The sequence below is a fragment of the Neptunicoccus cionae genome (assembly GCF_002860325.1).
Classification (GTDB): Bacteria; Pseudomonadota; Alphaproteobacteria; order Rhodobacterales; family Rhodobacteraceae; genus Amylibacter; species Amylibacter lutimaris.
The window spans coordinates 173,015-229,898 of sequence record NZ_PKOJ01000003.1 but is presented as its reverse complement, the minus strand read 5'-3'; the positions used below and the strand labels follow the sequence as shown (position 1 = coordinate 229,898).

54 protein-coding genes, 1 pseudogene and 1 riboswitch (2 of these 56 cut by a window edge) are annotated in these 56,884 nt (G+C 57.3%); of the genes and pseudogenes, 33 read left to right on the top strand and 22 right to left on the bottom strand.

Annotated elements, in window-relative coordinates; genetic code table 11:
* From C0U40_RS09995 to C0U40_RS09985, 3 genes are all read left to right on the top strand, one after another.
* Positions 1-185 carry the 3' end of an ABC transporter permease gene (locus C0U40_RS09995; RefSeq protein WP_101655634.1) on the top strand. Its footprint begins 1,873 nt before the window's first position, so the window shows 185 of its 2,058 coding nt (coding positions 1,874-2,058); its start codon lies off the left edge, out of view; its stop codon occupies positions 183-185.
* Positions 186-501: 316 nt separating this feature from the next.
* Positions 502-1,458 (top strand): arginase, encoded by a 957-nt coding sequence (gene rocF, locus C0U40_RS09990; RefSeq protein ID WP_101655633.1) that lies wholly within the window; start codon positions 502-504, stop codon positions 1,456-1,458.
* Between the two features lie 34 nt (positions 1,459-1,492).
* Positions 1,493-2,542 (top strand): ornithine cyclodeaminase, encoded by a 1,050-nt coding sequence (locus C0U40_RS09985; protein ID WP_101655774.1) that lies wholly within the window; start codon positions 1,493-1,495, stop codon positions 2,540-2,542.
* A gap of 76 nt (positions 2,543-2,618) precedes the next feature.
* Here C0U40_RS09985 and putA read toward each other — a convergent pair whose 3' ends face one another.
* A complete protein-coding gene (gene putA, locus C0U40_RS09980; protein ID WP_101655632.1) occupies positions 2,619-6,089 on the bottom strand; it encodes a bifunctional proline dehydrogenase/L-glutamate gamma-semialdehyde dehydrogenase PutA in 3,471 nt (1,156 codons plus the stop codon).
* A gap of 132 nt (positions 6,090-6,221) precedes the next feature.
* On the opposite strand from putA, the gene C0U40_RS09975 reads away from it, so the two are divergent.
* The 8 genes and pseudogenes from C0U40_RS09975 (at position 6,222) to recO (ending at position 13,078) form a co-directional block, all read left to right on the top strand.
* On the top strand, positions 6,222-6,695 hold the full coding sequence (locus tag C0U40_RS09975; RefSeq protein WP_101655631.1) for an Lrp/AsnC family transcriptional regulator: 474 nt from the start codon (positions 6,222-6,224) through the stop codon (positions 6,693-6,695).
* 156 nt (positions 6,696-6,851) lie between these two features.
* Positions 6,852-7,886, top strand: a complete 1,035-nt coding sequence (locus C0U40_RS09970; RefSeq protein ID WP_219619778.1) for a PstS family phosphate ABC transporter substrate-binding protein — start codon at positions 6,852-6,854, stop codon at positions 7,884-7,886.
* A gap of 125 nt (positions 7,887-8,011) precedes the next feature.
* Positions 8,012-8,911 (top strand): annotated as a pseudogene (gene pstC, locus C0U40_RS09965) (phosphate ABC transporter permease subunit PstC); the annotation flags it as partial.
* Entirely contained in the window at positions 8,904-10,160 is a 1,257-nt protein-coding gene (pstA, locus tag C0U40_RS09960; protein WP_101655628.1) for a phosphate ABC transporter permease PstA, read from the top strand. The pseudogene pstC and the gene pstA, both read left to right, overlap by 8 nt.
* Positions 10,161-10,164: 4 nt before the next feature.
* Positions 10,165-10,929: a phosphate ABC transporter ATP-binding protein PstB gene (gene pstB / locus C0U40_RS09955; RefSeq protein ID WP_101655627.1), complete on the top strand. Its 765-nt coding sequence runs from the start codon at positions 10,165-10,167 to the stop codon at positions 10,927-10,929.
* 10 nt (positions 10,930-10,939) lie between these two features.
* Complete coding sequence (gene phoU / locus C0U40_RS09950) at positions 10,940-11,605, top strand: phosphate signaling complex protein PhoU (protein WP_101655626.1); 666 nt, start codon at positions 10,940-10,942, stop codon at positions 11,603-11,605.
* Complete coding sequence (phoB, locus tag C0U40_RS09945) at positions 11,602-12,297, top strand: phosphate regulon transcriptional regulator PhoB (protein ID WP_101655625.1); 696 nt, start codon at positions 11,602-11,604, stop codon at positions 12,295-12,297. Before phoU ends, phoB begins: the two co-directional genes overlap by 4 nt.
* A 31-nt stretch (positions 12,298-12,328) precedes the next feature.
* A complete protein-coding gene (gene recO, locus C0U40_RS09940; RefSeq protein ID WP_101655624.1) occupies positions 12,329-13,078 on the top strand; it encodes a DNA repair protein RecO in 750 nt (249 codons plus the stop codon).
* Positions 13,079-13,087: 9 nt separating this feature from the next.
* Here recO and C0U40_RS09935 read toward each other — a convergent pair whose 3' ends face one another.
* From C0U40_RS09935 to C0U40_RS09910, 6 genes are all read right to left on the bottom strand, one after another.
* Entirely contained in the window at positions 13,088-13,480 is a 393-nt protein-coding gene (locus tag C0U40_RS09935; protein WP_101655623.1) for an META domain-containing protein, read from the bottom strand.
* Positions 13,481-13,580: 100 nt separating this feature from the next.
* A complete protein-coding gene (locus C0U40_RS09930) occupies positions 13,581-15,239 on the bottom strand; it encodes an acyl-CoA dehydrogenase family protein (protein WP_101655622.1) in 1,659 nt (552 codons plus the stop codon).
* Positions 15,240-15,384: 145 nt separating this feature from the next.
* Positions 15,385-16,314, bottom strand: a complete 930-nt coding sequence (locus C0U40_RS09925; RefSeq protein WP_101655621.1) for a nickel/cobalt transporter — start codon at positions 16,312-16,314, stop codon at positions 15,385-15,387.
* A complete protein-coding gene (locus C0U40_RS09920) occupies positions 16,299-16,952 on the bottom strand; it encodes a DUF1007 family protein (protein WP_101655620.1) in 654 nt (217 codons plus the stop codon). The genes C0U40_RS09925 and C0U40_RS09920 overlap by 16 nt, the downstream gene beginning before the upstream one ends.
* Before the next feature lie 274 nt (positions 16,953-17,226).
* Positions 17,227-17,526, bottom strand: coding sequence for a DUF1294 domain-containing protein (locus tag C0U40_RS09915; protein WP_101655619.1), 300 nt, complete (start codon positions 17,524-17,526; stop codon positions 17,227-17,229).
* 67 nt (positions 17,527-17,593) lie between these two features.
* Entirely contained in the window at positions 17,594-19,198 is a 1,605-nt protein-coding gene (locus tag C0U40_RS09910; protein WP_101655618.1) for a phosphoenolpyruvate carboxykinase, read from the bottom strand.
* Between the two features lie 345 nt (positions 19,199-19,543).
* Here C0U40_RS09910 and C0U40_RS09905 point away from each other — a divergent pair, with 345 nt between their 5' ends.
* The 7 genes from C0U40_RS09905 (at position 19,544) to C0U40_RS09875 (ending at position 24,846) form a co-directional block, all read left to right on the top strand.
* On the top strand, positions 19,544-20,248 hold the full coding sequence (locus C0U40_RS09905) for a response regulator transcription factor (RefSeq protein WP_101655617.1): 705 nt from the start codon (positions 19,544-19,546) through the stop codon (positions 20,246-20,248).
* Between the two features lie 68 nt (positions 20,249-20,316).
* Positions 20,317-21,915: a sensor histidine kinase gene (locus tag C0U40_RS09900; protein ID WP_286134892.1), complete on the top strand. Its 1,599-nt coding sequence runs from the start codon at positions 20,317-20,319 to the stop codon at positions 21,913-21,915.
* Positions 21,916-21,924: 9 nt separating this feature from the next.
* Positions 21,925-22,362, top strand: coding sequence for an HPr kinase/phosphorylase (locus tag C0U40_RS09895; RefSeq protein ID WP_101655616.1), 438 nt, complete (start codon positions 21,925-21,927; stop codon positions 22,360-22,362).
* 32 nt (positions 22,363-22,394) lie between these two features.
* Positions 22,395-23,282, top strand: coding sequence for an RNase adapter RapZ (gene rapZ, locus C0U40_RS09890; protein ID WP_101655615.1), 888 nt, complete (start codon positions 22,395-22,397; stop codon positions 23,280-23,282).
* Positions 23,283-23,306: 24 nt separating this feature from the next.
* Complete coding sequence (locus tag C0U40_RS09885; RefSeq protein WP_101655614.1) at positions 23,307-23,702, top strand: PTS sugar transporter subunit IIA; 396 nt, start codon at positions 23,307-23,309, stop codon at positions 23,700-23,702.
* A gap of 14 nt (positions 23,703-23,716) precedes the next feature.
* Positions 23,717-23,983: an HPr family phosphocarrier protein gene (locus tag C0U40_RS09880; protein ID WP_101655613.1), complete on the top strand. Its 267-nt coding sequence runs from the start codon at positions 23,717-23,719 to the stop codon at positions 23,981-23,983.
* Positions 23,983-24,846: a lysophospholipid acyltransferase family protein gene (locus C0U40_RS09875; protein ID WP_101655612.1), complete on the top strand. Its 864-nt coding sequence runs from the start codon at positions 23,983-23,985 to the stop codon at positions 24,844-24,846. Before C0U40_RS09880 ends, C0U40_RS09875 begins: the two co-directional genes overlap by 1 nt.
* Positions 24,847-24,882: 36 nt before the next feature.
* Here C0U40_RS09875 and soxR read toward each other — a convergent pair whose 3' ends face one another.
* Positions 24,883-25,347 (bottom strand): redox-sensitive transcriptional activator SoxR, encoded by a 465-nt coding sequence (soxR, locus tag C0U40_RS09870; RefSeq protein ID WP_101655611.1) that lies wholly within the window; start codon positions 25,345-25,347, stop codon positions 24,883-24,885.
* 81 nt (positions 25,348-25,428) lie between these two features.
* Between soxR and C0U40_RS09865 the strand changes: the two genes are divergently transcribed.
* Entirely contained in the window at positions 25,429-25,812 is a 384-nt protein-coding gene (locus tag C0U40_RS09865; RefSeq protein ID WP_101655610.1) for a VOC family protein, read from the top strand.
* A 14-nt stretch (positions 25,813-25,826) separates the two neighbouring features.
* Here C0U40_RS09865 and cobN read toward each other — a convergent pair whose 3' ends face one another.
* The 3 genes from cobN to cobW all read right to left on the bottom strand — a co-directional run bounded on the left by cobN (position 25,827) and on the right by cobW (position 31,138).
* Positions 25,827-29,531 carry a cobaltochelatase subunit CobN gene (cobN, locus tag C0U40_RS09860; protein WP_101655609.1) on the bottom strand — a complete coding sequence of 1,235 codons (3,705 nt, stop codon included), beginning with the start codon at positions 29,529-29,531 and terminating at the stop codon, positions 25,827-25,829.
* Positions 29,532-29,603: 72 nt separating this feature from the next.
* Positions 29,604-30,056, bottom strand: coding sequence for a GNAT family N-acetyltransferase (locus C0U40_RS09855; RefSeq protein ID WP_101655608.1), 453 nt, complete (start codon positions 30,054-30,056; stop codon positions 29,604-29,606).
* On the bottom strand, positions 30,053-31,138 hold the full coding sequence (cobW, locus tag C0U40_RS09850) for a cobalamin biosynthesis protein CobW (RefSeq protein WP_101655607.1): 1,086 nt from the start codon (positions 31,136-31,138) through the stop codon (positions 30,053-30,055). The genes C0U40_RS09855 and cobW overlap by 4 nt, the downstream gene beginning before the upstream one ends.
* Before the next feature lie 75 nt (positions 31,139-31,213).
* Between cobW and C0U40_RS09845 the strand changes: the two genes are divergently transcribed.
* A complete protein-coding gene (locus tag C0U40_RS09845; RefSeq protein WP_286134890.1) occupies positions 31,214-31,564 on the top strand; it encodes a DUF1636 domain-containing protein in 351 nt (116 codons plus the stop codon).
* A 34-nt stretch (positions 31,565-31,598) separates the two neighbouring features.
* Here the strand turns inward: C0U40_RS09845 and C0U40_RS09840 are convergent, their stop codons facing one another.
* The 3 genes from C0U40_RS09840 to C0U40_RS09830 all read right to left on the bottom strand — a co-directional run bounded on the left by C0U40_RS09840 (position 31,599) and on the right by C0U40_RS09830 (position 33,147).
* Complete coding sequence (locus C0U40_RS09840) at positions 31,599-32,081, bottom strand: hypothetical protein (protein WP_101655605.1); 483 nt, start codon at positions 32,079-32,081, stop codon at positions 31,599-31,601.
* A gap of 3 nt (positions 32,082-32,084) precedes the next feature.
* Positions 32,085-32,762: a CbtA family protein gene (locus C0U40_RS09835; RefSeq protein ID WP_101655604.1), complete on the bottom strand. Its 678-nt coding sequence runs from the start codon at positions 32,760-32,762 to the stop codon at positions 32,085-32,087.
* Between the two features lie 202 nt (positions 32,763-32,964).
* Positions 32,965-33,147 carry a CbtB domain-containing protein gene (locus tag C0U40_RS09830; protein ID WP_101655603.1) on the bottom strand — a complete coding sequence of 61 codons (183 nt, stop codon included), beginning with the start codon at positions 33,145-33,147 and terminating at the stop codon, positions 32,965-32,967.
* A 38-nt stretch (positions 33,148-33,185) separates the two neighbouring features.
* A riboswitch (cobalamin riboswitch) is annotated at positions 33,186-33,404 on the bottom strand.
* Positions 33,405-33,601: 197 nt separating this feature from the next.
* Between C0U40_RS09830 and smc the strand changes: the two genes are divergently transcribed.
* From smc to C0U40_RS09815, 3 genes are all read left to right on the top strand, one after another.
* Entirely contained in the window at positions 33,602-37,057 is a 3,456-nt protein-coding gene (gene smc, locus C0U40_RS09825; RefSeq protein ID WP_101655602.1) for a chromosome segregation protein SMC, read from the top strand.
* Between the two features lie 130 nt (positions 37,058-37,187).
* Positions 37,188-38,555, top strand: a complete 1,368-nt coding sequence (locus tag C0U40_RS09820) for a GMC oxidoreductase (RefSeq protein ID WP_145991923.1) — start codon at positions 37,188-37,190, stop codon at positions 38,553-38,555.
* Positions 38,555-38,983 (top strand): hypothetical protein, encoded by a 429-nt coding sequence (locus tag C0U40_RS09815; protein ID WP_101655600.1) that lies wholly within the window; start codon positions 38,555-38,557, stop codon positions 38,981-38,983. The genes C0U40_RS09820 and C0U40_RS09815 overlap by 1 nt, the downstream gene beginning before the upstream one ends.
* On the opposite strand, the gene C0U40_RS09810 is transcribed toward C0U40_RS09815, so the two are convergent.
* Positions 38,980-40,152, bottom strand: coding sequence for a lytic murein transglycosylase (locus tag C0U40_RS09810; protein ID WP_286134889.1), 1,173 nt, complete (start codon positions 40,150-40,152; stop codon positions 38,980-38,982). The two genes, C0U40_RS09815 and C0U40_RS09810, sit on opposite strands and share 4 nt — an antisense overlap.
* A 208-nt stretch (positions 40,153-40,360) precedes the next feature.
* On the opposite strand from C0U40_RS09810, the gene C0U40_RS09805 reads away from it, so the two are divergent.
* The 5 genes from C0U40_RS09805 to C0U40_RS09785 all read left to right on the top strand — a co-directional run bounded on the left by C0U40_RS09805 (position 40,361) and on the right by C0U40_RS09785 (position 44,379).
* Entirely contained in the window at positions 40,361-41,014 is a 654-nt protein-coding gene (locus C0U40_RS09805) for a peroxiredoxin (protein WP_101655598.1), read from the top strand.
* Between the two features lie 192 nt (positions 41,015-41,206).
* Positions 41,207-42,250 (top strand): glycosyltransferase family 4 protein, encoded by a 1,044-nt coding sequence (locus C0U40_RS09800; RefSeq protein ID WP_101655597.1) that lies wholly within the window; start codon positions 41,207-41,209, stop codon positions 42,248-42,250.
* Positions 42,235-42,963: a glycosyltransferase family 25 protein gene (locus C0U40_RS09795; RefSeq protein ID WP_101655596.1), complete on the top strand. Its 729-nt coding sequence runs from the start codon at positions 42,235-42,237 to the stop codon at positions 42,961-42,963. The genes C0U40_RS09800 and C0U40_RS09795 overlap by 16 nt, the downstream gene beginning before the upstream one ends.
* Positions 42,956-43,531 carry a CatB-related O-acetyltransferase gene (locus C0U40_RS09790; protein ID WP_101655595.1) on the top strand — a complete coding sequence of 192 codons (576 nt, stop codon included), beginning with the start codon at positions 42,956-42,958 and terminating at the stop codon, positions 43,529-43,531. The genes C0U40_RS09795 and C0U40_RS09790 overlap by 8 nt, the downstream gene beginning before the upstream one ends.
* A complete protein-coding gene (locus C0U40_RS09785; protein ID WP_101655594.1) occupies positions 43,528-44,379 on the top strand; it encodes an alpha-1,2-fucosyltransferase in 852 nt (283 codons plus the stop codon). Before C0U40_RS09790 ends, C0U40_RS09785 begins: the two co-directional genes overlap by 4 nt.
* A gap of 13 nt (positions 44,380-44,392) precedes the next feature.
* On the opposite strand, the gene C0U40_RS09780 is transcribed toward C0U40_RS09785, so the two are convergent.
* Both C0U40_RS09780 and pnp read right to left on the bottom strand, forming a co-directional pair.
* A complete protein-coding gene (locus tag C0U40_RS09780) occupies positions 44,393-45,511 on the bottom strand; it encodes a hypothetical protein (RefSeq protein WP_101655593.1) in 1,119 nt (372 codons plus the stop codon).
* 78 nt (positions 45,512-45,589) lie between these two features.
* Positions 45,590-47,713, bottom strand: coding sequence for a polyribonucleotide nucleotidyltransferase (pnp, locus tag C0U40_RS09775; RefSeq protein ID WP_101655592.1), 2,124 nt, complete (start codon positions 47,711-47,713; stop codon positions 45,590-45,592).
* A 309-nt stretch (positions 47,714-48,022) separates the two neighbouring features.
* Here pnp and C0U40_RS09770 point away from each other — a divergent pair, with 309 nt between their 5' ends.
* Positions 48,023-48,502, top strand: coding sequence for a hypothetical protein (locus C0U40_RS09770; protein WP_286134887.1), 480 nt, complete (start codon positions 48,023-48,025; stop codon positions 48,500-48,502).
* A 22-nt stretch (positions 48,503-48,524) separates the two neighbouring features.
* Here C0U40_RS09770 and C0U40_RS09765 read toward each other — a convergent pair whose 3' ends face one another.
* Both C0U40_RS09765 and rpsO read right to left on the bottom strand, forming a co-directional pair.
* Positions 48,525-49,739 carry an MFS transporter gene (locus tag C0U40_RS09765; RefSeq protein WP_101655590.1) on the bottom strand — a complete coding sequence of 405 codons (1,215 nt, stop codon included), beginning with the start codon at positions 49,737-49,739 and terminating at the stop codon, positions 48,525-48,527.
* Positions 49,740-49,821: 82 nt separating this feature from the next.
* Positions 49,822-50,091: a 30S ribosomal protein S15 gene (gene rpsO, locus C0U40_RS09760; protein ID WP_101655589.1), complete on the bottom strand. Its 270-nt coding sequence runs from the start codon at positions 50,089-50,091 to the stop codon at positions 49,822-49,824.
* 289 nt (positions 50,092-50,380) lie between these two features.
* On the opposite strand from rpsO, the gene C0U40_RS09755 reads away from it, so the two are divergent.
* Positions 50,381-51,241, top strand: a complete 861-nt coding sequence (locus tag C0U40_RS09755; RefSeq protein WP_101655588.1) for a calcium-binding protein — start codon at positions 50,381-50,383, stop codon at positions 51,239-51,241.
* Between the two features lie 133 nt (positions 51,242-51,374).
* On the opposite strand, the gene C0U40_RS09750 is transcribed toward C0U40_RS09755, so the two are convergent.
* Both C0U40_RS09750 and C0U40_RS09745 read right to left on the bottom strand, forming a co-directional pair.
* Positions 51,375-52,061, bottom strand: a complete 687-nt coding sequence (locus tag C0U40_RS09750) for a glutathione S-transferase N-terminal domain-containing protein (protein ID WP_286134886.1) — start codon at positions 52,059-52,061, stop codon at positions 51,375-51,377.
* Between the two features lie 4 nt (positions 52,062-52,065).
* Positions 52,066-52,497: a tellurite resistance TerB family protein gene (locus C0U40_RS09745; RefSeq protein WP_101655587.1), complete on the bottom strand. Its 432-nt coding sequence runs from the start codon at positions 52,495-52,497 to the stop codon at positions 52,066-52,068.
* 101 nt (positions 52,498-52,598) lie between these two features.
* Between C0U40_RS09745 and C0U40_RS09740 the strand changes: the two genes are divergently transcribed.
* The gene (locus C0U40_RS09740; protein ID WP_101655586.1) at positions 52,599-54,245 is read left to right on the top strand and encodes a lysine--tRNA ligase; all 1,647 of its coding nucleotides are present in this window, start codon (positions 52,599-52,601) and stop codon (positions 54,243-54,245) included.
* Positions 54,246-54,372: 127 nt separating this feature from the next.
* On the opposite strand, the gene C0U40_RS09735 is transcribed toward C0U40_RS09740, so the two are convergent.
* Entirely contained in the window at positions 54,373-54,855 is a 483-nt protein-coding gene (locus C0U40_RS09735) for a HugZ family protein (RefSeq protein WP_101655585.1), read from the bottom strand.
* 140 nt (positions 54,856-54,995) lie between these two features.
* Here C0U40_RS09735 and C0U40_RS09730 point away from each other — a divergent pair, with 140 nt between their 5' ends.
* Complete coding sequence (locus C0U40_RS09730) at positions 54,996-55,406, top strand: DUF4864 domain-containing protein (RefSeq protein WP_101655584.1); 411 nt, start codon at positions 54,996-54,998, stop codon at positions 55,404-55,406.
* Between the two features lie 166 nt (positions 55,407-55,572).
* Positions 55,573-56,884: the 5' portion of a glycosyl hydrolase family 28-related protein gene (locus C0U40_RS09725; RefSeq protein WP_101655583.1), read on the top strand. It continues 983 nt past the right edge of the window; 1,312 of the gene's 2,295 nt are visible here — the first part of the coding sequence; it begins with the start codon at positions 55,573-55,575; the stop codon falls past the right edge of the window.

Here is a 56,884-nt window from a genome sequence, read left to right as displayed (position 1 = left end):
CAATGCTGGTGATTGCGGCGCTGATCGGTACGACCGGGCTGGGGCAATCCATCTACATTGCGCTTGGCCGCGCGGATGTAGGGCTTGGAATTACCGCAGGGGCGGCGATGGCCATTCTTGCACTGGTCGCAGACCGGCTGGTGCAGGGATTTGCAGAAGAACGCCGCAACGCGCTGGGGCTGTAACCTGCATCCGGAGACCTGATAGCAGGAGGGGTAGCACCCTCCTGTTATTCTTCGAACGCCCTGCGAGGTGTTTACTTGGCAGATTAATCCGCTAAAAAGACCATAGGAACAGCGTTTGCACGTTTGGTTCCCGCCGGGGGATGGCCCTCGAAACATGAGCGATGACGGGATGACACGGGCTACACGGGTAGCTGCTGAAGCCCCTCTCCAGAACCGCCGCCCGCTTACAGGGTGGTTAATCGGACAAGATGTTTGCGGCCCTGACACAAGTCGGGAGAGCGGGGCATCTTCAACATGTTTAGGAAAGGAACACCGGATGGACAGCAAAACCTGTATCTTGATCGGCGCACCTGTAGATTCCGGCAAACGTCGGCAGGGGTGTCTGATGGGACCGGATGCTTACCGCGTTGCCGGTCTGGCCGATACGCTGACGGCACTGGGCTTCAGTGTCGAGGATCGGGGCAACGTAGAGATGGGCCCGATCGAACCCGCCAGCAGCGAAAATCCCGAAGTCTTTGCGCTGGGCGAGACGATTGCATGGACCAAATCACTCAACACTGCGGCCAGAGAGGCCATGGCACAGGGGTTTCCGATATTTATGGGCGGCGATCACAGCCTTTCGCTCGGGACGGTTTCGGGTGTTGCCGCTTATGCAAAGGAACAGGACCGGCCGCAGTTCGTTTTGTGGCTGGACGCCCATAGCGATTACCACTCGCCGCTGACCACCGCTTCGGGCAACCTGCACGGAACGCCGGTGGGGTATGTCTGCGGGCGGGACGGATTTGTCGGTTTCCCCGAACTCGAAGCGCCGGTGCCGCCGTCGCAGGTTTGCATGATCGGACTGCGCTCTGTTGACGGGGCGGAAAAGGCGGAAATGGCCCGCCACGATTTTATCCTGCACGACATGCGGGCGATTGATGAAAACGGTATCGCGCCGCTGCTTCGGGGGTTCTTGCAACAGGTGGCAGAACAGAACGGGCTGCTGCATGTCAGTCTCGATGTGGATTTCCTCGATCCCTCTATCGCGCCTGCGGTGGGCACAACCGTGCCGGGCGGTGCGACCTTCCGCGAAGGCCATCTGGTGATGGAAATGCTCTGTGACAGCGGGCTGGTCAGCTCGCTTGATCTGGTAGAGCTGAACCCCATTCTTGACGAACGTGGCAAGACCGCAACGCTGATGGTGGATCTTGTGGCAAGCCTGATGGGCCGGCGCGTCTTTGACCGCCCCACCGAGAGCTTTTCCGGCCTGAAAACCGGCCCCGGCGTGCACTGACGCGCCCTAAGACAAGATGACTGGAGATATGAAAATGACCAAACTTAACCCTTCAAAGCTCGCCATGGTGCCCTTTGTCAGCGTTGAAAACATGATGCGGTTGATCCATTTCGTCGGGCTGGAAACCATGCTGACGGAGATCGCAGACTATATCGAGGAAGATTTCAAACGCTGGGAGTTGTTTGACAAAACCCCCCGCGTGGCGAGCCATTCTTCCGAAGGGGTGATCGAACTGATGCCGACTTCGGATGGCGAGGTTTACGGTTTCAAATACGTAAACGGCCACCCTAAGAACACCAAAGAGGGTTTGCAGACCGTGACGGCCTTTGGCCTGCTGGCAAATGTGGGCAACGGCTATCCGGTGCTGCTGTCGGAAATGACCATCCTCACGGCCCTGCGCACGGCGGCGACCAGCGCGATGGTGGCCAAACATCTGGCGCCCAAAGGGGCGAAGACCATGGCGATGATCGGCAATGGTGCGCAATCGGAGTTTCAGGCGCTGGCCATGAAAGCCATCGTCGGGGTAGAGAAACTGCGCATGTTTGACATCGACAGCGCCGCCACGGCCAAAGCGATGAAGAATCTGGAAGGACAGGGGCTGGAACTGGTCGCCTGCAAGACACCCGAAGAGGCGATTGAAGGGGCAGAGATCATCACAACCTGCACCGCCGACAAGCAATACGCCACCATCTTGACCGACAATATGGTCGGCGCGGGTGTGCACATCAACGCCATTGGCGGCGACTGCCCTGGCAAGACGGAACTGCATGCAGACATCCTCAAGCGTTCGGATGTGTTTGTCGAATACCCGCCCCAGACCCGGGTGGAAGGTGAAATTCAGCAGATGCCGGAGGATTTCGCCGTGACCGAGATGTGGCAGGTGATCAACGGCACCGCCAAGGGCCGGACCTCGGACCGTCAGATTACCCTGTTTGACGGTGTCGGCTTTGCGGTCGAGGATTTCTCAGCACTGCGTTATGTGCGGGACCGTTTGAAAAACACCATGTTCTATCAGGATCTCGACATGCTGGCCGATCCGGACGATCCCCGCGATCTGTTCGGAATGGTCCAGCGGGCCGGATAATCGACACGAAAAATCCCCCTCCCGTGGGGAGGGGGATGCCTGCGGCGCGGATATTTGTAGAAAATGGAAGCGGGGTTTACCCTTCCACCGAGGCGAGCAGGGCGGCGTTGCCGCCGGCGGCTGTGGTGTCGATACAGATGTGGCGTTCAAGCTTGCAGCGGTCCGCCAGATCGTCACCAGTGACCAGTGGGATCAGGCGGCCTGTGCGTGCGGCGAGGGCGCGGCGGGCGGCGGTTTGATCCCCAGGGGCGGACCAGAGCGCGACGAGATCAAAGCCTTGCAGGGTTTTCAGGGCCTCCGGTGACAGGGTGCCGTCGATCCCGTTCGTAACTTCCGGTGCAACCTCTAGCGCAGCACACCCGTTCTGGCGGGCGATGCGGGCCTGATCGTCGGCAGCTTCTGCGGTTGGGCCAAGGCACAGGACTGTGCCCCGCCCAAAGACTGAGAGCTGGTTGCTTTCGCCCGTGGGTCCGGGCAACAGTTCGGAGGACAGGCGCGGGCGGCGGGTTGCGTTCATCGTGTCGAGCGCGGATTGCACGGCTGACACATCTGCCGCTGCACCGCCTGTGGCGGGCAGGTGGGTTGTTTTGGTCGCCGTGAACCGTTTGACATAGTTCGGACCGCCGGCTTTGGGTCCGGTGCCCGACAGTCCTTCCCCGCCGAAAGGCTGGGAACCGACAATCGCGCCGATCTGGTTGCGGTTGATATACATATTTCCAACATTCAGACGGGCCGTGACCTGATCAATCCGGTCGTCAATCCGCGAGTGCATGCCAAAGGTCAGGCCAAAGCCGGTGTCGTTGATGTCATCGACAATCCTGTCCAGCTGGTCGGCGCGGTAGGTGGCCACGTGGATCACAGGACCAAAGATTTCCTGTTCCAGATCCTTGATGCCGTTCACCTTGATGACGGTTGGTGCAACAAAGGTGCCAGTGTCGGGCGTGCGCAACTCCTTGAGCACGCGGCCCTCCTTGCGGGCGGTGGCGATATGGTCGCGGATGCCCTTGGCAGCGCCCTCATTAATCACCGGACCGACGTCTGTGGTGTAATTCCACGGGTTGCCCAAGACCAGTTCGTCCATCGCCCCGAAAAGCATTTCGAGGAAGGGATCAGCCACGTCTTCCTGTACATAAAGGACCCGAAGGGCCGAACACCGCTGGCCTGCGGACTGAAAGCCCGAGGCGATGATGTCACGCACCGCCTGTTCGGGAAGGGCGGTGCTGTCCACGATCATCGCGTTCAGCCCGCCGGTCTCTGCGATCAGGGGCGCATCGGGGCTGGCGTGTTCGGCCAGCGATTTGTTGATGGTCTGGGCAGTTGCGGTAGAGCCGGTAAAACAGGTGCCGTTGATCTGCGGGCTGCCGGTCAGCGCCGACCCGATGTCGCGGCCGCGTCCGGGCAGCAGCTGCAGCGCCGACAGGGGCACGCCTGCGCGGTGCAGCAAGGTTACGGCGATAAAGGCAGTCAGGGACGTGGGTTCTGCCGGTTTGGCAAGCACCGCGTTTCCGGCTGCAAGAGCGGCTGCGATCTGGCCCGAGAAAATCGCCAGCGGGAAGTTCCAAGGGGAAATGCAGGTAAAAATGCCACGGGGCTCGGTCGGGGCAAGGCGTTCGGCCTCATCCGCGTAGTAGCGTAGGAAGTCCACTGCCTCGCGCAGTTCGGCAATAGCATCCATCGGGGTTTTGCCCGCCTCGCGGGTCAGAACCGCAAAAAGCTCTCCGAAGTTGTCTTCATAAAGGTCGGCAGCTTTGCGCAGGGCCTCGGCCCGTTCAGAGGCTGGCACGGTCCAGACCTGCGCCTTGGTGATGGCGGTTTCCGCGTCTTTTCGGCTGGCCTGTACCACATGACCGACGGTATCTTCGGGGTTGGCCGGATTTGTGACCTCAAGGGTTTCCTGCCCCTGCACATCGGCCACCAGCAGCGGATTACCTTGCCATTGATGATCCAGAAACGGGGTGCGGGCCGCGTCGATTTCCGCCAGATCGTCCAGATCGTGCAAATCCCATCCGCGCGAGTTTTTGCGGGGGGCAAAGATATCGACTGGCAGGGCGACAGGGCTGTGGGGTGTTGTGGCGAGCGCTGCAAAAGGATCGGCGGCGACCTCTTCTGGCGGAGTGTTTTCGTCAATAATCTGGTTCACAAAGCTGGAGTTCGCACCGTTTTCCAAAAGGCGGCGCACCAGATAGGCCAGCAGGTCCCGATGGGCGCCCACTGGGGCGTAAATTCGGCAGCGGGTGCCTTCGTTCTTCAGGACAATATCGTGGAGCGCCTCGCCCATACCGTGCAGGCGCTGGAATTCAAAGTTTGTCTTGTCCTCGGCCATTTCCAGAATGGCGGCGACGGTGTGGGCGTTATGGGTGGCGAACTGCGGATAGATCCGGTCTGTCATTCCCAGCAACTTTTTAGCGTTGCAGATATAGGCCACGTCCGTTGCAACCTTTCGGGTGAATACGGGGAAACCGGCAGTGCCTTCCACTTGCGCCCGTTTGATTTCCGTATCCCAATAGGCCCCTTTCACCAGACGCACCATGATCTTGCGGTCCAGATCGCTGGAAAGCTGGTAGAGCCAGTCAAGCACCGCAGAGCAGCGCTTCCCGAAGGCTTGGACCACCACGCCAAACCCGTCCCATCCGGCCAGATCGGGATCACGCAGCACGGCTTCGATGACGTCAAGGGACAGATCCAGACGGTCTGCTTCTTCGGCGTCGATGTTAAAGCCCATACGGGCCTTGCGGGCCATTCGGGCCAGGCGGCGGGTGGAGGCGGTCAACTCGCGCATGACGCGCTCGCTCTGGCCCACTTCATAGCGGGGGTGCAGGGCAGAGAGTTTGATCGAGATGCCCGGATTTTCGCGGATGTCATCGGATTTGCAATGTTTTGCCAGTTGAGTGATGGCATCGGCGTAGCTGTCATAAAACTTGTCCGCGTCTTTTGCAGTCAGCGCAGCCTCACCCAGCATGTCATAGGAATAAGTAAAGCCTTTGCGGGCCTTGGCATTGCCGCGGGAGACGGCTTCCTTGATGGTTTGGCCCAATACGAATTGGGCGCCCAACTCCCGCATGGCGCGGGAGACAGCGGTGCGGATCACAGGTTCCCCCAGACGGCGCACGGCGGATTTCAGAGTGGCGGCAATGCCGGGTTCTTCATCGTGGAGCACCTTGCCCGTCAGCATCAACGCCCATGTAGAGGCATTCACCAGAGAGGAGGAAGATTTCCCCAGATGGCTGCCCCAATCTGAAGGGGCGATTTTATCCTCGATCAGCGCATCTACGGTTTCGGAATCCGGCACCCGCAACAGGGCTTCGGCCAGACACATCAGCGCGATGCCTTCATCTGTGGACAGGCCGTATTCCGCCATGAACACTTCCATCATACCCGTGTCACCACTGCTGCGAATGTCTTTGACCAGAGTGCAGGCGCGATCGGCGGCGGCCTTTTTTGTTGCATCCGGAATCGCGCTGCTGGTTTGCAGGTCTGTCAGGATACGGTCTTCATCTGCAAGGTGCAGGTCACGGATGTTCTGGCGCAATTGGGTAAGGGAGGTCATGGCGTTTCACCTGAAAGAGTTATGCTGAGATGATAATATCACGTTTGCTTTGGGCAGATTGCCTAATGTTATTGTTCCCGATCCCGAAATGATCCAAATAGAGGGATAAAATCAGGTCAAAAGGGTTTCAGGATGACATCTGATGGGCAATTAGACGGATTTGATCGAAAGATCCTTGCGGCATTGCACAGGGACGGGCGCATGGCGATCACCGAACTGGCAGCTTTGGTGGGGTTGTCCAAGACGCCCTGCCAGTTGCGGGTCAAGCGGTTGCGCGAAACCGGATACATCCGCGGGTTCCGGGCTGTACTGGATCTGGACAAGCTGGGGCTGGATCACATCGCCTTTGTCGAGGTTACGCTGTCGGATACGCGGGAGGCGGCTTTGCAATCCTTCAACGCGGCAGTCGGAGCCGTTACAGAGATTGAAGAGTGCCATATGATTGCGGGCGCCTTTGATTACCTTTTGAAAGTGCGCACCAGTGACATCAAAAGCTATCGGGCGATTCTTGGTGAGGTCATTTCCAACCTGCCCCATGTTGCAAATAGTTCGACCCATGTGTCGATGGAGTCGGTCAAGGATGCGGGACAAAACCCTGCTTTCTAAAGGGATAGACCGTTTCGGACCAAAAAGTGCGTCATGAAACTGTTACATAAGCGCGGAACAACTGTCACATAACTGAAATATGAGCGTCATATCGGCTGCGTATCACCGCCTCATCCGAGACGAATCGGACCGTATGAAAAAATGGGAATGGACCTCATGTTTACAAAAACGCTTTGCGTATCCGCGATTGCACTGGCTACCGCTGCTGCTGCGCCTGCTTTCGCCCGTGATCAAATCAAAATTGTCGGATCTTCTACAGTATTTCCGTTCTCGACAACTGTTGCAGAACGCTTTGGTAAATCCACCGAATTCAAAACCCCTGTTGTAGAGTCCACAGGCTCCGGCGGCGGTCTGAAACTGTTTTGTGCGGGTGTTGGCGAAGACACACCGGACATCACAAACGCTTCCCGCCGGATTAAAGAATCCGAAGTCAAAACCTGTGCTGAAAATGGTGTAACAGACATCGTCGAAGCCAAAATCGGTTACGACGGCATCGTACTGGCCAACTCCAAAGACTCTGACCAGCTGTCGATCTCTCTGGGCGATCTGTTCATGGCGCTGGCCAAGGACGTTCCTGGTGAAGCCGGTGAAACCAAGCCAAACCCATACACAATGTGGAACGAAATCAACCCCGAGCTGCCAGCTGTCAAGATCGAGGTTCTGGGCCCGCCACCAACATCCGGTACACGGGACGCTTTCGTAGAGCTGGCCATGGAAGGCGGTTGTAAGACTGTTGATTGGGTAAATGACCTGAAAAAAACAGACTCCGACGCCTATAAAACTCTGTGCCACACCATCCGCGAAGACGGTGTTTATGTGGAAGCCGGCGAGAACGACAACCTGATTGTTCAAAAGCTGCAAGCCAACCCTGATGCCTTTGGTATCTTCGGCTACTCCTTCCTCGAGCAGAACTCCGACGCGGTTCAGGGCGCCATGATCGACGGTGTTGCACCTGAATTCGAACTGATTGCCGAAGGTGACTACCCTGTATCCCGTTCCTTGTACTTCTACGTGAAAAAAGCTCACGTTGGTGAAGTTCCAGGCATTGAGCAGTTCCTGGCCGAGTTCACTTCCGAAGATGCATGGGGTGAAGAAGGCTACCTTGCAGACAAGGGTCTGATCCCGATGACCGACGCAGAGCGTGAAGAAGGCGCGAAAGCGATCAACGGTCTGATGAACCTGTCGATGTAATCGACACGACTAAACGGGGCGCCCAGTAACGGGCGCCCCATCCCCAAGACCAAAGGATATGGCACATGGCCAATTCTGATAGCGCGACCATCGATCTGGTTCATTCCCAACGTAAAAAAGGGTTTGAACTTTTTGTTATGGGGGTGTTGATCCTGTGCTCACTGGTGGCGGTTGCCGTCACAGTGGGCATTGTTTTGTCTCTCCTGTTCGAGGCTTTCCGCTTTTTTGAACGTATTCCCCTGACAGATTTCTTGTTTGGGACCCAGTGGAGCCCGCAAACTGCGTTGCGTGCCGATCAGGTGGCCGCCGAAGGCGCCTTCGGGGCAGTTCCGCTGATTACCGGGACACTTCTGATTTCGTTCATTGCCATGTGTGTTGCGACACCGCTCGGATTGCTTTCGGCGATTTATCTGTCGGAATACGCCAGCAAGCGCAGCCGCAATCTTATCAAACCCGCTCTGGAGATCCTCGCAGGTATCCCGACCGTGGTTTACGGTTTCTTCGCGGCCCTGACTGTTGCTCCGCTGTTGCGTGCCGGCGGTGAGAGCGTCGGGCTTAACGTTTCATCCGAGAGCGCACTGGCCGCAGGTTTGGTCATGGGAATTATGATCATTCCGCTGATTTCCTCTTTGTCCGATGATGTGATTAACGCAGTGCCACAGGCCATGCGTGATGCGTCGCTCGGGATGGGGGCAACCCATTCCGAAACCATTCGCAAGGTTGTGCTGCCTTCGGCCATTCCGGGAATAGCCGGTTCGCTTTTGCTGGCAGCAAGCCGCGCGATCGGCGAAACCATGATTGTTGTGATGGCAGCGGGGCTAGCAGCAAATCTGACGGCCAATCCACTGGAAGCTGTCACCACGATTACCGCACAGATCGTTGCACTTTTGACCGGCGATCAGGAATTTGACAGTGCCAAAACCCTGTCAGCTTTCGCTCTTGGTCTTGTGCTGTTTGTTACAACGCTGGTGCTGAACGTTGTCGCACTGCGCATTGTCAGAAAATATCAGGAACAATATGACTGATTTCATCACACCCTCATCCCAGCTGAAATCCCGAAAATCGGCTGAAAAGCGGTTCCAGTGGTACGGTCGCGGCGCGATCTTTGCTTCTCTGGCTTTTCTTGTCGTGATGGTCGGCTCGATCCTTTACAAAGGCTCCGGTGCGTTCACGACCACGGATGTCGCCATTGTTGTGGATCTTGGCCCCGAAGCCGTCGATCCTGCCAATCCTCAGGACGCCCGCTTCGAGAAGATCGTGAAAGACGCGCTGAAGGCCCGCTTTCCCGAAGCCACCAAACGGGCTGACCGGCGCAAGCTTTATGGTCTTGTGTCAAATGATGCGGGGTTTGAGCTGGAGCGGTTTGTCCTTGCGAACCCCGACAAGCTTGGCGGGGAAGTACGGGTCTGGTTCCGTGCATCTGATGATTTCGATATCCTGCTGAAAGGTACTGTGGATCGGACTGTCGATGAATCCGAACGCCGGCTGAGCGATCAGGAAATCGGCTGGATTGATACGCTGCTTGCGGACGGCGATGTGAAACGGGGATTCAACTGGTCGTTCTTTACGAATGGTGACAGCCGCGAACCCGAACTTGCCGGTATTCTGAGCGCGCTTGTCGGTTCGGCTCTTACCCTTCTGGTTTGCTTCTGTTTCTCTTTCCCGGTGGGTATCCTTGCAGCAATCTATCTGGAAGAATTTGCCCCCAAGAACCGTTTCTCCGACATCATCGAGGTGAATATCAACAACCTTGCAGCGGTGCCTTCGATTGTGTTCGGGTTGCTTGGCCTGTCCATGCTGCTGAACACATTCGGAATGCCGCGCTCTTCTCCGCTGGTTGGCGGTCTGGTGCTGTCCCTTATGACATTGCCTACGATCATTATTGCGGCGCGGGCCAGCCTGCGGGCAGTACCACCTTCTATCCGTGAAGCGGCACTTGGCATGGGTGCAAGCCCTGTTCAGGCGACATTCCATCACGTAGCACCACTGGCACTGCCCGGTATCATGACCGGTACAATCGTTGGAATGGCGCAGGCTTTGGGTGAAACCGCGCCGCTGCTGATGATCGGCATGGTGGCCTTTATCGTAGATGTGCCCCAGTCCATTCTGGAACCGGCAACTGCGCTTCCAGTGCAGATTTTCCTCTGGGCAGACGCGCCCGAACGGGCCTTCCTTGAAAAAACATCCGCAGCAATCATTGTCTTGCTGCTCTTCTTGATAACGATGAACCTGCTTGCAATCGTCTTGCGCCGCCGGTTCGAAAAAAGGTTCTAAGAATATGTCCAAGACAGCCATCATTTCGGCAAAAGACGTTGATGTCTTTTACGGTGAGAAGCAGGCGCTCAACAAAATCAATCTGGATATACCGGAGAATAAAGTCACTTCGCTGATCGGCCCTTCGGGCTGTGGTAAATCCACCTTCCTGCGCAGCATCAACCGGATGAACGATCTGGTGGACATCTGCCGTGTTGAGGGCAGCATCACCATCAAGGGGCAGGACATTTATGCCCCTGAAGTGGACGTGGTTGCCCTGCGTGCCAAAGTAGGGATGGTGTTCCAGAAACCGAACCCCTTCCCGAAATCCATCTATGAAAATGTGGCCTACGGTCCGAAAATTCACGGTTTGGCAAAATCCAAAACGGATATGGATGAAATCGTGGAATGGTCGCTGATCAAAGCAGGCTTGTGGAAAGAGGTGAAGGACCGGCTGGACCAGCCCGGCACCGGCCTGTCCGGCGGGCAGCAACAGCGTCTGTGTATCGCGCGTACGATCGCGGTTAAGCCCCAAGTCGTCCTTATGGACGAACCCTGTTCGGCGCTCGATCCGATTGCCACGGCGATCATCGAAGAACTGATCGACGAGTTGCGCAACAACTTTACAATCGTCATCGTGACCCACTCGATGCAGCAGGCCGCACGGGTGTCCCAGCGCACAGCCTTCTTCCATCTTGGAGAATTGGTGGAAAGCGGAGCGACGAAATCGATTTTCACCTCTCCCGAAGACGAACGCACACAAAATTATATTATGGGCCGGATCGGCTAGGAGTTAATCAATGGAAAATACGCATATCGTTACACGGTTTGATACAGACCTGAAAAAGATTGAATCCATGCTCGTCGAAATGTCGAAGAAAGTCGGTGAGCAAGTCATAAACGCCGGTCGCGCGCTTATGGACGAAGATGAGGCACTGGCCAAAAAGGTGGTCAAGTCCGATGCCGAGATCAACGCGCTTGAGAACAAGATCGACGAGAAAGCGATCCGCCTGATCGCCCTGCGTCAGCCTATGGCGGATGACTTGCGCAGCGCCATTACCACGCTGAAAATCTCCTCCTCACTTGAGCGGATGGGTGATTACGCCAAAACTCTGTCCTACCGCGTTCGCGCTGTGGATGACTTCTCGGCAATGAGCTCCGTTCTGCGTACGCTGTCCGAAACCTCTGATAAGGTGGCGGCCATGCTGGCGCTGGTGATGGAGGCTTACGTAGAGCGGGACGAGGCCAAAGCCGAAGCCGCCAGTGCAATGGACGACGAGATTAACGACCGTACCGATGCGCTGTTCCGCGAACTGCTGACCTATATGATGGAAAACCCGCGCAACATCGAACCTTGTACCCACTTGCTGTTCATCTCGAAGAACATGGAACGTTCGGGCGATCAGGTTAAAAACATCGCCGAGCAGGTACACTATCTGGTCACTGGGGAACTGTACGAACAATGAGTGGCGGACCAAAGATACTGGTTGTGGAGGATGAAGCCTCCCAGCTTGAAATGCTTGTCTACAACCTGAGCGTTGAGGGTTACGAGGTTTTCAAGGCCGAAACCGGCGAAGAAGGTCTGTTGATTCTTGAAGAACAGACTATTGATCTGATCGTTCTGGACTGGATGCTGCCGGGAACCTCGGGGCTGGAAGTCTGCCGGCAGGTGAAGCGTAACAAGGACACCAAGAATATACCGGTGATCATGCTGACTGCACGGGGGGAAGAAGACGACAAGATCCGCGGGCTGGATACCGGCGCGGACGACTATGTAGTCAAACCCTATTCCGTGCGCGAGTTGATGGCGCGGGTGCGGGCCGGTTTGCGGCAGGCCACCGGCCAGCTTGGAACCGATTTGCTGGTCTATCAGGGTCTGAATATGGATCTTGTACAGCATAAGGTGACGTTGGCAGACTCGGTGATACCCTTGGGGCCGCTGGAATTCAAACTGCTGCGGGTCTTTATGGAAGCGCCCGGACGGGTCTGGTCGCGGGATCAACTGCTGGATCGTGTCTGGGGCGACAACCTGAACGTGGATACCCGCACGGTGGATGTCCACATTGGTCGGTTACGCAAGCAACTGGCCAAGGTCAGCGAGCTGGACTTTGTGCGCACGGTGCGCGGCTTTGGCTATTCCCTTGATACCACCGCTTGAGCACGGCACGGTTTACCCCTAGCTTGCGCGGATGGAATGGCGCGATGAAGGGGTAATCCTGTCCGCAAGACGGCACGGGGAAACTTCGGTAATACTTGAGGTTCTGACCAAGACCCACGGGCGGCACGCCGGTGTGGTGCGCGGAGGCGCGTCCCGCAAGCTTGCCCCTGTCTTGCAGCCGGGCAATCAGGTGGAAGTCGAATGGCGCGCGCGCCTTGAAGAACACCTTGGCGGCTTTCATGTGGAACTGCTGCATTCCCGCAGTGTCATTATGGGTGACCGCGCCGCACTGGCAGCGCTCGGGTCCATTTGTGCACTCTGCGGGTTCGCCCTGCCGGACCGGATGGACCTTCCTGAAATCTACGGGCGGACCCTTGATCTGGTGGATGCTCTGGAGGCAGGGCAGGGCTGGCAGGCGGAGTATGCGATCTGGGAGTTGATGCTGCTGGAGGAACTGGGCTACGGGCTGGACCTGTCGTCTTGTGCGGCGACGGGTACGACGCAGGAACTGGTTTATGTCTCCCCGAAAAGCGGGCGGGCGGTGTGCCGCTCCAGCGGGCTCGCTTATGCCGACCGGATGCTGCCTTTGCCGGTATTCCTGCAACTGGAAGGGGCAGAGCCGGCGCCGCAGGATATTCTCGATGCGTTAAAGACCACCGGCTATTTTCTTGAACGCTGGCTTGCACCTGCCCTTGGAAACCGTCCGCTTCCCGAAGCGCGGGGCAGGCTGGTCCAGTTGCTGGCCCGCAAGGCCAAAAAGGCAGCAGCAGGAGAAGGTTGAGCGGGCGGTTTATTGCAGGCGGTATTCCAGCAGGCCGCCGGAGTCATTGGTTAACAACAATGTGTCGCCCTTGCGCTCGATCATGGTCATGTCACTGAAGGCTTTGAAATAACGTCCCTCAAGCTCCATTTCCGGACAGGCCCGCCGCGTGGCCCCGATGGCCCCTGTTTCAAACCACGGCAGGGGTGCGGTCTGTTCGCCAAAATAGCTGTTGCAGGGGGCTTGCCCCGCCAGTCGGCCCTTTTCGGGGAAGGTCAGGGTGATCGGCGTTTCCACGGCTTCTCCGTTCAGGCGCACCAGTTGCCATTGAACGTCAGGGCCGCTGACACCGGAGATGGTTTCATCCTTCTGGCAGGTAGAGAGGGACAGCGCGAAAGCGAGGGAAGCAAACAGAATTTTCATAGGCGCAAAGTGTCAAAAAACGCATCGACCGGCAACGGGCGCATCTATACGCCAGCGGAAAGTCGCAGAGGGCAAATGCCTCTCTGCGACGGGAACGGGATCAGTTGCGGCCCACTTCAAGCAGGCGTCGGGCAATGACGGTGGCTTGGATTTCTGCGGCCCCTTCAAAGATGTTGAGGATACGGGCATCACAGAGCACGCGGCTGATCGGGTACTCCAGCGCAAAACCGTTGCCGCCGTGGATTTGCAGCCCGTTGTCCGCTGCCGCCCAAGCCACGCGCGCGCCGAGCAGTTTTGCCATGCCTGCCTCAAGGTCGCAGCGGCGGTCGTGGTCTTTTTCCCAAGCGGAATGATAGGTCAGCTGCCGTGCGATCATGATTTCTACCGCCATCATGGCGATTTTGGACTGGATGCGCGGGAAATCCAGCAGTTGTTTGCCAAACTGCTTGCGTTCCTGTGCGTATTGCAGCGCGATTTCCATCGCGTTCTGGGCAACACCAATGGCGCGGGCCGCTGTTTGAATGCGGGCGGATTCGAAGGTTTGCATAAGCTGTTTAAAGCCCTGACCTTCCACCCCGCCAAGCAGGTTCTCGCCCTTCACCTTGAAGTTGTCGAAGGCCAGTTCGTATTCCTTCATGCCACGATAACCCAAGACCTCGATCTCGCCGCCGGTCATGCCTTCGGTGGGGAAGGGGGCGTCATCCGTGCCCGGTGTCTTTTCCGCAAGGAACATGGACAGGCCGGAGTAATTGGTGGTGTCAGGATCGGTGCGCGCCAGCAGGGTCATCACATTGGTGCGGGCCGCATGGGTGATCCATGTCTTGTTGCCGGTGATGGACCAGTCGTCCCCGTCCTTGACCGCTCGGGTGCGCAGAGAGCCGAGGTCAGAGCCGGTGTTAGGCTCGGTAAACACCGCTGTTGGCAGTGTCTCGCCGGAAGCAAGCTGGGGCAGCCACTTCTGTTTTTGTTCTTCGGTGCCGCCGCCGATAATCAGCTCTGCAGCAATTTCCGAACGGGTGCCAAGCGAACCGACACCGATATAGCCCCGCGACAATTCCTCGGACACAACCACCATAGAGGCTTTGGACAGGCCGAAACCGCCGTATTCTTCCGGAATGGTCAGGCCGAAGACGCCCATTTCCGCCAGTTCCTCGATAATCTCCATCGGGATCAATTCGTCCTTCAGGTGCCATTCATGGGCGTGGGGCAGAACTTTTTCGTCGGCAAAGCGGCGGAACTGGTCGCGGATCATTTCCAGTTCTTCGTCAAGGCCGGTGGCGCCAACGGTCGCGGTGCCGTCCCGTTCCAGCATCAGGGCAACCAGACGGGCGCGGGCCGCTTGCGTGTTGCCTCCCTGTGTCAGGGTCTGAACGCTTTCAACGGCAAGGGCCATCTGGTCCTGTTGGGACAGCCCGAGATCCTGAAGCCGGACCACTTCGCCCTGTGACATCGGAATACCGCCCCAGATCTGCCAGAGATATTCGCCAAAGCTGATTTGCAACAGCAGTTGTTCCAACTCGCTGAATTTGCCGTCCTGTTCCAGCCGTGTGGCCCATTTGTGCATCTGCCGCAGGGATTCAAGATAGGTTGCAAACCACGCGAGCCCGTGGGTGGCAAACTGGTGCTCCTCAAGCGCTTTGCCGTTCAAACGCCCGTCAATGTTGACTTTGTCAGATAGTTTCTGACGCGCACGCTCTACCACGTTTTCAACAGCGGGTATGGCAGCAGCGCAAGTGTTCAGCAGATTTGGCAACAACATATGGGATTCGTCCTTATAAAGGCTTCAGGTGTTGTGAACTGAAGTAAAAGGACTGCCTGGGCGGGTCAATGCTGCGGCGCAATAAAAATGCTGTAATGCGGCAAAATGTGTAAGATTGTTGCGGGGGAGTGGCGGGAGTGCCCAATTACAAGGCTGCACGCAAGAGCTGACCGGCGACGATCACAACGATGGATCCGGCGGCCAGTTCGAGAACCGGAACAGCGATACGTAACAACGGAGCGGAGGTCAGGCCTTGCAGCGTGCTCTCGCGCAGGCCAACAGCAGCCAGCGCAACAGCGACAGTGACACTTGCGGTGCCGAGAGCCATAGCAAAAGTGCCCATGATGCCGGCAGTTACAATCCCCATGCGCCAGGTGAGGATGAGAAGGAAGATAGCACCGGTACAGGGGCGCATGGCAATTGCGCCGACCAGCACAAGAAGATCCCGCAAGGAAGTTACATTTGCAGCTTCTTCGGGGGTGGGGCCGTGGCGGTGCCCGCAATCGGCGCAGACTTCACCGTGACCGCTATGGTCATGATCGTCATGGGAATGATGATGGCTGTGGACGTGGTCCTCTACGCCGCGCCCGCGCCAGAGCTTTCGAACGCCTCGAAGAATTAGCCATGCCCCGACCAGCAGGATCGCACCATAGCTTGCCGGAGCAAAATAATCCTCGGCCGCGCCGACAAGCTGTTTGCTGCCCCAACCCAAAAGAAGAACGCCGGAATAGACCAGCACCACCGCTGTAAGGGCTTGGGCCAGACTGGATACAAGCGCAATCCCTGCAAGGCGCATCATTGCGACCCGCGCGCCAAGACCATAGCCGCCGATCAGGATTTTACCGTGTCCCGGTCCCACTGCATGGAAAAAACCATAGGCAAAGCACACCCCCATCAGGCCGAGCGTTGCCCCCGGATTGCCAGCGCGCAGGGCCCGCAAAGAGCCTGCCATTGCGTTCTGGAAATCCCGCTGCATGGAGGCGGCCCAGACAGCGATGGCGTCAAACCCGCCGCTGATCCACAGAAGAAGCAAAGCTACAGCCGCCGCAACGGCGATGATCAGGAGGAGACGCATTCAAGGTACACCGTATCTGCAAAAAGTTCTCCAACTTCGGGAAAGCTCTCGTCTCCCTCATATTGCGCAGAGTTCTCTCCGTAGAGCAGGCTTTCCACCGCATCATAAGCTTTGGGCAGGTCTGCGGCCTTGATGGCAAGGGAACAGTCGGGATTGTCGATAACTTCCACCCCGTGATCAAGCGTATAGGCGCTGTAGAAGGTCGGGTCATAGACCTTGACGATGGTTTCGCCGGCGGACGGTTCGATACGGTCCAGCAGGGGGCGGATGTGCCAAGTTAACAGGCGTCCGTTCTGAAGAGCGGCGCCGGCTTCCATCGGCGCGCCGAGTGCGACCTTGGCGTCGTTATGGGTAACATAGAGATCGCCTTCGAAGCCCTCCACCCAGTTTGTATCAAAACCGGCCAGCTTTTCCTGCTCTTCCACGGTGATGGTTCCGTCCCCATCCTGATCGAGCTCCAGCTCTTCCAGTTGCAGAAGGGAGTAAAATTCATCGTAGGACCAGAACACCCGTAAAGCGGCCAGTCTGCCGTTGTCGTCAAACAGAAAATTGATCCCCGCATCCACGTAAATATGGGGATGGGTCACAGCCGGAAGGGGCGTGAGAGACAGAACTGCAGTAAGGGCAAAACGTTTCATGGCGGAATTTTAGGCGGGGTGCGCGACGCGGGCAAGCAGAGAGTTCAGGCCATAAGCGCAACACCGCTTGCGAAAACAAAGGGCCATGCCGGGGCGGGGGCGTTGGCCGGTCCCCGCGGGGGGCGATCACCCTGCAAATATGAAGCGTCTCAAATGAAGCTTCATACAAGAAGCTTCATAATTAAGGGTTCGTTAAGATATGCCCTGCGCAGGCAATGATTAAGCTTGGTGCGATGGGTTAACGCTGAAAGGGCGGGGCCCGATCATACTCCCCTTACGACAGTAACATCTCCCGCGTGGCAGGGATCACCAACAGCAAGATCAAAAGGATTTGTGCGATCAGGATCAGGTTCAGAACCAGTGAAAACGGCTGCTTGCGCGTTTTATGACGCAAGGCGTACTGTCCCCATTTCGCGCCGATTGACCCACCAAGGATCGCTACGGCCAACAATGTGTTCTCCGGCACCCGCCAACCACGCCTTTCCGCCTGACGTTTGTCATGGCGGAACAGCCCGTAGGCAAGCAGGTTGATAACGCCAATATAGACACCAAGCAGGAGGAAGAATTTTATCATGACATCCGGAATGTAAAAATGGCCGGAGCAGGAACTCCGGCCATATTGGTTAATTAGCAGAAAGAGATTAACCGGCTTTTACTTTTTCGGCCAGAACGTCATCGCTTACATAAGCTTCGTACTGGGCAAAGTTGTCGCTGAACATTTGAACCAGCTTGGCAGCGTTCCGGTCATAGCTTTCCGGATTGTCCCAGGTGCGGCGCGGATCAAGCAACACATCGGCCACGCCTTCACAGGAGGTTGGTACGTCAAATCCGAAGTTTTCGTCTTTGCGGAATTCCGCATTCTTCAGAGTACCATCCAGTGCAGCAGTCAGCAGGGTGCGTGTTGCATGGATCGGCATCCGCGATCCTGTACCATAGGCGCCGCCGGTCCAACCGGTGTTCACCAGCCAGCAGGTCGCGCCGGAATCTGCGATCCGGTCGCGCAGCAATGCGCCGTAGGCCTCGGGGCGACGGGGCATGAACGGCGCGCCAAAACATGTGGAGAATGTTGGTTGAGGCTCTGTCACACCCCGTTCGGTGCCCGCTACCTTGGAGGTAAAGCCAGACAGGAAGTGGTACATCGCCTGCGCCGGTGTCAGCCGCGCAATGGGGGGCAGAACGCCAAAGGCATCACAGGTCAGCATGATGATATTGCGCGGTGTGCCACCAAGGCCGGTATCCGAAGCGTTGGAAATATAATGGAGCGGATAGGCACAACGCATGTTTGCGGTCAGGCTGTCGTCGTCAAAATCCAGTTCCTTGGTAAACGGATCGTAAACCATGTTCTCGATCACGGTGCCGAACTTCTGCGTGGTCGCGTAGATCTCAGGCTCGGCTTCTTGTGACAGGTTGATCGTTTTTGCGTAACAGCCGCCCTCGAAGTTGAAGGTGCCATTATCGGACCAGCCATGTTCGTCGTCGCCGATCAAGATCCGGTTCGGGTCGGCAGACAGCGTGGTTTTGCCGGTTCCGGACAGGCCGAAGAAAACCGCCACGTCATCCGTGTCGTCCTTGGCATGGTTGGCAGAACAGTGCATCGGCATGACGCCTTGATCAGGCAACAGGTAGTTCAGCAGGGAGAACACGGATTTCTTGTTTTCGCCGGCATATTCTGTGCCACCGATCAGAATCAGTTTCTTCTCGATAGAGATCGCAATGACCGTATCGGTGCGGCAGCCGTGCTTGGCAGGGTCGGCCTTGAAGGTCGGGCAGTTGATCACGGTATATTCCGGAACAAAGCTGTCGAGTTCTTCGGGTTCCGGGCGACGCAGCATGGTGCGGATGAACAACGAGTGCCAGGCCAGTTCGGTGACCATGCGGACATTTACCCGGTAATCCGGGTCAGCCCCGCCGAACAAATCCTGCACATAGTATTCCTTGCCCGCCATATGGGCGAGCATGTCGGCGTACAATTGGTCAAAGGCATCTGAAGCCATTGGCGGGTTGTTCTCCCACCAGATCGTGTCTTTGACCGATGGCTCGTCGACGACGAACTTGTCTTTGGGGGAGCGGCCGGTGAATTTGCCCGTCGAGACGAGCATTGTGCCACCCTGTCCCAGTTCGCCTTCGCCTTTTTTGATCGCAATCTCGATCAGTGCAGATTCCCGCAGGTTATAATGTGCAGTTGCGACGCCGTTAATACCGGTTTTTTCCAGCGTCTGGGTCGGATTTACGCGACCTGCTTCCATATTAATGCTCCTCAAAGCGGGCGCGGGTTGCGCGGCCAGCACTTGAATTTAACGATTATGGTCGTTGGGGACCCATGGTTCTGTGCCGTTTCAGCACCGCGGTTTGTATAGCACCATCGTCTTTGAATGGAAGGCTCGGGGGGCGCGCAATAGCGCGCAGTTAACGTTAACTTTGCAAAAAAGTTTTTCAACGAACGTTAGGAAAGTGTGACTCAAAGGACAAAAAAGGGAAAAATTGTGGCGAAAAAAGGACCACTTAGCCCAGAAACCGTTTGCGTCGTTAACCAAGCATAACCTAAATGAGGTTAATAATAAGAATAATGCTGGCAAGTATCGAGGGCAAAAATGGCACGAATTGCGTTGGTTGATGACGACCGGAACATCCTCACTTCAGTCTCTATGACACTGGAGGCAGAAGGTTATGATGTATCTACTTATAATGACGGGCTACAGGCGCTGAATGCGTTCACGGACGAGCTTCCGGATATGGCAGTGCTCGACATAAAAATGCCCAGAATGGACGGTATGGATCTGCTGAGCCGCTTGCGGCAGAGAACAGATATGCCAGTGATTTTCCTGACTTCCAAAGACGACGAGATTGATGAAGTGCTTGGTCTGCGCATGGGCGCGGACGATTACGTGCGCAAACCTTTCTCGCAACGGCTTCTGGTGGAACGGATTCGCGCGATTCTGCGCCGTCAGGAAGCCAAGCTTTCAGACGCCGGAAAAGCCGATGATGCACCGAATGAAAACCTGATCGAACGGGGCGATCTGACGATGGACCCGCTTCGCCATGCAGTTACCTGGAAAGGTAAACCGGTCAGTCTGACTGTTACAGAATTCCTTTTGCTGCAAGCACTTGCCAGCCGTCCGGGTTTTGTCAAAAGCCGCGACCAGTTGATGGATGTTGCTTATGATGATCAGGTTTACGTCGACGACCGTACCATCGACAGCCACATCAAGCGCCTGCGCAAGAAAATGCGCAGCGTGGATGACGATTTCTCGGCCATCGAGACGCTCTACGGTATCGGGTACCGGTACACCGAGTAATGGCATTGCTGGCGGACGAACATATAACGGAAAAACCGCGCGGGGGCCGGGGATTTTCGTTGGGACGCATGGCAAAAGCTATTGGATTGCGCGGCGGCTCCGGTCTGCTGCGATCTTTCGGGTTGGAACAACTGACGCGCATTCGCACGTCGGCGCTGGCGCGGCGCATTATCACGTTCAACCTGATTGCCTTGTGCATCCTTCTTGTGGGGATGTTGTATCTGAACCAGTTCAAAGGCGGCTCTGTTGTTGAAAAACAGACCAGCATGCTCATCGAATCAGAGCTGTACTCCAGCGTGATCGAAGCGCGGCTGCTGGACGAACGGACGCCCAACAGTGCCCTGATCAGCGGTCTTCCCGTCTCAGAAGGGTTGATTGCGCGGGTTTATCTCGGGGATGCCGCGCTGGCGGCACAGGTTGATGGGGCCAGCAGCCCTTTCAAAACGGGAAGTGGTATTCTTGCATGGTTCGGCCGCGCGATGGATGTGCTTCCCGGACTGCGAAACATCGGTGGCGGGACAACCCGTATGTCCGAACAGTTCTTTGCGGATGAACTGTCTCGTGCCGCACTTTCGGGTCAGGAACTGATCCGCCGTGCTTCCACGCAGGACCACGAAACCGTGTTGGGTGTAGGGCGTCCGATTCTGGTAGATGGCAACGTGGCGGCAGCGATGGTTCTGACCTCGCAGCCGGGGTATCTGGACGGACTGATCCATGCAGAGCAACAGGCCGTACTGCGGCTGTTCATGCTGGCGGTGGTCGTATCTGTGGTTCTGTCTGTCGTGCTGGCCAATACAATTGCGAACCCGATTCACGATCTGGCGCGGGCTGCGGAAGCAGGCACAACCCGCGAAGGACGTCAGGGCGATGCAGCGCGGGTGCGAATCCCCGACCTGTCGGGCCGCCCTGATGAAATCGGGCGACTCAGCCGGGCCATGCGGGACATGACGTCAGCGCTATACGACCGGATCGACACAAACGAAGAATTCGCAGCCGATGTGGCCCATGAGATCAAAAACCCACTGGCTTCTTTGCGGTCGGCGGTTGAAACCTTGCGGATCGCGCCGGAAGGGGACGGTCGCCAGCGGTTGCTTGATGTGATCGAACACGATGTGCGCCGGTTGGATCGTCTGGTAAGTGATATTTCCAATGCCTCGCGCCTTGATGCGGAACTGGTCAAGGAAGAGGAAGAACCTTTCGATCTGACGCTGATGCTCAGCCGGATTTCCGATTTCCACAGCCATGAAGCCAATGACAAAGGCGTCGAGTTGATCTGGGATGCACCTGCTAAACCGATCATCTTCGATGGTATGGAGGCGCGTCTTGCACAAGTCTTTGTAAACCTGATTTCCAATGCCGTGTCTTTTTGCGGTGAAGGGGATGCGGTGCGGGTTTGGGCACGGGAAAAGGACAATCGTGTGTTGGTCGTGGTAGAAGATACCGGCCCGGGCATTCCCGAAGAAGCTTTGACCAAAGTGTTTACACGCTTCTATTCGGAACGGCCCGAAAGCGATTACGGCAATAACTCCGGTCTGGGCCTGTCGATCTCCAAACAGATCGTTGAAGCCCATAAAGGTGTGATCTGGGCGGAAAACATCCATCCGCAGGATGCACGGCAAGGCGATGCTCCGCTCGGTGCCCGTTTCGTGGTCGGCCTGCCGGTCTGACCGGCGGCAATGACTGATAGAATTGGGAAAAGCCCTGTCCACGGCACTGCTGTTGCAGTCAACGGACAGGGCTTTTTGATTCTGGGACCTTCCGGATCGGGGAAGTCCGGTCTGGCGCTGCAAATGATTGCCCTCGGCGCCAGCTTGGTGGCGGACGATCAGGTTATTCTTGAAAGCAGGGACGCGCAGATCTGGATGTCTTCGCCAGCACCGCTTCATGGGCTAATAGAGGCCCGCGGCTTTGGCCTGTTGAAACAACCCGCACTCTCTCAGGCGCGTCTCAGCCGCGTTGTCGATCTCTCTGCCGAACCCGAGACGCGAATGCCACACCCTTCGAGTGTTCACGTAATGGGGAGCAGAATTGACTTGATAAAGGGACGTAATCTTCCAAATCTGGCATCTATTCTGCTACTCTTGGGACGTGATGGACCAACCGGCACGCCATAGGCGTATGACGGTCCACCGCGCAATGGGCCGTTATGATTGAAAGACCGATCAAGGATGTGAATACCACGGTTGTTCTTGTCACCGGGCCGTCCGGCGCAGGGCGCAGCACCGCGATCAACGCTTTCGAAGATCTCGGCTATGAAACCATTCACAATATTCCTCTCGCGCTGTTGCACCGCTTGATTACAGGTCCGTCTGTCGGCCGTCCGATGGCGCTGGGGATTGACGTGCGCACGCGGGATTTTTCGGTCAGTGGCGTGTTCGAGATTCAAGAAGCTTTTGCACAGAGCAGTGAATACGAGCCTTCGCTGCTGTTTCTGGACTGTCAGGCCGACCGTCTGTTGCAACGCTATTCGGAAACACGACGGCGCCACCCGATGGCTCTGGCTGAAACTCCGGCACGCGGAATCGAGCTTGAAGCGGAACTGCTGGCCCCGTTGCGGGATCGTGCGGATATCCTGATCGACACCACCACTTTGACGCCCCATGATCTGAAAGCGGACATCGGAGAATTGTTCGGGTCGGAGAACTCTACAGGTCTGGCGGTTTCCGTGCAGTCTTTTTCGTACAAAAGGGGGGTGCCGCGCGGCGTCGACATGGTGATGGACTGTCGCTTCCTGCGGAATCCGTATTGGGACGAATCCCTGCGCAACAAATCCGGCAAGGATGCCGAGGTGCTGGCTTATGTTCAGGAAGATTCCCGTTACGAGCCGTTCTTTTCAAAGCTGAAAGATTTGACCTCGTTGCTATTGCCTGCCTATCGTGATGAAGGGAAAGCGCATTTCAGCATCGGGCTGGGGTGTACGGGAGGGCAACACCGTTCGGTCGCCCTGACAGAAGAATTGGCCAAAGCCCTTGCGGCCGACGGTTGGCAGGTGTCTAAGCGGCATCGGGAAATGGAACGGCGCAAAAACGCCTGAAAGTTTGTGAAGGAGTGATCCGGGTTGATCGGGATCGTGATAGTTGCACATGGCGGGCTGGCCAAGGAATATCTGGCCGCGGCCGAACATGTGTTAGGTAAGCTTGAGAATATCGAAGCCATTCCGACCGCCGCAGAGGTGGATCGGGATGCCAAGCAGAACGAAATCTGCATGGCAGCGGACCGCGTGGATGAAGGGGACGGCGTGGTTGTTGTTGTCGACATGTTCGGTTCCTCGCCCAGCAATCTTGCTATGAAAGCCTGTTCAGGCTCCGGTCGCCGGATCATGTATGGCGCCAACCTGCCAATGCTCGTGAAACTCGCCAAATCCCGCCGGCTTCCTTTGGATGTTGCGGTAGAACAGGCTATCACAGCCGGTAAAAAGTACATTAACGCCAGCAATGGCCTTCAAATTCCCTAAAGAAAAGGTGCCCCGTGCGGTTGGACCTCGACATTATTAACGAAAAGGGCCTGCATGCGCGGGCTTCCGCGAAATTTGTAGAAACGGTAGAGGCCTTTGATGCACAGGCCGTTGTGGCCAAAGATGGCATGGAAGTCGGCGGCGACAGCATTATGGGTTTGATGATGCTCGCGGCTTCCAAAGGTAGCCAGATTACTGTAGAGACCAGCGGGAACCAATCGCAAGAGCTGGCGGAAGCCCTGCGGGAACTCGTAGGTAACTTCTTTGGCGAAGGAAAGTGATGACTGAAAAGCAAAGTGTGATCCTGGAGGCTACAGGCGGGACCGAACCGTATAAGGCCTCGGAGCTTACTTATGCAGGGTCTTTTGATTCGCCGTTCAAGCGGATCCTGATCCAGATTATCGAGAACCTGACCGGTCGCCTTAAGCTGTTGTGGCTGGTGCGCCAGTGGGAGCGGGACGAAAACCGTGATCCGGATTTCTGGAAATCCGTGCTCGACCGGCTGGACATCAAACTGACAACTCCGAAAGAGCAGCTTGATTATATCCCGAAAGAGGGGCCTCTGGTTGTCGTCTCAAACCATCCGCACGGGCTGGTGGACGGCATCGTAATGGCCCATCTGCTGAGCCATGCACGGGATGACTACAAAATCCTTGCGCGGGCCTTCCTGCGCCATGTGCCACGGATTGACAAATATCTGTTGCCAGTGGCCTTTCCCCACGAACCGGATGCCATCCAGACCAATATCCGCATGCGCAAGGAAGCGATCAGCCATTTGAAAGAGGGCGGTTGTATCGCGCTGTTTCCAGCCGGAACCGTCGCGACCAGCGAAACCTGGTTCGGCCCTGTTGTTGATCCCGAATGGATGCCTTTCACGGCGAAAATGATCCGTCAGTCCGGTGCGCAAGTCCTGCCGGTTTTCTTTCCGGGGGCCAACAGCCGCGCCTACCAGATTGCCAACAAACTGTCGGTGACATTGCGCCAGTCTCTTTTGCTGCACGAGATCAAACACGCCATGCACAAGGATCAGGCTGTGGTCGTTGGAGAGTTGATCTCGCCCGAAGACCTGAAGTCTTTTGAAAAAGACGGACCGGGCCTGATGAAGTTTCTCAAACAGAAAACCTATGATCTGAAACCGGCCTGAGGGTTCGAGTATTTTCGGAACATTGAAGCCGGTGGTTCAGATGTCTTCCGAGCGGTCGCCCAAGAGGTAGCGGGGGCCTGTGCCCCGTGTGGCGGCCTTGTCAGCGGGATTATAGAGCGCGCAGGATTTCAGGGACAGGCAGCCGCAGCCGATGCAACCGTCCAGCTTGTCCCGCATCGCTTGCAGCGCGGTAATTTTCGCGTCGAGATGGCTTTTGAAGTGGGTGCTGATCTTTGCCCAGTCCCGTTTAGTAGGGGTGCGTCCCTGTGGTAGCCGGTCCAGTTGCTGCTTGATTTGAGCGATGGAGAAGCCGAACTGCTGCGCAATCAGAATAAATGAGACACGGCGGATATCGGCCCGCAGGAAACGTCTCTGGCCGCCGGAGTTCCGTTCCGGAAACAGCAAATTTTGGGATTCGTAGTAGCGCAATGCGGAAACGGCCACGCCGGTCCTTTGGGATAAGTATCCGATTGATATGGTTTTTTCGACTATAGAAGGCATCAGAATAAAGTCCTTGACCTAAAGTTAGGTTGAGCTTGTAGCCTAGTCCCATCACAAGATTTCATCAAGAAGGAGACTGTTATGGCCGAGATACGACTGGAACATGCAAACATAACCGTAAGCGATCCGGCACGGACCGCGAAGATGCTGGATGATATATTCGGCTGGAAGATCCGTTGGGAGGGCGAGGCGATTGATGCGGGGCGGTCGATCCATGTCGGGGGGAAGGACAGCTATCTGGCGCTGTATCACAGTGGCACTTCGCAAAATGCCGCCGGTGACAGTTATACGACGGTCGGCGGGTTAAACCATCTGGCAGTGGTTGTGGATGACTTGCATGCGGTGGATCAGAAGGTCCGCGCCGCCGGGTTCACCCCGGGCGAACACTATGATTACGAACCCGGAGAACGGTTCTATTTCCACGACCACGACGGGATCGAATTTGAAGTGGTCAGTTACCGCTGACCACTTCGCAGTTCCTAACGAAGCTCTTCGAGCGTGGCCTTTGCCGAATTGGATTTCGGCGTCCAGAGGCCGCGCTCAATTGCTTCAAGGAGCCGTTCGGTGATTTCTCTTAATGCAGGGGCGTTGTGGTCGTTGATAAAATCACGGGTGTCCTCATCCTCGATAAAGGCGGCGTGGACCAGATCGAAATGGTGGGATTTCACTGCGCCTGTGGTGGCTGAGAAGGCGAACATGTAATCTACCGTGGCGGCGATCTCAAACGCGCCTTTGTAGCCGTGGCGTTTCACGCCGTCGATCCATTTCGGGTTCACCACACGGGAGCGCACCACACGGGAGATTTCTTCGTCAAGCGTTCGGATGACGGGGCGTTCGGGGCGGGAGTGATCGTTGTGGTAGATCGGGCGGTCCTGTCCCTGAAGCGTGGAAATTGCCGCCGCTGCGCCGCCTTCGAACTGGTAGTAATCGTCTGAATCCAAGAGGTCGTGTTCGCGGTTGTCCTGATTCTGCACGATGGCTTCGGTTTGGGAGAGGCGCGTTTTCAACGCCTCCTTGGCGCGGGTGCCTTCGGTTTTTGCACCATACGCATAGCCGCCCCATTCAAGATAGGCTTCACCCAGATCGACTTTGTCAGCCCAAAGCCTTTCGTCGATCATGGCTTGCAGTCCCGCGCCATAGGCGCCCGGTTTGGAGCCGAAAACCCGGAAGGCGGCTTCCTCGGTGCCCTCGTCCCGCAGGCGGGCGGCGGCGGGGTTCTGATCGGCAGGTTCGTCCAATGCCATTACCGCGCGGGCAGCGGAATCCACCAGTGCCATCTGCTGCGGGAAGGCATCGCGGAAGAAGCCCGAGACCCGTAATGTGACGTCGACGCGGGGACGGCCAAGCACGGAAAGCGGCAGGATTTCAAAGCCGGTCACGCGGCGGTTTGCGCTGTCCCACTGGGGTTTGACCCCCATCAGCGCCAGCGCCTGTGCGATGTCGTCCCCGCCTGTCCGCATATTGGCGGTGCCCCATGCGGTGATCAACAATGTACGCGGCCAGTCACCATGGTCCTGAAGGTGACGTTCAATCAGCAGGTTGGCGGATTTCCAGCCGAGCTTCCACGCGGTGGGCGTGGGCACGGCACGGGAATCCACCGAGAAAAAGTTGCGCCCCGTGGGGAGTACATCCATGCGGCCCCGTGTCGGTGCGCCGGATGGGGCAGGAGCCACGAACCGACCGCTAAGCGCTGTGAGGAGGCCCTCAGTTTCGGCAGGGCCACATGCACGGACGGTGGGGCGGATGTGGGTTTCAATATGGTCGATGACCTTGGCCGTGGTTGGCAGGGCCGTGGCGTCTGCGCCCGTGATCAGGCGGGTTGCGAGCAGTTCGATACGCTCCACCGTGTCGCCATTCGTGCGCCACGGGCTGTCGTCCAGATCATTTAACAGTTGCGGGCGCGGGCCGGTCCAAGGCTCGGCCATAGCGCAGTCCAGCGGATCAAACCCGAGGGTAAGGTCAGTCGCAATCGCCCGTTGCAGGGAGGCATCACCACCGGTGCCATCGCCGCGGGGCACGCGGGCCAGCGCCGCGATCAGGTCGGTTTCCAGCCGGTCAGTGGGGGAGGCGCCGAAAACGTGCAACCCGTCGCGGATCTGGGATTCTTTCAGCTCGCACAGGTATTCGTCCAGTTTGGCGAGGTCGTTTTCCTCATCCCCCGAGGTCATGCCGGCGTCCGTGTCGATGCCTGTGGCCGACGTCAGCGCCAGAATTTCCCGACGCAGATGGGTCAGGCGGCGGGGATCGACCCCTGCGGCTTCGTAAAATTCATCAACGAGGGCTTCGAGATCGCGCAGCGGGCCGTAGGTTTCGGCGCGGGTCAGGGGTGGAGTCAGATGGTCGATGATAACCGCCTGCGCACGGCGCTTGGCCTGTGTGCCTTCGCCCGGATCATTGACGATGAATGGGTAGATGTGGGGCATCGGGCCGAGGATCGCCTCTGGCAGACAGGTTTCAGACAGGGCCAGCGCCTTTCCCGGAAGCCATTCGAGGTTACCGTGTTTGCCCATATGCACGATCGCATCGGCGCGGAACTGGTTGCGCAGGTAAAAGTAGAAGGCGAGATAGTTATGCGGCGGCACCAGATCGGGGGAATGGTAGGTGTCGGTCGGGTCGATGTTGTAACCGCGCGCAGGCTGCACGCCTACGACCGCATTGCCGAAGTGGAAAATCGACAGGGCGAAATGCCCGCAGTCGAGCTCTCCGGCGGTGTAGAACGGATCAGCTTCGGGTTTGCCCCAGCGGTCCTCGATTTGGGCGCGCACGTCATAGGGCAGTTGTGCATAGGCGATCTGGTAGTCGGCCATCGACATTTCCACGCCGCCAGTCCGTTTGGCGCGGTCGGTCAGCCAGTTTGTCGGGCCCGCCATGATCTGCGTCATCAGCGCATCGCTGTCTTCGGGGATGTTGCGGATGGTATAGCCTGCGGCGTGGAGCGACTTTAGCGCCTCTACTGTGGCGGCGGGGGTGTCGAGGCCGACGCCATTGGCCAGCCGGCCGTCCTTGTTCGGGTAGTTCGCGAGGATCAGTGCGGCGCGGCGGTCCTTTGTCGGGGTTTGGCGCAGTCTGGCCCAGTTTTTCGCCAGTTCGGCCACAAATTTGATCCGGTCCCCGACTGCGCGGTAGGTGGCGATGGGGCATTCGGTGGCTTCGTCAAAATAGGCTTCGCCCTTGAAAGACACGGCGCGGGAGAGAATGCGGCCGTCCACTTCGGGCAGGGCAACGTTCATGGCGATGTCGCGGGCCGACAGCCCGTTCAAACCGGAGGCCCAGCTTTCTTCGGAAGCGCCCGAAAGGACCACCTGAAACACAGGGGCGTCGTTTGCGAAGGGCGCGGCGAGCGGATTGGTCGTCGGCGCATCACCGGCATGGGGGGAGCCGACCGCGAAGGATGTGCAGTTCAGGATCACCGCAGGCGGTGCGGCGGTGAAGAGGGATTCAAGTGTGGCGGTTGAGATCGGGTCTTTCAGTGAGGCAACAAAGACCGGCAAGGGGTTGAGACCGGCCCGCAGCAGGGATTTAGTCAGCCGGTTGATCGGATGCAATCCGGCCCCCTGCACCAATGCGCGGTAAAAGACGAGCGGGACAACAGGAGCCTCCGGTGTCCAGCTTTGCTGTAGCGTTTCAAGATCGGCAATGCCTGCACCCGGCCAGTAGATACCAGCCCGCAGCAGGGGTTTGGCTGGGGCGGGTTTCTCGCTCCCGTTAACCATTGCTCCGGCGTAGGAGAGGAAGTTGGCGTTATTCTCGGGGCCGCCTTCGACCATATAGGCCCAGAGGCTCTCCCAATCCTCGCGCGGGACGGTTGAAAGCCGCCACAGGTCTTCGTCCGGTTTGTCGTCCCCGGGGAGGGCGGCAAAGGGAATGCCCTGCTGCCCGAGGTGGATAGCGTATTGTTCCAGCCCGTATTTCCAATAGCCCGTCCCGCCAAGGCAGCGGGCAATGACCAGTTTCGATTTTGTTGCACAATTTTCGATGTGCAGGTCCACAGACATCGGGTGCTGCAGGTGGGTCAGGTTGGCCAGCCGCAGGGTTGGGGCGTCTGCCAGTTCTGCCCGCGCTTCTGAAAGGCCTGCCAGTTCGGTATCAGCGGCAGAGATGAACACCACATCAGCCGGAGTCTGGCCCAGATCTACGGGTTCGTTGTCGTCAATCGTGCCGGGCTGGGCGTTCAGTAGGTGCATGTCGGGCAGGGCCTGTGTTGGGCGCGGGGGCCGGATTTGAGTATTTGTGGAACATTGAAGCGGGCGGGGCGCTTAGAGTGTGCGTTCCATGAAGAGGCTGGCCGGGTGCTCGGGGTAATCGCCAAAAGGGCCGCGGAATGTGAAGCCGTGTTTCTGGTAAAGCTTGTGGGCAGCGGTCAGTTTATCGCCGGTTTCAAGCCGGACCATCGGCAGGTTCTGTTCTTGCGCGATTTTGACAAGTTCGGTGATCAGCGCATCGGCGGCGCCTTTGCCCCGGGCCTCCGGAGTGGTGAACATGGACTTGAGTTCGCCGTATTCTCCCTTGTTTGCCAGAGCGCCGCAGCCGATCGTTTCAGTGCCGTCCTTGACCACCAGAAAGGTGATTTCCGGTGTGCAGAGATCTTCAATTTCCAGATAGTGGCAGCTCTCGGCGGGGAAGAGTTCGTTCATCAATGCGTGGCTGGCCTGAAGCAAACGGGTTGCTTCAGGGCTGCGGGGATCGCCTTTTTGAACGGAGAGGCTCATGCGTTGAGGGCTTTCGTTATAGCCGCCTGATCGAGCCCGGATTCACCGATGACCACAAGGCGGGTTGCGCGGGTTTCGCCGGCTGTGAAAGGGCGGTCGAAGTATGTGTCCACACGGGGGCCAACCGCCTGAAGGGTCAGGCGCATCGGCTTGCCCGACACAGCTGCAAACCCTTTCAGACGCAGGATGTCGTGCTGTCGGATCACATCTGCAACCTGCTCGGCAAAGGCGGTGGGGTCGGTGATTTCGGCGCGCTCGACCACAAAGGATTCAAATTCGTCATGCCCGTGACTGTGCTCATGATCGTGGTGGTGATCGTCGTCGTCATGGTGGTCGTCGTCTTCATCATGATGGTGATGGTGGTGGATTTCGTGGCGGGCGTCGAGGTCGTCCTCTGCGCCAATCCCCTGACCGAGCAGCACGTCAACGGGCAGCGCACCCATGGAGGCTTTGACCACCTGCACACCATCGCGACTATCGGCTTTCAGTTTGGCCACAAGGTTTGCAGATTCATCATCTGACAGCAGGTCGGATTTATTCACAACGATCATATCGGCGCAGGCGATCTGGTCTTCGAACAGTTCGGACAGTGGGGTTTCGTGATCGAGGTTTTCATCCATTGCGCGCTGCGCATCCACCGCCGCCACGTTATGGGCGAAACGGCCTTCGGTTACGGCTTTGCCGTCGACCACAGTCACGACACCGTCAACCGTCACACGTGTGCGGATTTCCGGCCAGTTAAAGGCGCGGACCAGTGGTTGGGGCAGGGCAAGGCCGGAGGTTTCGATCACGATATGGTCGGGGGCGTTTTCACGGTCCAGCAGCTTTTCCATCGTGGGGATGAAATCATCGGCCACGGTGCAGCAAATACAGCCGTTGGAGAGTTCCATCACATCGTCCTCGGTGCAGGTTTCGTCGCCGCACCCTTTGAGGATATCTCCGTCCACGCCGAGATCGCCAAATTCGTTGATGATCAGCGCGATGCGTTTGCCATTGGCGTTTTGCAGCATGTGGCGGATAAGGGTTGTTTTGCCTGCGCCCAGAAAACCTGTGACGACTGTGGCGGGGATTTTAGCGGGCATGGAATGATCCGTTGTTGTTGGTGAATGGGGTTTGCGCTATGCGACGTCATAACGGGTCTAACGCGGGAGAGTGCTGTGCGCCATAGGGTGATCGTTTGCTCTACATGCCGGAACAAGGGCGACGAGGATTTTCGTGGTCCGGATCTGGCCGAGGCGCTGCAAGACAGTTTTGCAGCCGACCCTGTGTTGCAGGATTTTTCGGTAGAAACCCATGAATGCCTGTCCTCCTGTGCCAGACCGCAGAGCCTGTCGTTCAGGGCAGAAGGCAAGGCCGCGTATCTGTTTGCAGGTGTTGATCCGGTTGCGGATCGCAGCGATATCGCGGCTTTTGCGCGCTTGTATGCGCAATCCGGTGATGGCTGGATCGAAGATGCGCGGCCCGCAGGCCGGTTGCGGTTCTGTCTTGTCGGGCGGATACCCGCATAGGACCCGCCCCGATCGTCCTGTTGTGCTAGCAGGCTCATGGAGCTGTCACTTGCAGTTCGACCCGCACGGGCTTGCCGTTGACGTGAATCGGGCTGTGGGAATTTGCGTTCAGTTCTACAGCAATCACATGATCTCCCGGTGTCAGCCCGGACAAGTGGAACCAGTGGCCGTAAAGCCGTGAGAGTTTCACGCCATCCACGTAAATATGGGCATGGCCGGTGTTGGGGGTGTCTGCTGCATTCACAGCATCCGGTGTGAAGGTGAAATTCTGCGTTGTCAGTTCCAGATTGAAGCCCGAAACTGAATCGGGATGCAGCACCGCGCCGAGTGTCGGGGCTGTGCCGTCATCCGCCACGCTTAGGGCCTGCATTGTACTGTGGTCATGGCCCGATGTGGCTCCGTGGCCGGTGGCATGGTCATGGCCGTCCAGTGTGATCCCCTGAGACGCCGCCCAAAGGAACCCGATGCCTGTTCCAAAGAACAGGCCGATGACGAGAAAGGCAATCGGGTTGCGCATGGATCAGGCTTCCTTGTTCCAGAAATAGCCTGCGAGCATGCCAAGGATTGACCAGCTTGCCAAGCCCACGCCGAGCGCACGCGCTGCAAAATGCGCCGCGATTTCTGGGGGCACCGGACCTGTAAAGACATCAGGCTCGGGGGCACCGATGATATGGGGTACTGCAAGACAGAGCAGTGCCACCGCCCAGATTACCGGAGATCTGCCAAAGGCCACCAGCCACAGGCCAAGAGCGGTTGCCGCAACGGTGCCAAACCACCAGACCTGCCGTGCAGCCACATCCGCAGCAGCGGCACCGGGCAGTTCGGGGGGGAGGCCCATGGCAGGGGCCAGTTGCACCGCAACGAAACCGGCGATGCCCCAGAGAATACCTGTGCGCGGTGTGATTTCGTGGCCCTGCTCACTGGCGAGCGCGATACCAGCCACCAGCAAGAACGCATAGCCAGTGTAAATCACGGCGGTGAACAGGACGCTCATTCCGTCGCGCAGGGGATCAAAGCCCGGCAATTCGGCATGGGCAGGGGTACCGGCCCCCGAAGTGCCGAAATGCTGCATCACACCGCTTTCGAACAGTTCGGAATGGAGCAGGAGGGGTTGGACAAGCAGGAATTGCAACAGGGCAGCCAGAAAGGCAGTGATAAATCCGGCGAAAATCGCCGTGGTCAGGATACGGGTCAGCATAATAAATCCATAGATGCCACAGGGACCGTCCCGCTCGGGATGATCCGCTTGCAGCCGTTACCGGAATCCGCAGACCGGCAGCACGCGCAGGACCAGAGGTTCGCCGCGACGCATACACCGAAAGCCAGTACGCAATTGCGCGCTGGCTAGCCTGTCGGATTGATGTTGTGAGTTGCGCCGGTGGTCCGGCGCCGCTGCACGCTTAGTGGCAGGGAAAGCCGGTGGCGTGACGCACATCATGGGCGGCATCATGCAATGTTGTTGCCTGCACGTGGCCTGCAATTGCGATCAGCCCTACGCCGACAAAGGCCGCAAAGGCGATTGCCAGAATGTTGCTGCCAACGAGGGCTTGGGATTTTACAGCTACTTTTGCTTCGGTATTCATTTAATGGTCTCCTTGTGCCGCCACTCCCGACAGCATGGGTTAAGGTCCGGTGCCTGGCTGGTCTCCTGACTCGCGGGTCGTAACGATTGTGCTGCCTTCCCGGATAAACCAGTGGCCTGTCTGCACATCGCTCTCCGCACACAGTCGCGGGGGCGGTTGTGGCGTCGGGCCCCGGAGTTCGGTCCGCCCTGTCCACATTCCCAATTAATCCCCGACGCTTCGCGCCTTAGTGGGGAACCTTGCACGTTCTTTGTGCCCGCATAAGGGGGCTCGGGTCAAGCCGCTTTGCGACAGGACGCGAGAAAGCAGCGGCACGAACGACTTTCAGGGGCAGCCATTGCCGATATATGGTGGATTAATACAGTCGAGGGGCCAAATGCAGGGGAATGCGGTTGACTCGAAAGCCGCCGTTCCAGATTTTGGCTTTTCATAAAGAATCAACAAGGCTGGCCCGTTGCAGTTTTCCAAAATCCGTCTGACTGGCTTTAAAAGCTTCGTTGACCCGACCGAACTTATCATTTCGGACGGGCTGACGGGGGTTGTTGGGCCGAACGGCTGTGGCAAATCCAATCTGCTGGAGGCTCTGCGCTGGGTCATGGGCGAGAACCGACCGACAGCCATGCGCGGTGGCGGTATGGAGGATGTGATCTTTGCGGGGGCGGCTTCCCGTCCGGCACGCAATTTTGCCGAAGTGATGCTGACGCTCGACAACAAAGAGCGGCTCGCGCCGGCGGCCTTTAACGATTCGGACACGCTGGAAGTGGTGCGGCGGATCACGCGGGACGCTGGATCGGCCTATAAAACCAACGGCAAGGAAGCCCGCGCGCGGGATGTGCAGATGCTGTTTGCGGATGCCTCCACCGGCGCGCACAGCCCTGCACTGGTGCGGCAGGGGCAGATTTCCGAACTGATCAACGCCAAACCCAAAAGCCGCCGCCGCGTTCTGGAAGAGGCCGCAGGGATTTCCGGTCTGTACCAACGCCGCCACGAGGCCGAGCTGAAGCTCAACGGCGCGGAAAGCAATCTTGCGCGGCTGGATGATGTGATCGAACAGCTCGACAGCCAGTTGAACGCGCTGGCACGGCAGGCGCGGCAGGCGGCACGGTATCGCGCCATTCTGGACGAGTTGCGACAGTCCGAAGGGCTGCTGCTCTATCGCCGCTGGCGCGAGGCAGATTTGTCACTGGCCAAAGCGGTGGAACAGTTGCAACAGGCTACACAGCTTGCAGCGGCGGGGCAGGGCGGTGCGGCCAAGGCTGCGGCGCTGCGCAAGGAACTGGAAGGCAAGGTGCCGCCCCTGCGTGAAGAAGAAACCGTCGCAGGGGCCATCCTGCAACGGCTGACCGCAGAGCGTGATGCGCTCGGGGATCAGGAAAGCCGTGCGCGGGCCACGATTGAAACGCTGCAAAACCGGATCGAACAGCTTGGCAAGGATATCGACCGTGAAACCGGCCTGAACCGCGACGCGGAAGAAACCATCAAGCGGCTCGAATGGGAACAGGAGGCGCTGCTTAAAGCCTCTGAAGGGCAGGAAGAGCGGATCGAAACAGCAGCGGCCGAGGCCAAGACTGCCGCGGCTGTGATGCAGGAAAAAGAGGCGGATCTGGACCGGCACACCGAAGATGTGGCCCGTCTTGCGGCCCGTCACCAGTCTGCACACCGATTGTTACAGGACGTGCGCGGCGCCCTGAAGAAACGGGAGGAGCAGGCTGAAACCGCTGCCGAGGCAGTGACAAAAGCCAAAGACGGTCTGGCTCAGGCCGAGGCGCGTTTGTCCGAAGCCAGCAAAACCCACAGCGTGGCACAGGAAGCGGCCTTGCGGGCTGAAACACGGTTGGGCGAGATTGAAACCCGCCGCGCCGAGGAGCAGGCCCGTGACAGCGATGCGCGTGCTGCCCTGTCGGAAGCTGAAGGGGAGGCAAATGCCCTGAACGCCGAAGTGGGCGCTTTGGAGCGGGTGATCGCACGGGACCAGTCCGGCGGAGCACAATTGCTGGACGAGGTTCGTGCGCGCAAGGGCTATGAGGCGGCGCTTGGGGCATCGCTGGCGGATGATCTGAAAGCGCCGGTTGTAGGGCCTGCGGGTGTGTCCGGTTGGGCGCAGATGCCCGATTACGAATCTGCTGCTGCGCTGCCGCAAGGGGCGATCCCTTTGGCCGATTATGTGACTGCGCCTGATGTTCTGTCGCGCCGTCTGTCACAAACCGGCGTTGTCCCGCGGGAGCAGGGTGCAGCCTTGCAGGGCGCATTGAAACCGGGGCAGCGATTGGTGAGCGTCGAGGGTGATTTGTGGCGCTGGGACGGTTATCGTGCGGGTGCCGATGACGCGCCAACGGCGGCAGCTTTGCGGTTGCAACAAGTCAACAGGCTCGAAGATCTGCGAGAATCCCATCAGTCTGCCGCGCAAACTGCCGCCCACGCGCGGGAGGTGTTTGAAACCGCCCATGCCGCGTTGCAGGACACGATTGCTGCCGATCAGGAAGCCCGCCGTGCCCGCAAGGTGGCGGATGAAACCGCCAACAGCGCCACCCGCGCCATGAGCCGCGCCGAGGCGGATCGGGACATGCTGTCAGGGCGTGTCGAAACCCTGACCCAGACGCTGGCCCGTTTGCAAGAAGAGGCACTGGCCGCTACCACTGCTGTGAAAGAGGCCGAAGCCGCCGTGCGCGAGCTTGGCGATCTGGATGCTGCGCGGGAAACCGTTGAAGCCCTGAAGGTGGCGGTTGAGGCTGCACGGGTGACGATGCTGACCAAGCGCAGCATTCACGACGAACAGCGTCGCGACGGTGAGGCGCGGATCAAGCGCCGTCAGGAGATCACACAAGAAGTCAGCGGCTGGCGGCATCGTCTGGAAACCGCAGAGGCCCGTATTGCAGAGCTTGCCAGCCGCAAGGAAACCTCCGAGCAGGAACTGAAAGAGGCCACGGCTGCGCCGGACGAGATCCGTGCCAAGCGCGAAGAACTGGGCCGCGAAATCGAAAAGGCTGAAAATCGGGTAAAAGCCGCCTCTGACGCGCTGTCGGTGGCGGAAACCAACCTGCGGCAGGCCGAACAGGGTGAACGGGACGCCGAACGGGCGGCCTCAGAAGCCCGTGAAGCCCGCGCCCGCGCCGATGCCGTTGCAGATTCAGCCCGCGTTCAGGTGGACACGGCTGCGGATCGTATCCGCGAGGAGTTGGAAATCTCGCCGGAAAAACTTCTGGAACGCCTGCAGGCTGATCCCGAGGACATGCCCCCTGTGCAGATGATCGAAAACGATGTGGCCCGTCTGCGCCGCCAGCGGGATTCCCTTGGTGCGGTCAACCTGCGGGCCGAAGAAGACGCCAAAGAGGTGACAGAGGAGCGGGACACGCTGGTCACGGAAAAGGCCGATCTGGAAGAGGCGATCAAGACCCTACGTACAGGCATTGCCAGCCTGAACAGGGAAGGGCGCGAACGGCTTCTGGCCGCCTTTGACGAGGTGAACAGCAACTTTGCCCTGTTGTTCAAACATCTGTTCGGCGGCGGCGATGCCAATCTGGTACTGGTCGAAAGCGACGATCCACTGGAGGCAGGGCTGGAGATTATGTGCCAGCCGCCCGGTAAAAAGCTGAGCACCCTGAGCCTGCTGTCAGGCGGGGAGCAGACGCTGACCGCGCTGTCTCTGATCTTTGCGGTGTTTCTGGCCAATCCGTCGCCGATCTGTGTGCTGGACGAGGTGGACGCGCCGCTGGATGATGCGAACGTCACACGCTTTTGCGACCTGCTGGATGAAATGACCCGCCGCACCGATACGCGGTTCCTGATCATCACCCACCACGCCGTCACCATGAGCCGGATGGACCGTCTGTTCGGTGTCACAATGGCGGAGCTTGGTGTAAGCCAGTTGGTGAGTGTCGATCTGCAACAGGCGGAGCTTCTGGTCGGGTGACAGGACGCGTTTGTGTGATCGCGCTTGAACGGGGATCGCAGATGGATTCTAAAAGGGCCAGCCACCATTACAGGAGCCGGCCATTTTTAGCAGCGTAACCCTTTCGCAAGCCAAAGCGCAAACTTGGGACGTGATTATCGCAGGCTCAAGCTTTGCGGCGATGTTCTTTCTGCGCGGCCTGCCCGAAAACCTGCGGGTTCTGGTGGTGGAAAAAGGGACTATACAGCCCCATGCCGACCAGTTGGAAAACAACATCCTCGTTGATGAGGATATCCCCGTCGACAATCGCTCCGGCTATCTCAAACGGTGGAAGGCGCATACGCTGTTCGGGGGGAATTCGAACTGTTGGTGGGCCTGCACACCGCGGTTCCATCCGAATGATTTCAGGCTGAACAGTCTTTATGGTGTCGGGGTGGACTGGCCTTTGGGCTATGATGAACTTGAGCCGCTTTACGGTGAAGTGGAACAGGTGATGGAGGTCTCCGGCGGGGGATCGGATCATATTCTGCCCCGCAGCACGCCGTTTCCCTATCCGCCCCACGCCCCGAGCCGTACCGATGTGGTGTTGCAGGCCTATTCACGCAACTGGTTCGCCCAGCCGACTGCACGTTCGAACGGCGGGCGGCGCGCGCAATGCTGCGTAAACGGGATTTGTGATCTCTGTCCCGTGGATGCAAAATTTTCGATCCCGAATAGTGTGGACCTCTTCGCGCGCGAAGGCGTTTCCCTGTTGCTGGATAGTGAAGTCCGGGCCGTCGATCTGGCCGGATCGGTGGCAAAAGGTGTTCTGGTACGCGATCCGAAAGGTGCAGAACATCTGTTGAAGGGCGACCTTGTGGCGCTTGGTACCAATGCGATCTGGAATGCGGGCATCCTGCTGCGATCGGGGCTGCAATCTGCTGCGCTGGGCCGGTATCTGCACGAACAGGTTGCGGTGACGGTGCTGCTGGACCTCGGTGCGGGGCAAAGGAATTATTACGGTGGCACGTCGATCACCGGACACGGTTACGATCTTTATGACGGGGCGCACAGGTCGGACTATGGCGCGGTTCTGATGGAGAACCACAACGCCCCTTCGGCGCTGCGGGGGGAGCAGGGGCGCTGGACAGAACGGATGCGTCTTAAACTGATTGCCGAGGATTTGCCTGTGGCTGACAACCGCGTGGTGTTGCGGGACGGTGAAGTCGTGACAGAATGGGGCGGGCATACAGACTACGGGTTTAAGGCGCTGGATGCAGCGGTGGCGAAGCTGCCGGAAATCCTGCCGTTTGACATTGAGGGGCAGACCGTCAGCCCGCGACTGGTTTCCGAAGACCATATTCAGGGGACACACCGAATGGGTGTTGATCCGGCGGATTCGGTGGTTGATCCTGAACTGAAGTGTCACGGCGTGCGGAACCTGCTGGCGCTCGGCGCGGGCAGCTTCCCCACAGGACCGGCGGCGAACCCGACGCTGACCCTGTCGGCCCTGTCCTTGCGTGCGGGAAGGGCGGTGTGATGGGCATCTCTCGCAGAACCCTTTTGCTATCTGGCGGGGCAGTTGTCGTTGCTGCAGGGCTAGCGGCTTTTAACTTTCGCCCGCAAGGGTTTGTTGAAATCGGACGTGCAGCGCTGCGGCGGGTCTACGGGCGGAACCTTCCTTCAGATGTTGTTGAACCGTTTCTTGCCGATGCAGATGTGTTTTTGCGCAGGGAGACCAAGCTTGATTCTGCGCAAACGCTCTATTTCATGGATGCGGCCTTTGGCTTGCCCGAAGGCTATGACGGCGCGGACTGGATCGAGGCCTTTATGATCCACCGTTTCGCCATGTCGAGCACCGTTATTGCAGCTGCCGAAACGGGCGAGCCGGTCGAATATACCGGCTTTTTCGATCCTCATGGCGCGCCATGTTCCAATCAGCTTTCGGCCTTTAACGCGCCCCTTTAAATTTTCGAGAGCAATCCGGCGGTGGGCCATGCGTCTGCCGGAAGGCCAAGGCGGATTTGTTCCTGACGCACGGCATCGCGGGTTTTTGCCCCCAGAATGCCATCCACTTTACCCACGTCATACCCGCGGGATTTCAGCTTTTGCTGAAGGGATTTCATCTGGCTGTCAGACAGACCCGGCTCGGGGTTGCCTTCGTCAAAACGGGGCGCACCGGCAAGGCGGGTCGCGAAATAAGCGGCGGTGGTCACATAGACCAGCGACTGGTTCCATTCGAGGTAAACCTTGAAGTTCGGCAGGGCCAGAAACGCCGGACCCTTGCGCCCCTGCGGCAGCAGCAGCGAGGCTTGCAAGCCGCCGTTGGGCATGTTGACACCCCGCGCCTTGACCCCTGCGGCGGCCCAATCCGCGACGCTGCGGCTGGCGTGCAGGCCGGTATTTTCCCAATCAAGGGATTGTGGGACCGTAACTTCGACCAGCCACGGCTCGTTCGGGCGCCATCCGTGGTGGGAAATCACATTTGCACCGGACATCAGCGCATCTGCTGCCGAGGTTTTCAGCGACACATGCCCGTCACCATCCCCGTCTACGCCCCGTTCGATAATGTCCTTGGGCAGCATCTGCACCATGCCGATTTCCCCCGCCCAAGCGCCTGTGGTTTTGGCGGGTGAGAAATCGCCCCGTTCAAACAGGGTCAGGGCTGCGAAAATCTGCGGGCGGAACAGTTCGGGGCGGCGGCAGTCGTGGCTTAGCGTCAGCAGTGCGTTGAGCGTGTTAAAATCTCCTTGCACTGCGCCAAAATCGGTCTCCAGTGCCCAGAATGCAAGCATGACGGCGGGATCAACACCATAGGTTTTCTGGATGCGATCAAACACAGAGGCATATTTCTGGCGGTTCGCCTTTCCTTTGGCCATGCGGTTTGCACTGATGACACGTTTGGCGAAATCGGTGAAATCCAGTTTGAACACGCCTTGTGCGCGGTCCGCAGAAATCACCTTCTGATCCTGCCGCGCATGGGCCAGAAACTGATCCACTTTGGCGGGATTGTGCCCCTTGGCGACGGCTTCTTCCTTGATGCCGGATAGGAAACTGCTGAACGAGCCTCCACAGGTCTGTGCGAGTGTCGGGGTTGCAAGTGTAGCGATCAGAGCAGTTGCCAAAAGGTTTTTCATAAAACGGACCATCCTGTGACGGGTGAGAATTTGGTGCGAAGGAACACAGGCCGCCTCTGCGGCGCAAGCAAAATCGAAACCTAGTGCATCTGTCGGCAAAAGACAGCGGAGCTGCGGGCTGTCATATCACATTGTGTGTTTCAGCCTTGAACTTTCCCTTGCGGCATCCCTAACTGTAGCCAAACGAACCAAATCACAGGAGAAGACCATGGGTTTGCGTATTAACGATGTTGTGCCGAATTTTACCGCTGAAACGGATCAGGGAACGTTCCAGTTTCATGACTGGATTGGCGACAGCTGGGCGATTCTTTTCTCTCACCCGAAGGATTTCACCCCTGTGTGCACCACGGAATTCGGTGCGGTTGCGCAACTTGCCGATGAATGGGAAAAACGCGGCACCAAAGTGATGGGCGTGTCTGTGGACGGTGTGCCGGAGCACAAGAAGTGGAAAGTGGACATTGAAAAAGTCTCCGGCGCGAAGGCGGGATTCCCGATCATCGCGGATGAGGGGCTCGAAGTGTCCAAAGCCTTTGATATGCTTCCCGCCGAAGCCTATCTGCCGGATGGACGTACCCCTGCGGATAGCGCAACCGTGCGTTCCGTTTTCATTATCGGGCCGGACAAACAGTTGAAACTGTCGATGACCTACCCGATGACCGTAGGGCGCAATTTTGCGGAAATCTTGCGCGCACTGGATGCCTTGCAGACCACGGCGAAACACGGGGTTGCAACGGGCGCGAACTGGCAAACGAGCGAAGATGTGATCATTCCGCCGGCCGTATCTGATGAAGATGCGAAGAAGAAATTCGGCGAATTTGAAACCGTTCTGCCCTATCTGCGCAAGACCAAACTGCCGGCGTAAAGCTAGCCATCATGCACGGCGGGTACATCTGCCGTGCATCCCCTTACGGACTTGGCCTCTTATGGGCGGAAGATTACCAGCCCCTCCGCTCATCCCTTGTTTGCGCCCTTATGAACTGTGCCGTATAGAGACAGTTAACATCTGTGATATCCGGCAGACTGCCCGAGATTCTCATAGGACAAAGGGGGCTGTGTGACAGAGCTTTTCGTCACCAATTTCAATCCGAACTTCACCGGAGTCTCTGCCACGGCGGCAGGGGTCGTCGGGGTGCAGCAAAGAAATTTCGATCTGGCGCTGGTGGGAGAAGCCTTGCCCGGATGTCCTGCACCGATCGCGAGAAAGGCGGCAATTGCTGCCAGTAAAACACCACCGCAGGGCCGCCCCTTTGCAATCTGGCACGTGCGCCGCAATCCCGAAATGCGGGTGGCGATTTGGGCGCGGGATGTATTGCGCCGCCCGATCCGGATTGTTTTCACCTCGGCGGCGCAACGGTTCCATTCCGCTTACCCCCGCTGGCTGATCAATCGCATGGATGCGGTGATTGCAACCACGCCGGAGGCTGCCAAATACGTGCCCCATGTGCGAGCAATTGTGCCCCACGGCGTTGATACGAAACGCTTCTCTCCGGGACAGGACCGCCGCGCGGATTGGGCGGCATTAGGGTATGGCGGGCGTTTCGGTCTGGCCACTGTCGGACGGGTGCGCCCTGAAAAAGGCACCGACCTGTTTGTAGATGCAATGATCCGTATACTGCCGCAGCATCCGGAAGGGGTGGCCCTTGTTGTGGGGCGTGCAGCGCGGGAACACCGCGCATTCGAGCAGGATTTGAAGGCGCGGGTTGCGAGCGCGGGATTGTCCGACCGCATCCTGTTTGTCGGCGAACTGCCCCCCGAAAAGCTCCCCGCTTTGATGCGCGGAATTTCCCTGCTGGTGGCGCTGCCCCGCTATGAAGGCTACGGAATGACCCCGCTGGAGGCGATGGCCTCGGGCGCGCCTTTTGTAGCGAGCGAGGCGGGGTATTACCGCGCATTCAGCGGCACAGGCACGGCTGGCCGTGTGGTGGCGCAGGAAGACGTGGCCGGAGCTGTTGGCGAAATAGGCACACTTCTGGCGGATGCTGCTCAATTGTCCGAAATGTCTGACGCGGCAGTGGCGCGGGCGCGGGAACATCATAGTATAGAAACAGAAGTCGCAGGAATCGCACAGGTCTACGAGGCATTATGGCAGAACGGATAGAAACCCTGATTATCCATCTGGCCCGCGCCACTGCGCGCAGGGCGCAGGTGGACGGGCTGTTGGCAGGTTCGCCCTATCCTGCACACGTTATGTCAGCGGTAGAGGGCTGTATGTTGTCCGCTGAACATACGGAGCGGGTTCTTGCGGATCGTCCGCTGTTCAAGCCACGCTATCCGTTTCCCCTAAACCCCGGTGAACTGGGTTGCTTTCTGAGCCACCGCACCGCTTGGCAGCTTATCGTGGACAAGGGGCTGGAGGCCGCGTTGGTGTTGGAGGACGACGTGGCCTTGTTGGATGGCTTTGCAGAAGCCACAGCCTTTGCGGCTGAACATGTCTCGGAATTAGGTTACATCCAGTTCCAGACCCGCCAGATTCTGGAGTGCAGATCCGTGATCAAGAAAGGCAATCTTCGCATACTGCAGCCTGCTGTAACCCCCTTGCGCACCTCGGCGCAGATGGTCAGCAACGCTGCAGCGAGAAAGCTGCTGGCCCTGACAGAGCAGATTGACCGTCCTGTTGATACCTTCCTGCAAAGCCACTGGCACACCGGATTAAAACCCTGTTGTGTGGTGCCTTCGGGTGTTGAAGACCGGACTGCGCAATCCGGCGGCAGCACCATTTCCACCCGCAAGCCCTTGAGCGAGAAACTCGGGCGCGAATGGAAACGGCTGCGGTATCGGCGGTCTGTGAAAAGACGGAGTAAAGATGTCTAACGTCTTGGGGCGGATGCTGTTCAACAAACGCATGGGCACACGGATTAAAAGCGGGCGGGTTTCCCTGCGTGCGGAAATCGGCAGGGGTGTTAAAATCCAGCGGGGCAGTTATCTGGACAAACACAGTGCAATCGGCGCGTACAGCTATCTGGGGAATAATTGTTCGGTGACTGTGGCCCGGATCGGCCGGTATTGTTCGATTGCGGACAATGTGATCATCGGTCCCGGAGAACATGATCTTGAGGCTGTGTCGACTTCTGCCGAATTTGCGAGAGACACGTTTGCGGAACTGACAGCGAAGCCTTGCGAGATCGGGCATGATGTGTGGATCGGGGCGCAATGCGTGATCCTGCGGGGGGTGCGGATTGGCAACGGGGCCGTTATCGGTGCAAATTCTGTGGTTACAAAAGATGTGGCCCCCTTCGAGGTTGTTGCGGGCAGTCCGTCGCGCGTGATCCGGAAGCGTTTTCCAGCGGATCGGGAACAGGCCATTGCAGCCAGTGAATGGTGGTTGCTGGATCGTGACGCTGCCGCAGCAGAGATCAAACGACTAGAGGCAGAGACATGATTTCGACCCGAATTCGTGGCGGGCTGGGCAACCAGCTGTTCCAGTATTGCGCCGGACGGGCACTGGCGCTGCGCCACGGAGTGGATCTGTCGCTTGACCTGCGGGACTACGACCGCCCCAAAGCCTTCAAGGTGGGGCTGGACCATTTCAACATCAAAACCGTTCCGCCTGAGAACCTGCCTCCAGCCAAAGAGGATGGGGCGATAAAGGTGTTGTCTAAACTGCTGCGCGGCGGCGGGATGAAAACCTACCGTGAGGCATCCATGGGCTATGATGCGGGGTATGAGCATCTGGGGGACAACACCCATCTTAAGGGCTACTGGCAATCTGAACACTACTTTGCGGATTTTGCGGCGCAGATTCGTGAGGACTTGCAGATTGTGACGCCGCCGAATGCCAAGAATGCCGAGATGCTGGCGGAAATCTCGGGCTGTACTGCGGTGTCCCTGCACATCCGGCGGGGAGATTACGTCAGCAACGAAAAGTATAACGCGGCCCACGGCACTTGCGATCTCAACTACTACGAACGGGCAGCCGGCTTTGTTGCAGAGCAGGTGGAATCGCCGGTTATTTATGCGTTTTCGGATGATCCGGCTTGGGTGGCCGAGAACCTGAAGCTGCCGTTTGAGGTGCGCTATGTGGGGCATAACGACGGGGATACAAACTATGAGGACTTGCGGTTGATGGCGGCCTGCAAGCACCACATCATCGCCAATTCCTCGTTTTCATGGTGGGGGGCGTGGCTGAACCCCGATCCGGCGAAATCCGTAGTCGCGCCAACCCGTTGGTATGCGGATCCTGACAAGACCAATCCAGACATCCTGCCGGAAAGCTGGTTGACGATCTAGACGCCCCTGACCGTCAACCGCGTTTTTCCTTCATGCGTTTGCGCAATCGGGCCATGCGCAGATCGAAACCGGGTGCGAGTGTCGAGATCCCGCGCCGCAGGATCATTTCGGGCAGGCTTCCACGACTGCCCTTTTCCGGCGGCAGCGCGCGTTCGGCGTAGATCATCCGCTTGGTCCCTGAGGCTGTGGGTGTTTCCATCCCCTGTTTCGTCAGCCGTGCGAAAAGGCCCATTGTATTGAACTCTTCCAGCAGCAGATCGCGGGTTATGCGCAACGTGTCGAGCCTGTCCGACCACAAATCGTCCGTTCGGGCCTTCATCATGCGGTTGATTGCCTCTCCGGGTCGGTCCATATCCAGCGGCACGATGCTGTCTGCGGGCAGTTCATCGGCCACATTGGTGCAGCCGACATAAAACGGCAGCGCCCAGCAGAGCAGCGGATCAGAGAGCTTTTCCGTCCAGGTATATCGCCCTGCACCGTTTTCGAGCGCGAGGTGGTATTTATGGGGCAAAAGCGCATCCATTTTATCATCAACAGGTTTAAAACCGCGCCCGTAAAGTTCGATGTGTTCGGGGATTTTTTCTTTCAATACCTCTATAAACGCGAGTCGTTTGCGGTGATATTCTGTGCTGGCCTTGGTGCTGGTGACGATGGAGATTTTGTCATCTTTGGCTGGGGGCTGGAGCGCTTTGAAGTGGTCATAGCCAAGTGCCCCGTCAAGATTGGCAAAGTCCACTCCGGCGAACCACAACAGACAGTAATTATGGTCAAGCCGTTCGGTTTCAAGCGGCTTTTTACCCGGTGCGACAACGGCGGCGAACTGGTTCAGGAAGGCGGCAGAATAGGGGTGAATTTCCTCCGGCTCTCCGGCAACGAAAAATGTGCGGGCGCGGGGTAGGGTGGTTTGCAGCGACCATGACGCTCGGGTGTAGATGATCAGCACATCGGCAGCGGGATCTACTTCTAACCCGAAGGTAAAGCGCACGCCCTGAAATTCCGGTTGTTTGTCCGGTGTCTGCTTCAGGAACAGGCGGGGGTCTATGTCTGTCAGGATATGGGCGTGTGGGGGCATGATCGCTTTGGCATTGGGTGTGATTTCCACTGTTATAGCGTGGAAAACATGTGCTGACATAAACAAAAGGCCCCGCGGTGTGCAGGGCCTTTCGTATTTTCCAAACAGGGCGCCGGAAGTGATCCGGCGTGGACTGTTTTATTCGGCTGCGGCGATTTCTTCGCCGGTTTCCTGATCGACAACTTTCATGGACAGGCGAACCTTGCCACGATCGTCAAAGCCCATCAGTTTGACCTTTACGGACTGGCCTTCGGAGACAACGTCTTTAGGGTGGCCAACACGCTCGTTCGCCATTTGAGAGACGTGCACAAGGCCGTCCCGCTTGCCAAAGAAGTTTACGAATGCGCCAAAGTCCATCACTTTCACAACAGTGCCGGTGTAGATTGTGCCGACTTCGGGTTCTGCTGCGATGGACATGATCATTTCGCGGGCGGCTTCGATTTGCGCACCGTTGGAAGAGGCGATCTTGATTACACCGTCGTCGTTGATGTCGACTTTTGCACCGGATGTTTCAACGATCTCGCGGATTACCTTACCACCGGAACCGATCACTTCGCGGATTTTCTCCGGATTGATATTGATGGTTTCGATGCGTGGCGCGTGCTCGGAGAAAGCCCCTGTTTCGGACAGAGCCTTGTTCATCTCGTCCAGAATGTGCAGACGGCCGTCTTTGGCCTGTGCCAGCGCTTTTTCCATGATCTCGGTGGTGATACCGGCAACCTTGATGTCCATTTGCAGGGACGTGATGCCGTTTTCTGTACCAGCTACTTTGAAGTCCATGTCACCAAGGTGGTCTTCGTCACCAAGGATATCTGTCAGAACAGCGTATTTGCCGTCATCTTCAAGGATCAGGCCCATCGCAACACCGGCAACCGGTGCTTTCAGTGGAACGCCCGCGTCCATCATGGACAGGGAGCCACCACAAACGGATGCCATAGAGGAGGAACCGTTGGATTCCGTGATCTCTGATACAACGCGGATGGTGTAAGGGAAATCTGTCGGAGCAGGCAGAACAGCCTGCAACGCGCGCCATGCCAGTTTGCCGTGACCGATTTCACGACGGCCAGGGCCCATCATACGGCCACATTCACCAACCGAGTAGGGCGGGAAGTTGTAGTGCAGCATGAAGTTGGAGCGGAACATACCTGTCAGAGCGTCGATCATCTGCTCGTCGTCGCCGGTGCCCAGTGTAGTCACAGCCAGCGCCTGTGTTTCACCGCGGGTGAACAGGGCAGAGCCGTGGGTCCGTGGCAGCAGGCCGGTTTCGCCAACAATCGGACGTACGGTGGACAGGTCACGCCCGTCGATCCGCTTGCCGGTGTTCACGATGTCGCCGCGCACAACAGAGCTTTCCAGCTTTTTCATTGCAGTAGACAGGTTTGCATCTTCGCGGTCTTCTTCAGACAGACCTTCGATGATTTTTTCACGGGCTGCGGAAATGGCAGTTGTGCGTTCCTGTTTGTCCGTGATCGCAAAAGCTGCGCGGATGTCGGCTTCACCGATTGCGGTGATTTTGCCAAGGATGTCGGAGTAATCCGGTGCCTGGAAATCAAACGGTTCTTTGGCGCATTCTTCGGCCATGTCGATGATCAGGTCGATCACCGGCTGGATGGAGTCATGAGCGAATTGAACCGCGCCGAGCATCTCAGCTTCGGAGAGTTCGTAGGCTTCTGATTCAACCATCATCACGGCGTCTTTTGTACCGGCCACAACCAGATCAAGGCGCTGTTCAGGGTTGTTGCGCAGCTCGTGCATGTCGTCCACGGATGGGTTCAGCACATATTCGCCGTTCACAAAACCAACGCGGCAGCTGCCGATTGGACCCATAAACGGGGCACCGGACAGTGTCAGCGCAGCAGAAGCTGCGATCATTGCCACCATATCGGGATCGTTTTCCAGATCGTGGGACAGAACGGTCAGAGTTACCTGGGTTTCATTTTTGAAGCCGGGAATGAACAGAGGGCGGATCGGACGGTCGATCAGACGCGCTGTCAGTGTTTCTTTTTCGGTCGGACGGGCTTCACGTTTGAAAAAGCCGCCCGGGATTTTACCGGCGGCGTAGTATTTTTCCTGATAGTTTACGGTCAGCGGGAAGAAATCCATTCCCGGCTTTTCTTTTTTGGCAAACACAACAGCGGCCAGAACAGATGTTTCACCCAGAGTGGCGATAACTGTGCTGTCGGCCTGACGTGCGATTTTACCTGTTTCGAGGGTCAGCGTCTCGCCGCCCCATTCGATTGATTTTTTGACTTCGTCAAACATACTTTTTCCTGTCTAGGCTATCGGGCCTTCCCGCATAGCCTTAGTTGTTTGGATGCCCCATTGCATCCCGCCCCGTACCATCGTTTGCAGCGGCGGGGCCGTATCACTGCATTTCAGATGCGCCCCCATACAGCAGCTTGGGCAAAAAGGAAAGCAAAAGGGCGTTTCCCCCCGGCAGGCTTGGAAGTTTGTGTTGATAACGGGTGGGTCACGGGATTGCGTCCCTGCGTGAAGGGGCGTTGGCTATTCCTGTTCCATTCATCGGTCTAGGTTCCGGCAATCTGTTAACACGCTTGAGGAATAAGCACCGTGTCCGAACTCCAAACTCCCCCCGTAAAGACCGTTTTGATGTCGATCCTGATTGCCGGATTGGTCGGGGAAACGCTGTTTGAAGCCTACGCCTGGTTGGTGTCGCCCCAGATTTTCGGCTTCGCGTTGCAGCCGAGCAAACTTGTTATGGCAATAACGGCCAAAGTGTTCGGGATTCAATTGGAATATTCGACGGCATTCGTTCTGCACTTCCTGATCGGCAGCATCGGGTTTGGAACCTTTGTCTATCTTGTGCGGCTGGTATTGGGATTGCAGGGTTGGATGTCGGGTGTGCTGTCCGGTGTCGCGTTGTGGTTTGTGGCGCAAGGTATACTGGCCCCGTTTATCGGACGCAGTTTCATGATGGATTTTGGCGCCTACACCCAGTCTTCCTTTATCGGTCATGTGGGGATGGCGCTGGTTATGGCCTATTTGCTTGAATTGTTTCTGACACGGCCTGCGGTTGAAATGACGCCATAATCCTGCTTTGGACCTTGCCGGATCAGGGCTGCCTTGCGGCTTTTGAAAAGGCAAAGACCAGTGTCGGAGTGAGCACCATCACAGCCATTAAAGCAAATCCGAGCCGGTAACTCTGCTCTGCCGGCAGACCGGCAGTTTGCTGGATCACCACGCCAAACAGCGTCTGGAAGGTGGGGATGGCTGCGACAGCAATGATTGTATAAAGGCTGGTGGCCCGCCCGATAGCTGCATCGGGCACCACTTGGCGTAATTGGGCGATCAGTGGCACATAGAACTGTTGGGCAAAGATCATAACAAATAACAGAACATTAGCCGCCCAAAGCGGCATATCCGGAGTGATTGCAAGAACGCCAAGGCTGGTCACGGAAATCAGGGCGCCGGTCAGGATAACGCTGTAGCGTGAAAACCGTCCCCAACGGTCTATAAATCCGTAGGCCGTTCCTGATGCCATGGTAGCGCAGAAGAAAAGCATCTGAAACAGACCGGTCGCCTCTAACGACAGCGCATGGACCGCCTTATAGTAGGGTCCACCCCAAAGGCCGGTTATGGCGGTTATGGGGGCCCAGATCACGGTGGACATGATCAGAACGGGGCGTACCCTGTCGTCTTTGATGAGATCGAGAAATCCGGGTGCAGGGCCGTTTGCCTCCGGTGAATCGACGGGGTCTTTCTTGGTGACGAGAAACACAGCAGCAGCGAAGGCAGCGGTAAAGACGGACAGGCCGATAAAGACATTGTTCCAGCCGAACCGCGCTATGCCAACCGCCAGAGGATAGGTGGCAAGCAAGCCGCCAAAACCGCCGAGTGTTACCATAAGCCCGTTCAGAAACCCGAATTGGCTCGCTGGAAAGTTTCGCGCCAGCAGCATGTACATGCCAACACCGCCCACAGACAGGCCAAGCCCCAGCAGAATACGGGCGAGGATAAGGGTGGTGAAGCTGGAAGTGAATGTACAAGCCAGCGTTCCAAAAGCGAGGATCAGCAGGAACAGGCTGATAATCCGGCGCGGCCCGACCCGGTCCAGCAGGAAGCCGATAAACCCCTGCGCGACGATGTTGACTATAAAGATTACGGAAATCACCAGACCAAGCTGGTCCGCCGTCAGCAGGTATTCATCCTGCCAGACCGGAGCGACAATGGCTCCCGCGGCACGGTGGAACTGGCCCATTCCAAACAAGAAGACACAAATTGTAATTACAATGAATGATTGTAACGAAAAACGAAATCTACGGGTCATTTGCGGGACGCTACCCCCAAACGGAAAACGCCGCAACGTGATAACACGGTGCGGCGTTTCCGAACTGTAAGTGGCGGTTGCCTTAGCGGCGGATGCCCAGACGCTTGATCAGGTCTTGGTACCGTGCTTCGTCTTTTGCCTTGGTGTAGTCCAGCAGTTTCCGACGCTGAGCAACCAGTTTCAAAAGACCACGACGGGAGTGGTTGTCTTTTTTGTGGGTTTTAAAGTGCTCTGTCAGCGTGGAGATGCGGGATGTCAGGATTGCAACCTGGACTTCGGGCGAACCTGTGTCGCCTTCTTTCGTTGCATATTCTTTCATAAGTTGAGCTTTAAGCTCTGGAGTAATCGACATCGGGGTCTCCTTCATAAGGTTAAGGGTTATGGCACAAGCCGGGATGTCGTCCAGCATGGCCCGTGGAGGCACCGCCCGAATGGCGGATGGGGGTCTATAGGCGGGAATCACCTGAAAGAAAAGGAAAAAGGATGAATTTAAGGAAACGCGCCCTAAATTCTCTGCTTAAGGTTAATGCGCGTTAACCATAAGCGATTGAAAATCTGTAATTTTCTTCTGGTTCCTGCTAGGCTCCGAGGAGGCGCCGTTGTCAGTTTGGCGTAAGTTACGGGTGTAAAACGGGTGTTTTATGTTGGAAGTTCTTATTCTCTCGATGCTGGGTTTGGCCGGTTCCGCGCTGGGCGGCGCGGTTGCCGATGAAGAGGCCGGAACCGACGGGGAGTCAGAGGAAGAAAACCTGCCCATCGACACAAGCCTTCTTATGCCTGAGGCACCGCCGGATGTTGCAGGCACAGCGGAACGCTCCGGCGCTGTGGTTTACGGCGATGGTGGCGACGATATGTTGACCGACTGGCACGGTGATGTGGAGCTTTATGGCGGCAACGGGGATGACATCCTGCAAGGCGGTTTTGACGGTGGCAGTCACAGCGTGTTTTACGGAGGGGACGGGGACGACACCATACGCGACGGAGACAATGACTCGCTGATCTATGGCGGTGACGGTGCCGACAGGATCACCGGTGGTCACGGCCGTTCGGAAATTTACGGCGACGCGGGCGATGACGTGATCGACACCGGCATTCAGTCCGATACCGTATTCGGAGGAGAGGGTGACGACCGGCTCGTTTCCGTTGGGAGCGGCGACATTGACGATCCCGATCTTATGTTTGGTGGTGCCGGCGACGACGATCTTTACGCCTATGGCACAGCCGGGCTTTATGGCGGCGAAGGTGCGGACCGGTTCACAACATATGCCAATACATGGGTCGAAGACGCCCCTGTCATAGAAGATTTCAATCCGGCGGAAGATCTTTTATGTGTTGAAATCGACAGCCACGAAGGTGTGCAGGATCTCTCGGACTTTGAAGTGGAGGTTCTGGATTTTGCCGATGGAACCGGTGCGTCAGTCTTTGTTGACGGCCATGAGGTGATGCGCGTTCCGGGCGGGCAGGGAATGGGCGTAGAGGATGTACAGTTTAAGCTGGTTTGAGACCGGCTAAAGGTTTTGCCTTGGCTGATTAAGCGAAGCAGGCAGGCCGGATTGCGCAGGCTGATCGTGCCCGAGATAGCGGATTTGGATATTTGGTCCAAAAAGAGCCGGTAAGGCACTTTGCCTTTTCGGATTATTTTTGTCCGAACAGGATTTTGCGTTCCGCATCTGTATGGGGGCGGTTGGGGCGGCTTTCCTTGCCCAGATTGACACCTCTTTGTACCGCCGGCCTGTCCTTTATTCGTCTACGCCACGCCACAACGTTGGGGTAATCGTCCAGCGACAAGCCCATTGCCTTGCCGATGAGTACCCAAGGCCAGCACATCATATCCGCGATTGAATACTCTCCGACGATATAGTCCCGTCCGTCAAGACGTCGTTCGAGTACACCAAGACAGCGCATGTATTCACCGGCGTAGCGTTCAGCCGCATAGCCGTCCCGTTCGCTTTCAGGTGCGTAATTGTAAAAATGGCTGTGTTGGCCTGCCATCGGCCCCTGATTGCCGGTTTGCCAGAACAGCCACTCCAAGGTTTCCTTGCGCTGAAGCGGATCAGTGGAGATGAATTTTCCCGTCTTCTCCGCAAGATACAGCAGGATTGCACCGCTTTCGAAGACGGGGACAGGGCTGTCGCCGGCTTCGTAATCGACAATAGCCGGCATTCTGTTGTTCGGGCTGATCGCCAGAAACTCCGGCTCGAACTGTGCACCGGATCCGATGTTGAGCATTCGGGTGGTGTAAGGAAGGCCCATTTCTTCAAGACAAATGGAAACCTTCCAGCCGTTTGGCGTTGGCCAGTAGTAAAAATCGAGCGGTGTCACCCGATCATTCCGAAAGGTGGCGCGCGCGGGCACCCCGTTCAATCGCTGCCCCGTGCAAGCGATCAATGTTCAGTTCATAACGGATTTCTTCAAGAAAGCGCAGTTCGCTTTCGCGAAGATGCCCGTCCGAAGCTGCTACGTCGCAACACAGCGCATAAGCTGTTTCGTGGAATCTCTCGGGGATTGCTTCGCGTACCATGCCGAACAGGGCGTCCAGACCATCTTCTTCTTCGAGCAAGTCAAAGACGCTTTGTGAAATTCCGCGAATCCGGTCAGCATCATAGACACCGAAGATCGGCAGATGATTCACAATCCGTTCGATGGACAGCAGTTCGGCGGTGCGGATCAGTTCGTCCGAGACAGATGTGGCAATCATCATGGCTACCAGCCCGTCTTGAAGGTTCCAGAGACTGTCCGTCGGGTTTGTGCGGGTCATGCTTTCGCCCTTTAATGGTTAATCGGTTTGATAATATTGACGCAAGCGGGCAGGAGCAATAGGGAGTGAGCTTCGAACCCCTTTAAAACCGGATGATAAAAATGTCTGACCTTCGCAATCTTGCCCTGAGCTCCAAAGCATGGCCCTTCGAGGAAGCCCGCAAGATTTTGAAACGGTACGAAAAGGCGCCGCCCGAAAAGGGTTATGTGCTGTTTGAAACAGGTTACGGTCCATCCGGCCTGCCGCATATCGGTACTTTTGGCGAAGTGGCGCGTACGACAATGGTGCGGCGTGCTTTTGAGGTGATGTCGGATATTCCGACCCGCCTTATCTGTTTTTCCGACGATCTGGACGGTATGCGCAAGGTGCCGGGCAATGTGCCCAATCCCGACAGTCTGGTCGAGCACCTTCAGCGTCCGCTGACCTCGGTGCCTGATCCGTTTGGGAAGTATGAAAGTTTTGGCGCCCACAACAATGCGATGCTGAACCGTTTTCTTGATACCTTCGGGTTCGAATATGAGTTCATCAGCTCTACCGAGTTTTACCGTGAGGGCAAATTCGACGAGATCCTGTTGCGTGCGGCAGAACGTTACGACGATGTGATGAAAGTGATGCTAAAATCGCTTCGGGAAGAGCGTCAGGAAACCTATTCGATCTTCCTGCCTATCCATCCTGAAACCGGCCGTGTGCTTTACGTTCCGATGAAGCATGTGGATGGGAAAAACGGCACGATCACTTTTGATGACGAGGACGGGAAAGAGATCACCCTGCCTGTCACGGGTGGCAATGTGAAGCTGCAGTGGAAGCCGGATTTCGGCGCGCGCTGGGCTGCGTTGGATGTCGATTTTGAAATGTATGGCAAGGATCACTCCACCAATACGCCAATTTATGATCGTATTTGTGAAATTCTTGGCGGGCGCAAGCCGGAGCATTTCACCTACGAGCTGTTCCTTGACGAAGAGGGGCGCAAGATTTCCAAGACTTCGGGCAACGGCGTGTCGATAGATGAATGGCTGACATATGCTTCGTCTGAATCGCTGGCCTACTTCATGTATCTGAAGCCGAAAACCGCCAAGCGGATGCATTTTGATGTGATCCCCAAAGCCGTTGACGAATACCACCAGCAGTTGCGGGCTTATGAAACACAGGATGCGGCTGCACAGCTGAATAATCCGGTGTTCCACATCCACGGTGCCGATGTGCCGAAAAGCGATATGGTGGTGCCTTTTGCGATGTTGCTGAACTTGGCTTCTGTGTCGAGCGCCGAGACAAAAGATGCACTTTGGGGTTTCATCAACAAATATGCGCCCGAAGCTTCCCCCGAGGCGAACCCGACGCTGGATGCCGCCGCCGGTTTTGCGGTGCGCTACTACCATGATTTTGTGAAGCCGAGCAAAAAATTCCGTGCTCCAAGCGATCAGGAGCGGGCTGCACTGGAAGATCTCGCCGCTGCGCTTCGGGATGTGGACGTGGCCAAAGCTATGATCGACAAGAAAAACGCAGCGATGGGCAAAGGCGATGCGCCGGTTGAAACACTGGATTATAGTGATGCGGATGATTTGCAGTCTATTGTCTTTGCCGTCGGAAAAAACCACGGTTTCGAGCCGCTGCGCAACTGGTTTACAGCCATCTACGAGGTCCTTTTGGGGGCTTCGCAAGGTCCGCGCTTTGGCGGATTTATCGCCCTTTACGGTGTGAAAGAGACCATCGCGTTGATCGAGTCTGGGCTGGCGGGGGAGCTGGGCTAAACGCTTGATTGTCTAAAATGTGTAAGAAATCGGGCGGTGAGTGCGAATTCACCGCCCTTTTTGTCGGGTTTGTGTCCGGTGGTGCCGGACGGAGCTTGGATACTTTCGGCCAGAAGAAGGCCAAACGTCAGCTCAGATCCGCGGCTGTAAGGTGATAGGCTTTTCCGAAACCGCCATTTAGCGCGGCCGAGTTGATTTTGAACGTCACGAAGCTGAAGTCGGCGAAATCGATATAGAGTTTTGATTTCGGGTGGGTCGAAAGATAATGCCCGCGCAGGGCTTCGTGTTCCGGTGAGGATCTGTCCACGAAAGAAGCTACTGCTTGCACGGAAATTCGTGGATGAGTGAGAGGATCACCTTTGCTATTCGGTTCTCCGAGGAGCAGGCCGCAGTTGGAATCCGCGCGCAAAGCTTTGGTGTGCGCGGATAAATCCGAAATGAGTGTCAGCGGGACGCCGTCCGGTGTCGTGCCAATGGCAACCCGTGTTACTGTCGGGGTACGGGTTTCCGGATCAAGAAAAGCAAGGGCGCCATAATTCGCGTTTTGAATCAATGACTTTGCCAGAGTAATCGCTTCAGCATCCGTGGGGCGGATCGGGTCTTGGGGCATGGTGCGGACCTGTTATTTGAATGTTAGGGAATGGCTCTGACGGCTGTGGTATTGATGGCGTGTTTCAGGATGGCGATCAAGAGCGGTTTGACCGCGCTTTGTAACGAACTAGGTTTAAGGCATCCTAGGGGAGGTCTGAGATGCGGTTTTTCACCTTTTTTGCGACACTGGCGACAGCCGGCTTCTTATGGCTTGCGCCGGCGCAGGCTCAAAACAGCGATATTGAAGCTGTCATCGGGGCCCAGATAGACTCCTTCCTTAAGGATGATTTCGAGACAGCCTTCACCTTTGCAGCCCCGAATATTAAAGAGATTTTCCGCACGCCTGAACGGTTCGGTGTTATGGTGCAACGGGGATACCCGATGGTCCACCGTCCTGCAGAAGTGATCTTCAAGGAGTTGCGGGAAGAAGACGGAACCCTTCAGCAATATGTTTCGATCATGGACAATCAGGGCCAGTACTATATCGCCCGTTATTCCATGACGCAAATTGATGGCAGCTGGCACATCAGTGGTGTCAGCATCGAACGTTCCCCCGCTGTGGGTGTATAAAATCCGGTTAATTGTGGCTTAAGGCAGCGTCCGGAACCGTTACATCCTGTTTAGTCCCTTTTGTTAACCCTCAGTCTGCTTGTGGTGGAATTGCTGCACGGCAGTCGGCGCGCCCTGTGACAAGCAGGGCACCCTTGCCGGTTTGCCGGATTTGAGAGGGAAATAGATGAACAAAGCACTAACTGACGGTTTGCAATTGATGCCGCCCGCGTTTGAATTCGGTCTGGACGTTTGGTCGCGTGAAGACGGCACACCGGGCACGGACACTTACGACGGGGCTGCAAATGCAACGCTTGTTGCGGCGGATGCGGATTTTGGCGGCTGCCTTGAATTGCTGAAAACCGACACGACGCAGCGCCTGCGCTACACAGGCGAAACGCCGCTGGAGCCCGGAAGTTACTGGCAGATACGGGCGCGTATCAAAGCTGTGAGCGGCCCGTTGCCATCCGTTCGCATTGCAGCATGGGCTGGAAAAAGCGGCGGTGCCCATTTGTCCGGCGTTGTGGAAACCGGTCCTTCTACGGCCCTTCAGAATTATGGTGAGGTGGTTGAAGTCTCAGCAATTGTTGGTTCTGGCAATCGGGGCGGAGTTGACATGGTCTGGGGGCAGGAGGCTGTCTACGGGCATTTCGGCATAGATCTGACGGGCGTGAATGATGGCGTGGTGCGGATCGACGATCTAATCATCGAAGATGTGAGCAGCATTTACACCCGCTCTGTTATAGACGTGGTCGATGTGACGGATTTCGGCGCTATCGGAGATGGCACGACTGACAACGTAGCGGCCTTCGAGGCTGCAGATGCGGCGGCGGACGGGCGAACGGTTCTTGTACCGGCAGGGGAGTTTTATCTGGACAGTTCTATCACGATTGCTTCAGAAATCCGGTTCCAAGGCATTGTATCCATGCCTGATGATGCCCTTTTCCAACTTTTGCAGAATTTCGACTACCCCACATATTTTACTGCCTTTGGCGATGAAGAGCTGGCTTTGAAGAAAGCCATTCAGGCGCTGTTCAATTTTACCGACCATGATTCACTTGATCTGCAAGGGCGGTCGGTAGAGATTGATGCCCCGATTGACGTGCAGGCGGCGGTGGGCAACAAAAGTTCCTATTCCACTCGCAGGGTGATCCGAAACGGCAGGATATCCGCCGCGTCCAGTGCGGAATGGGATGTCACTTCGGTGACCCGCACGGCGACCTACGATGCCGACGATCCGTATACCCTGTCTGGCGTGTCCAGTCCGGCGGGTGTTGAAGCGGGATCTCTGGTGACGGGAAGCGGTGTCGGGCGGGAAATCTATGTGCGAAGTGTGGATGCAGGGACTGGAAAGATCACCCTGTCCAATCCATTATGGGATGCCCCCGCGAGCCAGAGCTACACCTTTACGCGGTTCAGATACATGCTGGATTTTTCAGGGTTCAGCAATCTGGCACGGTTCACGCTGGAGAATTTGGAGTTCGCATGTAATGGGCGTT

Bases quoted from the DNA above. Each gene is read 5' to 3' on its own strand.
- rocF (WP_101655633.1), top strand. From the start codon at position 502: ATGGACAGCAAAACCTGTATCTTGATCGGCGCACCTGTAGATTCCGGC.
- C0U40_RS09985 (WP_101655774.1), top strand. From the start codon at position 1,493: ATGACCAAACTTAACCCTTCAAAGCTCGCCATGGTGCCCTTTGTCAGC.
- putA (WP_101655632.1), bottom strand. From the start codon at position 6,089: ATGACCTCCCTTACCCAATTGCGCCAGAACATCCGTGACCTGCACCTT.
- C0U40_RS09975 (WP_101655631.1), top strand. From the start codon at position 6,222: ATGACATCTGATGGGCAATTAGACGGATTTGATCGAAAGATCCTTGCG.
- C0U40_RS09970 (WP_219619778.1), top strand. From the start codon at position 6,852: ATGTTTACAAAAACGCTTTGCGTATCCGCGATTGCACTGGCTACCGCT.
- pstA (WP_101655628.1), top strand. From the start codon at position 8,904: ATGACTGATTTCATCACACCCTCATCCCAGCTGAAATCCCGAAAATCG.
- pstB (WP_101655627.1), top strand. From the start codon at position 10,165: ATGTCCAAGACAGCCATCATTTCGGCAAAAGACGTTGATGTCTTTTAC.
- phoU (WP_101655626.1), top strand. From the start codon at position 10,940: ATGGAAAATACGCATATCGTTACACGGTTTGATACAGACCTGAAAAAG.
- phoB (WP_101655625.1), top strand. From the start codon at position 11,602: ATGAGTGGCGGACCAAAGATACTGGTTGTGGAGGATGAAGCCTCCCAG.
- recO (WP_101655624.1), top strand. From the start codon at position 12,329: ATGGAATGGCGCGATGAAGGGGTAATCCTGTCCGCAAGACGGCACGGG.
- C0U40_RS09935 (WP_101655623.1), bottom strand. From the start codon at position 13,480: ATGAAAATTCTGTTTGCTTCCCTCGCTTTCGCGCTGTCCCTCTCTACC.
- C0U40_RS09930 (WP_101655622.1), bottom strand. From the start codon at position 15,239: ATGTTGTTGCCAAATCTGCTGAACACTTGCGCTGCTGCCATACCCGCT.
- C0U40_RS09925 (WP_101655621.1), bottom strand. From the start codon at position 16,314: ATGCGTCTCCTCCTGATCATCGCCGTTGCGGCGGCTGTAGCTTTGCTT.
- C0U40_RS09920 (WP_101655620.1), bottom strand. From the start codon at position 16,952: ATGAAACGTTTTGCCCTTACTGCAGTTCTGTCTCTCACGCCCCTTCCG.
- C0U40_RS09915 (WP_101655619.1), bottom strand. From the start codon at position 17,526: ATGATAAAATTCTTCCTCCTGCTTGGTGTCTATATTGGCGTTATCAAC.
- C0U40_RS09910 (WP_101655618.1), bottom strand. From the start codon at position 19,198: ATGGAAGCAGGTCGCGTAAATCCGACCCAGACGCTGGAAAAAACCGGT.
- C0U40_RS09905 (WP_101655617.1), top strand. From the start codon at position 19,544: ATGGCACGAATTGCGTTGGTTGATGACGACCGGAACATCCTCACTTCA.
- C0U40_RS09900 (WP_286134892.1), top strand. From the start codon at position 20,317: ATGGCAAAAGCTATTGGATTGCGCGGCGGCTCCGGTCTGCTGCGATCT.
- C0U40_RS09895 (WP_101655616.1), top strand. From the start codon at position 21,925: ATGACTGATAGAATTGGGAAAAGCCCTGTCCACGGCACTGCTGTTGCA.
- rapZ (WP_101655615.1), top strand. From the start codon at position 22,395: ATGATTGAAAGACCGATCAAGGATGTGAATACCACGGTTGTTCTTGTC.
- C0U40_RS09875 (WP_101655612.1), top strand. From the start codon at position 23,983: ATGACTGAAAAGCAAAGTGTGATCCTGGAGGCTACAGGCGGGACCGAA.
- soxR (WP_101655611.1), bottom strand. From the start codon at position 25,347: ATGCCTTCTATAGTCGAAAAAACCATATCAATCGGATACTTATCCCAA.
- C0U40_RS09865 (WP_101655610.1), top strand. From the start codon at position 25,429: ATGGCCGAGATACGACTGGAACATGCAAACATAACCGTAAGCGATCCG.
- cobN (WP_101655609.1), bottom strand. From the start codon at position 29,531: ATGCACCTACTGAACGCCCAGCCCGGCACGATTGACGACAACGAACCC.
- C0U40_RS09855 (WP_101655608.1), bottom strand. From the start codon at position 30,056: ATGAGCCTCTCCGTTCAAAAAGGCGATCCCCGCAGCCCTGAAGCAACC.
- cobW (WP_101655607.1), bottom strand. From the start codon at position 31,138: ATGCCCGCTAAAATCCCCGCCACAGTCGTCACAGGTTTTCTGGGCGCA.
- C0U40_RS09840 (WP_101655605.1), bottom strand. From the start codon at position 32,081: ATGCGCAACCCGATTGCCTTTCTCGTCATCGGCCTGTTCTTTGGAACA.
- C0U40_RS09835 (WP_101655604.1), bottom strand. From the start codon at position 32,762: ATGCTGACCCGTATCCTGACCACGGCGATTTTCGCCGGATTTATCACT.
- C0U40_RS09830 (WP_101655603.1), bottom strand. From the start codon at position 33,147: ATGAATACCGAAGCAAAAGTAGCTGTAAAATCCCAAGCCCTCGTTGGC.
- C0U40_RS09815 (WP_101655600.1), top strand. From the start codon at position 38,555: ATGGGCATCTCTCGCAGAACCCTTTTGCTATCTGGCGGGGCAGTTGTC.
- C0U40_RS09810 (WP_286134889.1), bottom strand. From the start codon at position 40,152: ATGAAAAACCTTTTGGCAACTGCTCTGATCGCTACACTTGCAACCCCG.
- C0U40_RS09805 (WP_101655598.1), top strand. From the start codon at position 40,361: ATGGGTTTGCGTATTAACGATGTTGTGCCGAATTTTACCGCTGAAACG.
- C0U40_RS09795 (WP_101655596.1), top strand. From the start codon at position 42,235: ATGGCAGAACGGATAGAAACCCTGATTATCCATCTGGCCCGCGCCACT.
- C0U40_RS09790 (WP_101655595.1), top strand. From the start codon at position 42,956: ATGTCTAACGTCTTGGGGCGGATGCTGTTCAACAAACGCATGGGCACA.
- C0U40_RS09785 (WP_101655594.1), top strand. From the start codon at position 43,528: ATGATTTCGACCCGAATTCGTGGCGGGCTGGGCAACCAGCTGTTCCAG.
- C0U40_RS09780 (WP_101655593.1), bottom strand. From the start codon at position 45,511: ATGTCAGCACATGTTTTCCACGCTATAACAGTGGAAATCACACCCAAT.
- pnp (WP_101655592.1), bottom strand. From the start codon at position 47,713: ATGTTTGACGAAGTCAAAAAATCAATCGAATGGGGCGGCGAGACGCTG.
- C0U40_RS09765 (WP_101655590.1), bottom strand. From the start codon at position 49,739: ATGACCCGTAGATTTCGTTTTTCGTTACAATCATTCATTGTAATTACA.
- rpsO (WP_101655589.1), bottom strand. From the start codon at position 50,091: ATGTCGATTACTCCAGAGCTTAAAGCTCAACTTATGAAAGAATATGCA.
- C0U40_RS09755 (WP_101655588.1), top strand. From the start codon at position 50,381: ATGTTGGAAGTTCTTATTCTCTCGATGCTGGGTTTGGCCGGTTCCGCG.
- C0U40_RS09745 (WP_101655587.1), bottom strand. From the start codon at position 52,497: ATGACCCGCACAAACCCGACGGACAGTCTCTGGAACCTTCAAGACGGG.
- C0U40_RS09740 (WP_101655586.1), top strand. From the start codon at position 52,599: ATGTCTGACCTTCGCAATCTTGCCCTGAGCTCCAAAGCATGGCCCTTC.
- C0U40_RS09735 (WP_101655585.1), bottom strand. From the start codon at position 54,855: ATGCCCCAAGACCCGATCCGCCCCACGGATGCTGAAGCGATTACTCTG.
- C0U40_RS09730 (WP_101655584.1), top strand. From the start codon at position 54,996: ATGCGGTTTTTCACCTTTTTTGCGACACTGGCGACAGCCGGCTTCTTA.